This window comes from Nocardia asteroides, from assembly GCA_019930625.1.
GTDB lineage: Bacteria > Actinomycetota > Actinomycetes > Mycobacteriales > Mycobacteriaceae > Nocardia > Nocardia sputi.
In genome coordinates, this window is the sequence record CP082844.1 from 2471760 (window position 1) to 2528854 (window position 57095).

Annotated in this window: 54 protein-coding genes, 1 tRNA gene and 2 pseudogenes (2 of these 57 cut by a window edge); 37 read left to right on the top strand and 20 right to left on the bottom strand. The window is 68.6% G+C overall.

What is annotated here, in order from left to right:
• The 3 genes from K8O92_11215 to kstR form a co-directional block, all read right to left on the bottom strand.
• Positions 1-568, bottom strand: the 5' portion of a protein-coding gene (locus K8O92_11215; GenBank protein ID UAK35624.1) for a zinc ABC transporter substrate-binding protein. It extends 296 nt beyond the left edge of the window; only the first 568 of its 864 coding nucleotides appear in the window; it begins with the start codon at positions 566-568; its stop codon lies off the left edge, out of view.
• 178 nt (positions 569-746) lie between these two features.
• The gene (gene otsB, locus K8O92_11220) at positions 747-3320 is read right to left on the bottom strand and encodes a trehalose-phosphatase (GenBank protein UAK34368.1); all 2574 of its coding nucleotides are present in this window, start codon (positions 3318-3320) and stop codon (positions 747-749) included.
• Between the two features lie 275 nt (positions 3321-3595).
• Positions 3596-4246 carry a cholesterol catabolism transcriptional regulator KstR gene (kstR, locus tag K8O92_11225; GenBank protein ID UAK34369.1) on the bottom strand — a complete coding sequence of 217 codons (651 nt, stop codon included), beginning with the start codon at positions 4244-4246 and terminating at the stop codon, positions 3596-3598.
• Positions 4247-4391: 145 nt separating this feature from the next.
• Between kstR and K8O92_11230 the strand changes: the two genes are divergently transcribed.
• From K8O92_11230 to K8O92_11245, 4 genes are read left to right on the top strand one after another with little or no spacing between them, the layout of a single operon-like run.
• Positions 4392-6557, top strand: a complete 2166-nt coding sequence (locus K8O92_11230; GenBank protein UAK34370.1) for an acyl-CoA dehydrogenase family protein — start codon at positions 4392-4394, stop codon at positions 6555-6557.
• A 22-nt stretch (positions 6558-6579) separates the two neighbouring features.
• Positions 6580-7644 (top strand): acyl-CoA/acyl-ACP dehydrogenase, encoded by a 1065-nt coding sequence (locus K8O92_11235; protein ID UAK34371.1) that lies wholly within the window; start codon positions 6580-6582, stop codon positions 7642-7644.
• Positions 7629-8789 (top strand): acyl-CoA dehydrogenase family protein, encoded by a 1161-nt coding sequence (locus tag K8O92_11240; GenBank protein ID UAK34372.1) that lies wholly within the window; start codon positions 7629-7631, stop codon positions 8787-8789. The genes K8O92_11235 and K8O92_11240 overlap by 16 nt, the downstream gene beginning before the upstream one ends.
• 18 nt (positions 8790-8807) lie before the next feature.
• Positions 8808-9743: a MaoC family dehydratase N-terminal domain-containing protein gene (locus K8O92_11245; protein UAK34373.1), complete on the top strand. Its 936-nt coding sequence runs from the start codon at positions 8808-8810 to the stop codon at positions 9741-9743.
• 92 nt (positions 9744-9835) lie between these two features.
• Here K8O92_11245 and K8O92_11250 read toward each other — a convergent pair whose 3' ends face one another.
• Positions 9836-11035, bottom strand: a complete 1200-nt coding sequence (locus tag K8O92_11250; GenBank protein ID UAK34374.1) for an IS110 family transposase — start codon at positions 11033-11035, stop codon at positions 9836-9838.
• A gap of 388 nt (positions 11036-11423) precedes the next feature.
• Here K8O92_11250 and K8O92_11255 point away from each other — a divergent pair, with 388 nt between their 5' ends.
• The 3 genes from K8O92_11255 (at position 11424) to K8O92_11265 (ending at position 13565) form a co-directional block, all read left to right on the top strand.
• On the top strand, positions 11424-11843 hold the full coding sequence (locus tag K8O92_11255) for a MaoC family dehydratase (GenBank protein ID UAK34375.1): 420 nt from the start codon (positions 11424-11426) through the stop codon (positions 11841-11843).
• Positions 11836-13014 carry a lipid-transfer protein gene (locus K8O92_11260; GenBank protein ID UAK34376.1) on the top strand — a complete coding sequence of 393 codons (1179 nt, stop codon included), beginning with the start codon at positions 11836-11838 and terminating at the stop codon, positions 13012-13014. Before K8O92_11255 ends, K8O92_11260 begins: the two co-directional genes overlap by 8 nt.
• A 113-nt stretch (positions 13015-13127) precedes the next feature.
• Positions 13128-13565, top strand: coding sequence for an NUDIX domain-containing protein (locus K8O92_11265; protein UAK34377.1), 438 nt, complete (start codon positions 13128-13130; stop codon positions 13563-13565).
• 9 nt (positions 13566-13574) lie between these two features.
• On the opposite strand, the gene K8O92_11270 is transcribed toward K8O92_11265, so the two are convergent.
• On the bottom strand, positions 13575-14153 hold the full coding sequence (locus tag K8O92_11270) for a TetR family transcriptional regulator (protein ID UAK34378.1): 579 nt from the start codon (positions 14151-14153) through the stop codon (positions 13575-13577).
• 63 nt (positions 14154-14216) lie between these two features.
• Between K8O92_11270 and zapE the strand changes: the two genes are divergently transcribed.
• The 6 genes from zapE (at position 14217) to K8O92_11300 (ending at position 19583) form a co-directional block, all read left to right on the top strand.
• On the top strand, positions 14217-15242 hold the full coding sequence (gene zapE / locus K8O92_11275; GenBank protein UAK34379.1) for a cell division protein ZapE: 1026 nt from the start codon (positions 14217-14219) through the stop codon (positions 15240-15242).
• A 149-nt stretch (positions 15243-15391) separates the two neighbouring features.
• On the top strand, positions 15392-16339 hold the full coding sequence (locus K8O92_11280; protein ID UAK34380.1) for a DUF4129 domain-containing protein: 948 nt from the start codon (positions 15392-15394) through the stop codon (positions 16337-16339).
• Positions 16340-16373: 34 nt separating this feature from the next.
• Positions 16374-16862 carry a hypothetical protein gene (locus K8O92_11285; protein UAK35625.1) on the top strand — a complete coding sequence of 163 codons (489 nt, stop codon included), beginning with the start codon at positions 16374-16376 and terminating at the stop codon, positions 16860-16862.
• A gap of 29 nt (positions 16863-16891) precedes the next feature.
• Entirely contained in the window at positions 16892-17854 is a 963-nt protein-coding gene (locus tag K8O92_11290) for a MoxR family ATPase (GenBank protein UAK34381.1), read from the top strand.
• Positions 17851-19125, top strand: coding sequence for a DUF58 domain-containing protein (locus tag K8O92_11295; protein UAK34382.1), 1275 nt, complete (start codon positions 17851-17853; stop codon positions 19123-19125). Before K8O92_11290 ends, K8O92_11295 begins: the two co-directional genes overlap by 4 nt.
• On the top strand, positions 19122-19583 hold the full coding sequence (locus K8O92_11300) for a hypothetical protein (GenBank protein UAK34383.1): 462 nt from the start codon (positions 19122-19124) through the stop codon (positions 19581-19583). The genes K8O92_11295 and K8O92_11300 overlap by 4 nt, the downstream gene beginning before the upstream one ends.
• Positions 19584-19629: 46 nt before the next feature.
• Here the strand turns inward: K8O92_11300 and K8O92_11305 are convergent, their stop codons facing one another.
• Together K8O92_11305 and K8O92_11310 are read right to left on the bottom strand one after the other, a co-directional pair.
• Complete coding sequence (locus K8O92_11305) at positions 19630-20493, bottom strand: MaoC family dehydratase N-terminal domain-containing protein (protein ID UAK34384.1); 864 nt, start codon at positions 20491-20493, stop codon at positions 19630-19632.
• A 207-nt stretch (positions 20494-20700) separates the two neighbouring features.
• On the bottom strand, positions 20701-22401 hold the full coding sequence (locus K8O92_11310) for a 3-oxosteroid 1-dehydrogenase (GenBank protein UAK34385.1): 1701 nt from the start codon (positions 22399-22401) through the stop codon (positions 20701-20703).
• A gap of 114 nt (positions 22402-22515) precedes the next feature.
• On the opposite strand from K8O92_11310, the gene K8O92_11315 reads away from it, so the two are divergent.
• From K8O92_11315 to K8O92_11335, 5 genes and pseudogenes are all read left to right on the top strand, one after another.
• On the top strand, positions 22516-24141 hold the full coding sequence (locus tag K8O92_11315) for an FAD-binding protein (protein ID UAK34386.1): 1626 nt from the start codon (positions 22516-22518) through the stop codon (positions 24139-24141).
• A 1-nt stretch (position 24142) separates the two neighbouring features.
• A complete protein-coding gene (locus tag K8O92_11320) occupies positions 24143-24928 on the top strand; it encodes a 2-keto-4-pentenoate hydratase (GenBank protein UAK34387.1) in 786 nt (261 codons plus the stop codon).
• Between the two features lie 16 nt (positions 24929-24944).
• Complete coding sequence (locus K8O92_11325; GenBank protein UAK35626.1) at positions 24945-25850, top strand: acetaldehyde dehydrogenase (acetylating); 906 nt, start codon at positions 24945-24947, stop codon at positions 25848-25850.
• Between the two features lie 12 nt (positions 25851-25862).
• Positions 25863-26492 (top strand): annotated as a pseudogene (gene dmpG, locus K8O92_11330) (4-hydroxy-2-oxovalerate aldolase).
• Positions 26489-26725, top strand: a pseudogene (locus K8O92_11335) (glyoxalase/bleomycin resistance/extradiol dioxygenase family protein). Before dmpG ends, K8O92_11335 begins: the two co-directional pseudogenes overlap by 4 nt.
• Before the next feature lie 95 nt (positions 26726-26820).
• Here the strand turns inward: K8O92_11335 and K8O92_11340 are convergent.
• Positions 26821-27603, bottom strand: coding sequence for a crotonase/enoyl-CoA hydratase family protein (locus K8O92_11340; protein UAK34388.1), 783 nt, complete (start codon positions 27601-27603; stop codon positions 26821-26823).
• A 60-nt stretch (positions 27604-27663) separates the two neighbouring features.
• Here K8O92_11340 and K8O92_11345 point away from each other — a divergent pair, with 60 nt between their 5' ends.
• A complete protein-coding gene (locus K8O92_11345; GenBank protein ID UAK35627.1) occupies positions 27664-29313 on the top strand; it encodes an acyl-CoA synthetase in 1650 nt (549 codons plus the stop codon).
• A gap of 99 nt (positions 29314-29412) precedes the next feature.
• On the opposite strand, the gene K8O92_11350 is transcribed toward K8O92_11345, so the two are convergent.
• Positions 29413-30594 (bottom strand): FAD-dependent monooxygenase, encoded by a 1182-nt coding sequence (locus tag K8O92_11350; GenBank protein UAK34389.1) that lies wholly within the window; start codon positions 30592-30594, stop codon positions 29413-29415.
• A 101-nt stretch (positions 30595-30695) separates the two neighbouring features.
• Here K8O92_11350 and K8O92_11355 point away from each other — a divergent pair, with 101 nt between their 5' ends.
• Positions 30696-31280: a TetR family transcriptional regulator gene (locus K8O92_11355; protein UAK34390.1), complete on the top strand. Its 585-nt coding sequence runs from the start codon at positions 30696-30698 to the stop codon at positions 31278-31280.
• Positions 31281-31306: 26 nt separating this feature from the next.
• Here the strand turns inward: K8O92_11355 and K8O92_11360 are convergent, their stop codons facing one another.
• The 4 genes from K8O92_11360 to K8O92_11375 all read right to left on the bottom strand — a co-directional run bounded on the left by K8O92_11360 (position 31307) and on the right by K8O92_11375 (position 34440).
• Positions 31307-31675: a hypothetical protein gene (locus K8O92_11360; GenBank protein UAK34391.1), complete on the bottom strand. Its 369-nt coding sequence runs from the start codon at positions 31673-31675 to the stop codon at positions 31307-31309.
• 58 nt (positions 31676-31733) lie between these two features.
• Positions 31734-31973: an AbrB/MazE/SpoVT family DNA-binding domain-containing protein gene (locus K8O92_11365; GenBank protein ID UAK34392.1), complete on the bottom strand. Its 240-nt coding sequence runs from the start codon at positions 31971-31973 to the stop codon at positions 31734-31736.
• A gap of 125 nt (positions 31974-32098) precedes the next feature.
• Positions 32099-33226, bottom strand: a complete 1128-nt coding sequence (locus K8O92_11370) for an acyl-CoA/acyl-ACP dehydrogenase (protein UAK34393.1) — start codon at positions 33224-33226, stop codon at positions 32099-32101.
• A gap of 20 nt (positions 33227-33246) precedes the next feature.
• Complete coding sequence (locus K8O92_11375; GenBank protein ID UAK34394.1) at positions 33247-34440, bottom strand: acyl-CoA dehydrogenase family protein; 1194 nt, start codon at positions 34438-34440, stop codon at positions 33247-33249.
• A gap of 207 nt (positions 34441-34647) precedes the next feature.
• Between K8O92_11375 and K8O92_11380 the strand changes: the two genes are divergently transcribed.
• The 12 genes from K8O92_11380 (at position 34648) to K8O92_11435 (ending at position 46339) form a co-directional block, all read left to right on the top strand.
• Entirely contained in the window at positions 34648-34836 is a 189-nt protein-coding gene (locus K8O92_11380) for a ferredoxin (GenBank protein UAK34395.1), read from the top strand.
• A gap of 43 nt (positions 34837-34879) precedes the next feature.
• Positions 34880-35782, top strand: a complete 903-nt coding sequence (locus tag K8O92_11385) for a 3-oxoacyl-ACP reductase (protein UAK34396.1) — start codon at positions 34880-34882, stop codon at positions 35780-35782.
• Positions 35783-36075: 293 nt separating this feature from the next.
• The gene (locus K8O92_11390) at positions 36076-36840 is read left to right on the top strand and encodes an ABC transporter permease (GenBank protein ID UAK34397.1); all 765 of its coding nucleotides are present in this window, start codon (positions 36076-36078) and stop codon (positions 36838-36840) included.
• 4 nt (positions 36841-36844) lie between these two features.
• Positions 36845-37696, top strand: coding sequence for an ABC transporter permease (locus K8O92_11395; GenBank protein ID UAK34398.1), 852 nt, complete (start codon positions 36845-36847; stop codon positions 37694-37696).
• Between the two features lie 5 nt (positions 37697-37701).
• The gene (locus K8O92_11400; GenBank protein ID UAK34399.1) at positions 37702-38916 is read left to right on the top strand and encodes an MCE family protein; all 1215 of its coding nucleotides are present in this window, start codon (positions 37702-37704) and stop codon (positions 38914-38916) included.
• Complete coding sequence (locus K8O92_11405) at positions 38913-39941, top strand: MCE family protein (GenBank protein ID UAK34400.1); 1029 nt, start codon at positions 38913-38915, stop codon at positions 39939-39941. The genes K8O92_11400 and K8O92_11405 overlap by 4 nt, the downstream gene beginning before the upstream one ends.
• Positions 39938-40999, top strand: coding sequence for an MCE family protein (locus K8O92_11410; protein ID UAK34401.1), 1062 nt, complete (start codon positions 39938-39940; stop codon positions 40997-40999). The genes K8O92_11405 and K8O92_11410 overlap by 4 nt, the downstream gene beginning before the upstream one ends.
• Before the next feature lie 82 nt (positions 41000-41081).
• Positions 41082-42362, top strand: coding sequence for an MCE family protein (locus tag K8O92_11415; protein UAK34402.1), 1281 nt, complete (start codon positions 41082-41084; stop codon positions 42360-42362).
• A 14-nt stretch (positions 42363-42376) separates the two neighbouring features.
• Positions 42377-43612 carry an MCE family protein gene (locus tag K8O92_11420; protein ID UAK35628.1) on the top strand — a complete coding sequence of 412 codons (1236 nt, stop codon included), beginning with the start codon at positions 42377-42379 and terminating at the stop codon, positions 43610-43612.
• Positions 43609-45042 (top strand): MCE family protein, encoded by a 1434-nt coding sequence (locus K8O92_11425; GenBank protein ID UAK34403.1) that lies wholly within the window; start codon positions 43609-43611, stop codon positions 45040-45042. The genes K8O92_11420 and K8O92_11425 overlap by 4 nt, the downstream gene beginning before the upstream one ends.
• On the top strand, positions 45039-45839 hold the full coding sequence (locus tag K8O92_11430) for a hypothetical protein (GenBank protein UAK34404.1): 801 nt from the start codon (positions 45039-45041) through the stop codon (positions 45837-45839). The genes K8O92_11425 and K8O92_11430 overlap by 4 nt, the downstream gene beginning before the upstream one ends.
• A 20-nt stretch (positions 45840-45859) precedes the next feature.
• Positions 45860-46339, top strand: a complete 480-nt coding sequence (locus K8O92_11435) for a h domain protein (GenBank protein ID UAK35629.1) — start codon at positions 45860-45862, stop codon at positions 46337-46339.
• 26 nt (positions 46340-46365) lie between these two features.
• On the opposite strand, the gene K8O92_11440 is transcribed toward K8O92_11435, so the two are convergent.
• The 4 genes from K8O92_11440 to K8O92_11455 form a co-directional block, all read right to left on the bottom strand.
• Positions 46366-47829: a HAMP domain-containing histidine kinase gene (locus tag K8O92_11440; GenBank protein ID UAK34405.1), complete on the bottom strand. Its 1464-nt coding sequence runs from the start codon at positions 47827-47829 to the stop codon at positions 46366-46368.
• Positions 47826-48557 carry a response regulator transcription factor gene (locus K8O92_11445; GenBank protein ID UAK34406.1) on the bottom strand — a complete coding sequence of 244 codons (732 nt, stop codon included), beginning with the start codon at positions 48555-48557 and terminating at the stop codon, positions 47826-47828. Before K8O92_11445 ends, K8O92_11440 begins: the two co-directional genes overlap by 4 nt.
• A gap of 70 nt (positions 48558-48627) precedes the next feature.
• On the bottom strand, positions 48628-50178 hold the full coding sequence (locus K8O92_11450; protein UAK35630.1) for a trehalose-6-phosphate synthase: 1551 nt from the start codon (positions 50176-50178) through the stop codon (positions 48628-48630).
• A gap of 84 nt (positions 50179-50262) precedes the next feature.
• Positions 50263-50433, bottom strand: coding sequence for a hypothetical protein (locus K8O92_11455; protein UAK34407.1), 171 nt, complete (start codon positions 50431-50433; stop codon positions 50263-50265).
• A 191-nt stretch (positions 50434-50624) separates the two neighbouring features.
• On the opposite strand from K8O92_11455, the gene K8O92_11460 reads away from it, so the two are divergent.
• The 4 genes from K8O92_11460 (at position 50625) to K8O92_11475 (ending at position 54647) form a co-directional block, all read left to right on the top strand.
• Positions 50625-51458, top strand: a complete 834-nt coding sequence (locus K8O92_11460; GenBank protein UAK34408.1) for an alpha/beta hydrolase — start codon at positions 50625-50627, stop codon at positions 51456-51458.
• A gap of 184 nt (positions 51459-51642) precedes the next feature.
• Entirely contained in the window at positions 51643-51885 is a 243-nt protein-coding gene (locus K8O92_11465) for an MbtH family protein (protein UAK34409.1), read from the top strand.
• Between the two features lie 253 nt (positions 51886-52138).
• A tRNA-Thr gene (locus tag K8O92_11470) sits at positions 52139-52210 on the top strand.
• Between the two features lie 715 nt (positions 52211-52925).
• On the top strand, positions 52926-54647 hold the full coding sequence (locus K8O92_11475) for a DUF1906 domain-containing protein (GenBank protein ID UAK34410.1): 1722 nt from the start codon (positions 52926-52928) through the stop codon (positions 54645-54647).
• 15 nt (positions 54648-54662) lie between these two features.
• Here K8O92_11475 and K8O92_11480 read toward each other — a convergent pair whose 3' ends face one another.
• On the bottom strand, positions 54663-55088 hold the full coding sequence (locus tag K8O92_11480) for an HIT family protein (GenBank protein ID UAK34411.1): 426 nt from the start codon (positions 55086-55088) through the stop codon (positions 54663-54665).
• Between the two features lie 50 nt (positions 55089-55138).
• On the bottom strand, positions 55139-55516 hold the full coding sequence (locus tag K8O92_11485) for a PH domain-containing protein (protein UAK34412.1): 378 nt from the start codon (positions 55514-55516) through the stop codon (positions 55139-55141).
• Between the two features lie 180 nt (positions 55517-55696).
• Between K8O92_11485 and purD the strand changes: the two genes are divergently transcribed.
• A complete protein-coding gene (gene purD, locus K8O92_11490) occupies positions 55697-56968 on the top strand; it encodes a phosphoribosylamine--glycine ligase (GenBank protein UAK34413.1) in 1272 nt (423 codons plus the stop codon).
• A gap of 40 nt (positions 56969-57008) precedes the next feature.
• Here purD and K8O92_11495 read toward each other — a convergent pair whose 3' ends face one another.
• A protein-coding gene (locus tag K8O92_11495) for a M23 family metallopeptidase (protein UAK34414.1) crosses the window boundary here: on the bottom strand, positions 57009-57095 show its 3' end. Its footprint extends 900 nt past the window's final position; 87 of the gene's 987 nt are visible here — the last part of the coding sequence; its start codon lies off the right edge, out of view; its stop codon occupies positions 57009-57011.

Genomic DNA, 57095 nt, shown 5'->3' on the forward strand with positions numbered 1-57095 from the left:
AGAGGTAGTGCGCGAGGGGTTCGGTCTGCAGCACCGGCGTTTTCGGATGCTCGGCGGCGAGTTTGCCGGTGATGGCGGTGACCGCGGCGAGACGGCCCTTGAACGTCGTCGCACGCTCGGTGTAGGCCGCGGCCTTGTCCGGGTCCAGTTCGCCGAGCTGAGCGGCGATGCGGTCGGCGACCACATCCACGGTGCGCACGTCGTACCAGATGTGCTCGTTCTCGTCGCTCTGGTCCACGCGCAGGGAGTAGGCGTCCACCGTGCGCTTGTTCGTGCCCGCCACCGCCTTCTCGGCGAATTCGTCGTAGCCGCCGCCGTTGTAGACCACCAGATCGGCGTCGCTCAGTTCGGCCGACTCGACAGCGGAGGTCTCGTGTGAGTGCGGATCGGCGTTCGGATCGGTGATCAGCGACCGGACGGTGGCGTCGGGACCCGCGATGGCGGCGGCGATGTCACCCCATACGTCGGTGGAGGTGACGACGACCGGCTGGTCGGAGTCGGTGGAGTCGCCACACGCGGCGATTGTCGCTACGGAGGCCAACCCCACGGCGATGCCTACACACTTCATGGCGAATCTGGTCTTCACGTGGGGTACTCCTGGCAGTCCGGCAGATCAAAATGGAAATCGTTCCCGTTTAACTCTAGCAAATCCGGTCCGGCGGTAGGAGGTAACGCCCACGTGGAACGCGAAAACCAAGGGCCCGTGGACGATTCCTCGTTCGCGGGCCCTCGGTGAGCTCGAGACTTCAGACCAGCGCGGCCTCCACCGGCTGTCCGAGCAGCTGCGCGCAGCGCAACAGGCCGAGATGGCTGTAGGCCTGGGGATGGTTACCGAGCGAACGTTCGGCGACCGGGTCGTACTCTTCGCTCAGCAGCCCCGTCGGCCCCGCGACGTCGACCAGCTGGGCGAACAGCGCCTCGGCGTCCGAGCGCTTCCCGATCAGCAGGTACGCCTCGACCAGCCAGGCCGCGCACAGGTGGAATCCGCCCTCGCCGCCGGGCAAGCCGTCGTCGTGGTGATAGCGGTACACGGTCGAGCCGCTGCGCAGCTCGGCCTCGGTCGCCACGACGGTCGCCGCGAAGCGCGGGTCGGAGGGGTCGATCAGGCCGCTCAGCCCGATGTGCAGCGTGGCCGCGTCGAGGTCGGTGCCGTCGTAGGCCGCGGTGTAGGACTGCACGTCGTCGTTCCAGCCCTTCGCCTTCACCTCGTCGGCGATGGTGTCGCGCAGCACCGGCCAGGCCGGATCGGCCTCGCGATCGAACTTCTGCGCCAGGGTCAGCGCACGATCGACGGTCAGCCAGCCCATCACCTTCGAGTACACGTGGTGGCGGGGGTTGCCGCGGATCTCCCAGATGCCGTGGTCGGGCTCCTGCCAGCGCCGCTGGACCGCCGAGACCATGGCGCACACCAGCTCCCAGTCGGCATCGGGCAGCACGTGCGCGGGATCGGTGACGCCCCGCAGCTCCCTGGCGTGCGCCAGGGTGGCGATGAGATCCACGATCGGGCCGAAGACGTCCAACTGCACCTGCATGTTGGCCGCGTTGCCGACGCGGACCGGACGCGAGCCCGCGTAGCCGGGCAACTGGTCGATCGAGGCCTCCGGCGGCAGCGTCTCGCCGTACAGCGTGTACAGCGGGTGCAGGCGCTCGGGGCCGGGCAACGTCTCCAGTACCCGGTGCACCCAGCCGAGGTAATCCTCGGCCTCGGTGAGGGAGCCGAGCGAGACCAGCGCCTGGGCGGTCAACGCGGCGTCGCGCAGCCAGCAATAGCGGTAGTCCCAGTTGCGCACGCCGCCGATGTCCTCGGGCAGCGAGGTGGTGGCGGCCGCGAGGATCGAACCGGAGGGCGCGTGCACGAGGCCGCGCAGGGTCAGCGCGGAGCGCTTCATCAGGTCGGGCTTCAGCGGCGGCAGCGTGAGCGTCGAGGCCCACTCCGACCAGTACCGCTCGGCCTCCCGGCGCCGCTGGGCCTCGCTGGTCTCGGCGGGTTCGAGGTCGAAGGTGCCACAGCGCAATTCGAGCACGACCGGGCCTTTGGAGGGGTCGACCACGGCACGTGCCGACTCGTGGGTCCCGTCGGAGACGATCTCCCATCGCACGCCGGGGGAGCGCAGCACGATCGGATCGTTGGTGCCGTACACGCGCAGTCCGCCCTCCTGCGCTTCGAGGTTCACCGGCACCTGGCCGAACTCCGGCCGGGGCGCGAAGGTGACCACGGCCTTCGCGTCGCCGGTGATCACCCGGGTGAGGTCGGTACGCGTGGGCGCGACGTCGTGCGGCAGGTAGTCGGTGACTTGCAGACTGGCCCAGCGCGTTTCGACGGTCATCGTGCCGTCGACGTAGCGCTGCGAGAGCGGCAGCCCCGGCCGCTCGGGCTCGATGGTGAAGTGACCGCCCTGCGGGCCGCCGAGCAGGTGCGCGAACACCGCGGCGGAGTCCGGCTCCGGGTGGCAGAACCAGGTCACCGTGGCGTCCGGGGTGAGCAGCGCGACCGAGCGCGGGCTGGCCAGCATGGTCAGCCGCTCGATACGCGGCGCGCTCGCGCCCGCCAGCCAGGTCCGGCGCTCCTCCAGCAGGTAGGCCAGCGCCCAGGCCACGGCCTCGGTGCTGTCCACCCGGAACTTGGCCAGGCTCTCGCCGTCGCCGACCTTGATGCCGACGTCCGGGCCCGCGAGCACCCGGAACGCCTTCTCGTCGGTGACGTCGTCACCGAAGAACACCGCGGCCGAGGCCCCCGCCTGATGCCGGACGGTGTCCAGTGCGGTGCCCTTGTCGGTCTGCACCACGGCCAGTTCGATGACGGCCTTGCCCTCGGTGACCTGCACGCCGAACCAGCACGCCGGACCGAGCCGGACCTGCGACAGCGCCCGATGACCGATCTCCGGGCTGGCGTTGCGCACGTGCAACGCCACACTGGCAGGCTTGATCTCGACGGTGACGCCCGGGTTGTCCGCGGCGATCTGGTTCAGCGCCGTCTGCACCTCTCTGAGCAGGTGCTTGGCGTCGTTGTCGATCGCGTGTACGAAGCCGACGTCGAATTCCGAGCCGTGGCTGCCGATCAATTGCACTTCGACCGGCAACCGCGACAGCGCCGCGAGATCTCGCAGCGCGCGGCCGGAGATCACGGCGGCAGTGGTCCCGGTCAGGCCGGCGAGGGCTCGTAACGCGCTCACCGATTCCCGATGGGGGAAGGCTTTGGCCGGATCGGACACGATGGGCGCGAGTGTCCCGTCGTAATCCGATGCGACCAGCAGCCGTGGCACGCGCGCGACCGTCGACAGTGCACGGCGAAGTTCCAGTGGCAGATCCTGTGCGCTCACGCATCCAACCTAGTGATCGGAGGAGTTTTTTCAGGGGGCGGGCAAAACAATACTGTGTTGAATTTGCCGCACAGCAGCGCGCCGGTCCGCGTGCGCACGATAACGCAGGTGCTGAACCGGTGTCCGGTGGATCTGCCCAGCTAACGGCGACGGGATCCGAGCGGGTGAGCTTCGTCGCAGTACAGCGGCCGTTCGAACCCGGCATGGTGGCCGGGCGTCGAATTGCTCGCCGTGCGCTGAATTGCCCGCCGTGCGCTGGGGGATCCCGATCGAGCTTACTGGTTGCGTTCGCCGAGCAGGAGGTCGACGGTCAGTTCCAGGCGTTCGGTGACGTCGGTGGCCGAGGCGCGCCGGGTCAGCCAGGCGACGAGATTCGACAGCCACACATCGCTGATCACGCGCGCGATGGCCAGTTGGCGTTCGGTGGGCTCCCCATCGTTCATGGCTCGCGCGAAGACGCGGTCCATCACCTTGCCGACGCGGTCGACCTCGGCGGCGGCGGAGGCGTCGGCGAACATGAACGCCCGGGTCATGGCCTCGGTCAGCAGCGGGTCGCGCTGCATCATCCGGGTGATCTGGGTGAGCAGCAGGTGCATGCGCTCCTGCGGGGACTGCCCGGCAAGCGGCTTGCGTTTGCCCTCGATCTGCTCGAATTCCCGCGACAGCGCCGAGACCAGCAGGTGCACCTTCGACGGGAAGTAGCGGTACAGCGTGCCGACCGCGACATCGGCGCGTTCGGCGACCGCGCGCATCTGCACCGCGTCGTAACCGCCCTTGGACGCCAGCGCCAAGGTCGCGTCCAGGATCCGCTTGCGCCGCTCGCGCTGCGCCGCCGAACTCAGTTCGTCCTCGGAGAGCGTGGTGACCGTAGCGGCGGGCCGCGCCGCGCTCGGGTCGGCTGGCTGCGATCGGGACGGACTGGCCATTGATGAAAGTCCTTTCCGGAAACGTCGTTTCGTCGGCTGTGTGCGCGGTCGCACCGCGGCGGTGATGGTCTCTTGACTTCCGCCCGGCTAGGATATTAGAACATGTTCTAGGTGTGGGAGTCACGCCGGAAAGGCGGTATGGAGTGTGACCATCGCCACCACTGACGAGCATAAAGCCGTTCAGGAGTCGATGCGCGGGTGGGCCGCTTCGGCCCGTCCGATTGCAACAATGCGGACCGGCGCGGCCGACTTCTGGCGCGGCTACTGGCCCGCGCTGGCCGAGATCGGGATCTTCCGGGTCGCGGTGGCCGAGGAGGCGGGCGGCGCGGGCGGATCGGTTGCCGATCTCGCCGTGCTGATGGAGCAGGCGGCGCACGACCTGGTCGGCGGCCCCGTGCTGGCAACGGCTCTGGTCAATCTGATCACGGCGGGCCGGCTCGCCGAGGACATGCCGTGCGGTGTCGCGCTCGACTTCGTCGTCGGATCGACGGTGAGCGTACCCGCCGCAAGCGACGGCGTGTTGCTCACGGGTACCTGGGATTCCGTCCTCGGCGCCGCGCCCGGCACTGCCGTCCTGCTGCCGGTCGACCACCCGCACGGGCAGCGCTGGTGCCTGGTGCCACCCGACGCCGACGGCCTGCGGGTGGAGGCGCTCACGCCGCTGGACCCGAGCACTCCGCTGGCGCGGGTGCACTGCGCCGACCTGCGGGTGCCCGCCGAACAGGTGTTCACCGCGCCGCACGACGCCGGGGATCTGCTCGTCGCGCTGGTCGCCGCCGAACTGGCCGGGCTCGCGGGCTGGTGCCTGGAGACCGCGGTCGACTACGCCAAGGTGCGCGAGCAGTTCGGCCGTAAGATCGGCTCGTTCCAGGCGGTCAAGCACATCTGCGCCTGGATGCTTTGCCGCACCGAACTCATCCGCGCCGTAGCCGCCGACACCGCGGCCGCCGTGGACGACGGTGGCGCGGAACTGCCGATCGCCGCCGCCATCGCGGCCGCGATCGCCTTGGACGCCGCGGTCGAGACCGCCAAGGACTGCATCCAGGTGCTCGGCGGCATCGGCTTCACCTGGGAGCACGACGCGCACCTGTATCTGCGCAGGGCGACCGCGCTGCGTCAACTGCTCGGCGGCTCGGCGCGCTGGCGGGCCCGGGTCACCGAGCTGACCCGTCAGGGTTCGCGGCGCACCACCGGGGCCGACCGGGTCTTCGCCGAAGGCGCCGTCCCCGGCGCGGGCTCGGCCGTGGCGGGAGGGGGCGCGCGCGAACTGGCCGCCGAGGTCGCGCGGATCGCGGCTCTGCCCGCACAGCGGCAGCGCGACGCACTGGTCGAGGCGGGTCTGGTCATGCCGCATTGGCCGCGGCCGTACGGGCGCGCCGCGGACCCGATGACCGGTCTGGTGATCTCCGAGGAACTGCGCCGCGCCGGGCTCACGGCGCCGGACCTGGCCATCGGCGGCTGGGCGATTCCCACGCTGTTGGGACACGGAACGCCGGAACAGATCGAACGCTTCGCGTGGCCGACCTTGCGCGGCGAGGTGGTGTGGTGCCAGCTGTTCAGTGAACCCGAGGCGGGCTCCGACCTCGCCGCGCTGCGGACCAGCGCGAAAAAGGTGGACGGCGGCTGGGTGCTGCGCGGACAGAAGGTGTGGACGTCACTGGGCGACAAGGCGAATTGGGCGATTTGCCTGGCGCGCACCGATCCGGATGCGCCCAGGCATAGGGGCATCACCTATTTCTTGGTCGACATGCACGCCGCCGGACTCGAAGTCCGCCCACTGGTGCAGATCACCGGTGAGGCGCGTTTCAGCGAGGTTTTCCTCGACGACGTGTTCGTGCCGGACGATTGTGTGGTCGGCGCATTGAACAATGGATGGCAGATCGCCCGCTCGACCCTGGCGACCGAGCGGGTCGCGATGGGTGGCAACGGCATCGGTCCGGTGCTCGAAGAGCTGATCGCGAAATCGCCCGCCACGGGACCGGGCACGGAATTGGTGAACGACCGGCTCGGCGGATTCGTCGCCGAGGCCGTCGCCGGACTTCTGCTGGAACAACGCGCGGCAGTGAAGTTGCTTGCCGGGGGAGACCCGGGCGCACAGAGTAGTGTTCGCAAATTGGTCGGGGTGCGCCACCGCCAAGCGGTCGCGGAATTCGCTGTCGAGACGACAGGGCCTTCCGGCGCGCAGGATACCGAAGTGGTGAAGGAATTCCTGCTCACGCGCTGTCTATCGATCGCTGGTGGAACCGAACAGATTTTGCTCACCGTGGCCGGTGAGCGAATTCTCGGGCTGCCTCGTGACGCGAACAGCTAGTCGCCGACAACCGGGAGAAAACGTGGATTTCACCAGGGACGAGGGCCAGGACGCGGTCGCCGAGGTCGTCGTGAGCTTGCTGGAGCGAGAACCCGCTCGCGATATGGAGCTGTGGCCGAGATTGGTCGACTCCGGACTGCTCGTCGTCGCGGTACCCGAGCGGCACGGCGGCGACGACATGGGGCTACTCGAAGTATCGGCGTTACTGACCGAGCTGGCGACCGACGCGGTCGCGGTTCCCGCTCTCGCGACACTCGGGTTCGGCGTGCTGCCGATGGTGGCGAGTGCGCCGGAGAGCGCGATAGCGCGAGTGCTGCCCGAGGTCGCCAAGGGAACCGTGCTCACGGCAGCGCTGAGCGAACCCGCTGCGCCTTTCACCGTCAAGCCGGAGACCATCGCTGTCACCAGCGGGAACACCGTGCGTATCAGCGGGCACAAAGTGGCCGTGCCCTACGCCGAGGAGGCGAGCTGGCTGCTCGTGCCGACCAGTTCCGGCATCGCCCTGGTCGACGCGCAGGCCGAAGGGCTCACCCTGACGCCCACGCCGGTCTCCGGTGGCATCCCCGAATGCACCGTGCGCCTCGACCAGGTGGAGATACCCGCCGAACAGCACTGGAGCACCGGCCTGGCCGATCTGCACCGGCTGGCGCTCGCCTCGATCGGCTCGGTAGCCGATGGGTTGCTCAAGGGTGCGATCACCCTCACCGCCGAGCACCTGCGGACCCGTCACCAGTTCGGCAGGCCGCTGGCCCAGTTCCAGGCCGTGGCCCAGCAGATCGCCGACCTCTACGTCGTCTCGCGAACCCTGCACGTCGCCGCGGTCTCGGCGAACTGGGCACTTGCTCAGGATGATTCGAGCCAGGAGCATCGCGACCGCACCGACGACGACCTGGAGATCCTGGCCTACACCGTCACCGCGGAACTGCCCGCGGCCATGCAGAAGTGCCATCACCTGCACGGCGGTCTCGGCGTGGACGTGACCCACCCGATGCACCGCTACTACTCACAAGCCAAGGACCTCGCCCGCTGGCTCGGCGGCGCGTCGCTGCGGCTCGATCGTCTGGGGGCCAGATGTTCATCGACCTGACCACCGAGCAACGCCGGCTGCGCGACGAACTGCGCGCCTATTTCGCCGATCTCGTGACTCCCGAGGAGGAGGCCGAGATGGCGGTGAACCGGCACGGCGACGCCTACCGCGCCGTCGTGCGCCGGATGGGCCGCGACGGCCTGCTCGGCGTCGGTTGGCCGAAGGAATACGGCGGGCAGGGTTTCGGGCCGGTCGAGCAGCAGATCTTCTTCAACGAGGCGGTCCGCGCCGACGTCCCGCTTCCGTTGGTGACGCTGCTTACCGTCGGCCCCACCTTGCAGCAATTCGGCACCGAGGAGCAGAAGCAGCGGTTCCTGCCCGGAATCCTCTCCGGAGAGATCCATTTCGCGATCGGCTACTCCGAACCGGAGGCGGGCACCGACCTGGCCGCGCTGCGCACGTCCGCGGTGCGCGACGAGTCGGGGGACTGGGTCGTCAACGGGCAGAAGATCTTCACCACGGGCGCGCACGAAGCCGATTACGTGTGGCTGGCCTGCCGCACCGGCTCGGCCGAGTCGCGCCACCGCGGCATCACGATCCTGATCGTGGATACCACCGATCCCGGCTACTCCTGGACGCCGATCATCACCTGCGACGGCGCCCACCACACCAACGCGACCTATTTCGACAACGTGCGCGTCCCGGCGAGCATGCTGGTCGGCGACGAGAACCGAGGCTGGAAGCTGATCACGACTCAGCTCAACCACGAGCGGGTGAGCCTGGGTCCGTCCGGCAAGATCGAGCAGCTCTACGACCGGGTGCGCGACTGGGCGCAACCGCGCGGCGTGCTCGCCGAACTCGACGTGCGGCGCGCGCTGGGCCGCATCCACGCCATGGTCCGGCTGAACGAACTGCTGAACTGGCAGGTGGCCGGGACCGTCGACGGCGATCAGTCCCAGGTGATCGCCGACGCGTCGGCCACCAAGGTGTACTCCACCGAATCGCTGCAGGAGGCGGGCAGGCTCGCCGAAGAGATCGTCGGCCGCTACGGCGACCCGGCCGACCCTGCGACCGGCGAACTGCTGACCTGGCTGGACCGCAGGACCAAGCAGAACCTCGTGGTCACCTTCGGCGGCGGCGTCAACGAGGTTATGCGGGAGCTGGTCGCCTCGTCCGGACTGCGGTTGCCGCGAGTACCCCGATAACGAGTGAAGGAGCCGCGCGTGCCGGAAACCACTACTCCGGAGGCGATCGTCGCCGCAGCCGAAGCGATTCGGGCGGCGGGTGAGTGCGCGCCCCGTTTCGGGCGTGATCCGGTGAACCAGCCGATGATCAACAATTGGGTCGAGGCGCTGGGTGACGCCAATCCGATCTACGTCGACGAGCAGGCGGCGCGCGCCGTGGGACATCCCGGCATCGTCGCGCCGCCCGCCATGGCGCAGGTGTGGACCATGTTCGGGCTCAACGGTTCGCGGCCCGCCGACGATCCGATGGGCGCGGCCACCGAACTACTCGACGCCGCGGGCTACACCTCGGTGGTGGCCACCGATTGCAGGCAGACCTATCACCGCTATCTCAGTGTCGGTGAGCAGGTTTCGGTCACCAGCACGCTGTCGGACATCCGCGGCCCGAAGCGGACCGCGCTGGGCGAAGGGTGGTTCGTCACCTTTCAGACCACCTGGCGGGTCGGTGAAGAGGTGGTCGCCGAGATGCTGTTCCGGTTGTTGAAATTCGCCCCGGGTACCGCGGCGCAGGTGCCCGCCGCGGGCGAGCGGGTGAAGCCGCTGGTCTCCTGGGACACCGAATTCTTCTGGGAGGGAGCCAACGCCGGGGAGCTGCGCATCCAGCGACTCCCGGACGGATCGCTGCGGCATCCCCCCATCCCGGCCATCTGGCAGGACAAGTCGAAACCCACCGATTACGTCGTCGCCTCCGGGCGCGGCACGGTGTTCAGTTACGTCGTACACCACGCGCCGAAGGTGCCGGGGCGGCAGTTGCCGTTCGTGGTGGCGCTGGTCGAGTTGGAGGAGGGCGTTCGCATGCTCGGTGAATTGCGCGGCATCGAGCCCGCCGCGGTGGAGATCGGCCTGCCGGTCGAGGTGGGCTTCGAGAAGCTCGACGACGAGGCAACCCTGCCGTTCTGGGTGGTGCGCGCGTGAGCGGTCAAGCCTGGAGGAGGCAGCGCAGCGTGACCACGCAGGGCTCCGCTCATGCCGGAGACGGACACGGCATGAGTTTCCTGAGTCAACCCCTATGCGGCGGTCGGTTGTTTTTCCGGTTGGTGGCGGGTGGGGTTGTAGGCGGTTTTGGTGCGCCAGCAGGCCCAGATGACGCGCAGCCAAGCGCGGCCGAGGGTGCGCGGGGCGTGTGGGTGGCGTTGCCCGCGTGCACGGGCCGCGGCGTAGCGCTGCGCGGCCCAGGCGTGGGCGCGGCGGCTGTTGTCGAACCAGACGTGCAGGGCTTGGCGGGCGTGTCGGTTGGTGGCGTGCCGGAACGCGACGGTATGGGTCTTGCCAGAGGCGCGGGTGACCGGGGCGACACCGGTCTCCGCGGCCAGTTGATCGAAGCTGGTGGTGCGCTCGAGGATCGGGCCGACCTCACCGATGATCTGGGCCAGGTTCAGGGTGCCCACGCGTGGCAGATCGCCGAGCAACCGGGCGTAGGGGTGTGCGGTGACGGCCTCGGTGATGATCGTTTCGAGGGTGTCGATGCCGGCCTGCAGTGCCCGCACGACCGCGACCTGGGCGCGGACCAACTGCGCCACCACGGCCTGCCCGAGGCGGGTGGCGGCCACCGGCGCCTCACGCAGTCGGGCCAGCAGCTCGCTTCCGCTGCGGCGGCCACTGTAGCCTCGGCGTTTGCAGAACTGCTCGAGGCGGGCCGGGGTGAGCCCGGCGGCGCTCTGCGGGGTCGGGTAGCGGTCGAGGAACTCCAGCGCGATCGGCGAATGCAGTTGCGCGAAAACGGTTTTGCCCCCGGGCCAGTGCGCATCGAGCAGGGCGGCGAGCTGGTTGGCAGCCGCGATACGCAGACCCAGCTGGTCGCCGCGCTGGCGGGTCAGTGCCTGCAGCTCGAGAGTTTCCGGCAGTGTCGGCACCAGCCGCGGCAGGCGGTGGATGTCGGTGCGCGCGAAGTCCGCCAGCTTGAACGCGTCGCCGGGATCGTTCTTCGCCCGCGCTGCGCCCCAGCGTGGCCGGGCGGCATGGAATGCGTTGGGGTGTATCGCGATCACCGGGTGACCGGCGGCGAGCAGGCGGTCCACGACCAAGCCGCGGGTGGTCTCGATCGCCACCGGCAGATCGGTACGGTCGCCGTGACGAGCCAGTTCGGCCAGCGCCCGGGTGATGCCGTCCTCGGTATGAGGGATCCTCAGCCGGTCGACCCGGCCCCCGGCGTCGTTGATCACGGTCACGTCGTGGGCAGCGTTTCCCCAGTCCCAGCCGACGAACAACGGCTGTCTCCTTCGAGGTCGAATCCGCACCTCGCCGGTCTCGAGGGCCGCTGCCGGAAGCTCATTAATCGGCCCTCACACACGGGGCATGTTCCTGACGCCGGTCTGCGGCCCTCGGCCCGGCAGGGCTGGCGGAACTCATACTGGCCATCGAATGGCACGCGATCTAGGCCATGCACCCACCGGGACCGAGAGGTCACAACCCTACCTGTTCGGGTTGCAGAAAGGATGGTGCCCTAGTGAGCGGTCAAGCCCGGAGGAGGCAGCGCAGCGTGACCACGCAGGGCCCCGCTCATGCGCAGAAAGGACCCGGCGTGAGCGGTCGAGCCCGGAGGAGGCAGCGCAGCGTGACCACGCAGGGCTCCGCTCATGCGAGGAAGGAGGCACTGTGACCGCCGCCGTCGAACCGGGGTCCGTGCGGGTGGGCACGGTGTTGCCCGAGCTGGTGATCGATGCCGACCCCACGTTCGTGATCAGCACCGCCCTGGCCACCCGGGATTTCCAGGACGTGCACCACGACCGGGACAAGGCCGTCGCCCGCGGCTCGAAGGACATCTTCGTCAACATCCTCACCGACACCGGCTTGGTGCAGCGCTTCGTCACGGACTGGGCGGGTCCGCGCGCTGTCGTCAAGTCGATCGCGCTGCGCTTGGGCGTGCCTTTGTACGCCGGGGACACGCTGACGCTGACCGGCACGGTGACCGCGCTGGAGGGCGAGGACATCCACATCGACGTGGTCGGCAAGGACAGCCTCGGCGACCACATCACGGCCACGGCCGTCATCGCGTTGTGGCGGGCCGATGACTGAGCAGGGTATTTCCGGCCGCGCGGCCGTCGTCGGCATCGGCGCCACCGATTTCTCGAAGGACTCCGGACGCAGCGAACTACGGCTGGCCGCCGAGGCGGTCACCGCCGCGCTGGCGGACGCCGGCCTGACGCCCGCGGACGTGGACGGGCTGACCACGTTCACCATGGACACCAACACCCAGGCCGCGGTCGCCAGGGCGGTCGGCATTCCGCGCTTGAAGTTCTTCAGCCACATCGGCTACGGCGGCGGCGCGGCGTGCGCAACCATCCAGCAGGCCGCGATGGCGGTGGCCACCGGCATCGCCGACGTCGTCGTGGCCTATCGCGCGTTCAACGAGCGGTCGGTGTCGCGGTTCGGGCAGTTCTCCACGGCGCTGGCCACCGCGCCCACCTCCTCGGGCATCGACGCGGGGTGGTCCTATCCGCAGGGGCTGGGCACACCGGCCGCGCAGGTGGCGATGGTCGCCCGGCGCTACATGCACGTCTACGGCGCCACCAGCGAGGACTTCGGCCGAGTGGCCGTCGCCGACCGCAAGCACGCCGCGGTGAACCCGGCCGCCTTCTTCTACGGCAAGCCGATCACCCTGGCCGACCACCAGAATTCCCGGTGGATCGCCGAGCCGCTGCACCTGCTGGACTGCTGCCAGGAGTCCGACGGTGGCGTGGCGATCGTGGTGACGAGCGTCGAGCGCGCCCGCGACCTGCCGCAGCGCCCGGCCGTCATCGCGGCCGCCGCGCAGGGTTCCGGCGCGGACCAGTACGTGATGACCAGCTACTACCGCGACGCCATGACCGGCCTTCCGGAGATGGGCCTGGTCGGCGACCAGTTGTGGGCACAGAGCGGATTACGTCCGCAGGACATGCAGGCCGCCGTCCTCTACGACCACTTCACCCCGTTCGTCCTCATGCAGTTGGAGGAACTCGGGTTCTGCGGCCGGGGCGAGGCGAAGGACTTCATCGCCGACGGCGCCATCGAGGTCGGTGGACGGCTGCCGCTCAACACCCACGGCGGACAACTCGGTGAGGCGTACATCCACGGCATGAACGGCATCGCCGAAGCCGTGCGCCAAATCCGCGGCACCTCGGTCAATCCGGTACCCGACCTGACCAACATCCTGGTCACCGCGGGCACCGGCGTTCCCACTTCCGGCCTGGTCCTCACCGCCGACTGAACCGTCCTCGCACACGCCGCCGCTCGATTCGCACCCGCCACGGCCGGTGCGGAGAACGTGCGGCGTGTGCGAAGCGTTTCGGGTGAACGTTCCGGGAGCGTAGGTTGAGGGCGGTGGCGGGTCGGCATCTGGTTGATGTGCACGTGCTGTTGCTTCGCGGCGAGGAGTTGCTGCTGAGCAGGCGGCGCAGCGCGGACGAGTTCGACGGCTTGTGGCATCTGCCGGCCGGAAAGCTGGAGTCGGGGGAGTCGGCGCTCGCCGCGGCGGTTCGCGAGGCGGGCGAGGAGGTCGGCGTGGTGATCGACCCGGCGGCTCTGCGGCACGTCCATACCGCGCACGTCGTCGGTTCCGGGCGGGAAGCTCGGATCGGATTGTTCTTCGAGACTCGCCGCTGGTCGGGTGAGCCGGTCAATCGCGAGCCCGACAAGTCCTACGAGCTCCGCTGGTTCCCCCTCACAGACCTTCCGGCCACGCTCATCCCGTATCCGGCCGCGGGCATCCGCGGCTACCGCACCGGCGAGACCTACAGCCAGCGGGGTTGGCCGAACTGAGCGCAGCGGTCACGCGCACAGGTGAGAAACGAGCAGGCGGGCGAGCTGCCGTACGCTCTCCGGCGTGTCCGGCCGCAGGGAGCTGCGATTGCCCGCGAAACGGTCGAAGACGGCCCCTTCCACGACCGCGACGAAGTCGTCGGCTCTGCTGTCCGGGTCGGGTGCGCCCATGGCGCGGAAGAGGTCCCGGGCGCGGTCGGGGGAGAAGAGGCTGTGTACGAGCCGGGGACGCAGGTCGTGATCATCGAGCAGGTCGACCAGTAGCGCGTGCCGAGCGATCAGGTGTGCGCGCCGCTCGGCCAGTAGCCGGTCGAGCCAGGCGGCGATGGCCTCCGCGATCGATCGAGCATTCGGCGCGCCGGTCGGCGTGAACTCGGCGGCGGCGAAATCCTCGCGGGAACGGGTGGTGATCCGGTCCACGATGGCCTCGACGAGGGCGCGTTTGGTGCGGAAGTAGTAGGAGGCCGATCCGGCGGGCAATCCCAGTTCCGAGTCCAGCGCCCGGTGCGTGAGCGCCCGCAGTCCCCGTGTCGCGATCAGTTCGATGGCCGTGTCGACGAGGAGCACGCGCCGGTCGCCTGTGGACATGATCACCCTTCCTGGCCGCCGCGCGGCCCTGTCCTCTACAAATGTAGAGGACAAGGAGATGGCATGGAACCCGATGTGAGTGGTTGGGACGCCGACCAGGTGCGGGCGGCGCAGCGGTTGCGGGAGTTGGTCGATCGGCGCGGTAGGCCGGTCCGGCGTCATCGGGGCGTCTACCTCTACGGTGGGCCGGGCCGGGGCAAGACGATGCTCATGAACCGGTTCTTCGCCGAGGTGGCCTCCGAACGCAAACGTCGCTTCCACTTCCACCAGTTCTTCGCCCGCTTGCACGCCGCCGCACACCGGTACGGCTCGATCGACGCCGCGGTGGACGACCTGCTCGGTGACGCCCTGCTGATCTGCTTCGACGAATTCCATGTGCACGACATCGGCGACGCGATGCTGATCGCCCGACTGCTCGGCGCGCTGTTCGCCCGCCGCGTCGCACTGGTGGTGACCTCGAACTATCCGCCGGCCGCGCTGCTGCCGAATCCGCTGTTCCACGACCGGTTCGTTCCGACGATCGAGCTGATTCTCGCGAACATGGACGTGGTGGCCGTCGACGGTGGGACCGATTATCGCGCCCTGGCTTCCCGTGGTTGCCGTACCGGATTCGCGGCGGGACGGTACGTCGTGGCCCCGGGGCCGCGCGCGGCTCGGAAGACGCCACCGGATGCGACCGTCGACGATCGGAAACGCGATGCGGCGCAACAGGACAACGATCCGCGCCTCGAAATTCCCCTCGCCGCCGCAAGTTTGCACGCTATCGCCGAAGGTGACGACCTGCTCGTCGTCGACTTCGCCGCATTGTGCGGAGTCCCAACCTCCGCTGCGGATTATGTAGAACTGGCCCAACGATTTCTGCGCTGGGAAATACGGGATGTACCACCGCTGCGCGAAGTTCCGCCCGACTGGACGATGCGTTTCGTGAACCTGGTCGATGTTCTCTACGACACCGACCGTGAACTCACCGTCGTCGCGTCCGCGGCGCTCGGCGAGCTGGTGCGCGACGTCCGGGAAGTGCCGGATATATCACGTTTGACGAGCCGACTTTGTGAATTGCCCCAGTCATTGCCCGCTATCGCCCGGTAGTCGCAGCCGCCACGAGCGACCTGTCGCCTTCGGTGCACAGTCGCGGTTTAAGAGGAGGAACTCCGAAGTATTCCATTCCATCCCGAGCCGACCGCCCGGCATGTAACTATGTGGCTGTTTTGTGCAGTACTCAGAATTGGTGGTACGCAGTGAGCAGGGCGCGAGCGCCGATATCGCGCGTGATCGTGCTGATCACGCTGCTGTCTTTTGCCGCCATAGCCTTGCACGGATACATCCCAGGAATTACCGAGGCCGAGCCGCGCAGGCACGCTCCCTCCGCCTTGTCGGTCGCGCTCATGCCGGTGCTGCTCACCGTGTCGATAGTGATCTTGCTGGCGGGGGTGATCGCGAGCCAGCACCGGTTGCCGCTGGCCATGCCCGAGCCGGAACGCGAGGACGAGCGCGCACAGTGGCGTCTCGGGCGGGTCGGACTGGCTGTGCTCGGAGCGCTCGCGCTGCTGGCGGTGCTGCTCGCGGCCGCGTCGGCGATCTACTTCATCGGCGCGAGCACACCGAGCGAGCCCGCGCGCCCGGCCGCGCCCGCCACCACCACGGGCACTCCGCCGGAGCAGGGAGCCCCGCCGCCCGCCGAATACGACCCGACGCCGGCGGAGCTGACCGGCACGGCGCTGGTGCTGGCCGCGATCGCGGCGGCGGGCTTGCTGACGGTGGCGATGAGCGGTTTGGTCGTCGTCGCGGTGTCCGCGCGGCGCAGGCCGGTGCCCGCCCCGGCGCAGTCGGTTCCGGCGGCGCCCACCGTGGCCGACTCGTTGGCCCGCGCGGCCGAGATGGGCTTGGCCGCGATGAACGCCCCCGGTCAGGACCCGCGCACCGCGATCATCGCCTGCTACGTCGCGATGGAGCGCGGCCTCGCCTCCGATCGCGCCGCCGCCCCGCTGATCTCGGACACTCCGATGGAGGTGCTGGCCCGAGCGTTCGAACGCGGCGCGCTGCACGACGCGTCCGCCCGCGAGCTGGTCGCCTTGTTCGAGGAGGCGAGGTTCAGCCCGCACGCCATGCTCGAATGGCAGCGCATGCGGGCCGAGCAACTGCTGCGCATCGTGCTCGCCGATCTGCAAGGGGAGGTTCCCGCGTGAACGGTCGGCCGGGGAAGGACGCGGCGTGAATCGAATGGGGGTGGTGGTCGCCTGTGTGATCGTCGTCGCGCTGATCGAGCTGGTCGCAGTCGAGCGCGCCCGCGGATTGCTGCTGATCGTTACCGGGATCCCGGTGGCGGTGGCACTGGGCTGGCTGGTCTGGTCGCTGCGCGAGCGCTCCGGGGCCGGGGCCGAGGACTCGATCGAGGACATGGAGAACGGCCCCGCTGAGATGCTGCAACGCTGGCACGCCAGGGCGGAGATGCTCGCGGACCGCGCGGACGGAACTCGTGCCGATTGGGACCGGCACTTGCGTCCGTTGCTGGCGAAAGAGTTCGAACTGTCCAGCGGCCAACGGGTCGCGAAGAACCGCAGGGCGGTCGAAGCGGCGGGCATCCATCAATTCGGGCCCGAACTGTGGCGCTGGGTGGACCCGGCAAATTCGGCCCTTCGTGATCAGACCAGCAGGGCACCGGGACGTGCGGCGCTGGACGAGATCCTGAGCCGCCTGCAGAGAATGTGAAATGGGTTGAGGCAAGTGCGGGTACACAGATGACCATGCCGATGGACGTGACCATCCAGCGCAGCGAGGCCGTGCTCCGGGAGCTGTCCCGGGTCGTGGTCGGCAAGCAGGACGAGTTGCAGTTGATCATGATCGCCGTGCTGTCCGGTGGGCACGTGCTGATCGAGGACTTACCCGGCCTCGGTAAGACGCTCATCGCGAGATCGTTCGCGGCCGCGCTCGGGTTGCAGTTCAACCGCGTGCAGTTCACCCCCGACCTGCTGCCCGCGGATCTGCTCGGCTCGACGATCTACGACATGTCCTCCGGCCGGTTCACCTTCCGCCGCGGTCCGGTGTTCACCAACCTGCTGCTGGCCGACGAGGTGAACCGCACCCCGCCGAAGACGCAGGCCGCGCTGCTGGAGGCGATGGCGGAGGGGCAGGTCAGCATCGACGGCGAGACGTTCATGCTGCCGCAGCCGTTCGTCGTGCTCGCCACCGACAACCCGATCGAGTACGAGGGCACCTACCCCCTACCGGAGGCCCAGCTCGACCGGTTCGCCATCCAGCTGCGGCTGGGGTATCTGTCCGAGCAGGACGAGACGCAGATGATCCGGCGCAGGCTCGAGCGCGGCGCACAGCAGCCGCAGGTCAACCAGGTCGTGGACACCAACGGGCTGCTGGAGATGCGGCAATCCGTCGAATACGTGACCGTGCATCCCGACGTGGTCAGCTACGTGGTCGCCCTGGCCTCCGCGACCAGAGGACATCCGCAGGTGGAGGTCGGCGCGAGCCCGCGCGCGGAACTGGACCTGGTGCAGATGTCCCGGGCGCGGGCGCTGCTGCTCGGCCGCGACTACGTGATCCCAGAGGACGTCAAGGCGCTGGCGGTCCCGGCCATGGCGCACCGGATCACGCTGCGGCCGGAGATGTGGGTGCGCCGCATCCGTGGCGAAGACGTGATCACCGAATTGCTGCGCCGTCTGCCCGTCCCGCGCGCCACCGTGACATGAGGCACCGCGACGCCAGCTCCGCGGTCGACATCGAATTGCGGTGGCGACCCGCGCCGCTGGTCTTCATGCTCGCGGCATGTGCGGCGGCGGCACTGGTGCTCGCGGTGGTCCTCGGCCGATGGCAGCTGCTGGTGTTCGCCGCCCCATTGCTCGGCGTGCTGGCCACCGCGCCGTGGCAGCAGTCCTCGACCAGGATCCAGGTCGACGGCGGCGGCACGCTGCGCTGTTTCGAGACCGAGGAAGTGGTGCTCACCGTCGCCGCCTTCGTCGAGAAGGGACATGCGCTGCTGCGCCTGAAACCGGAAGGCGCTACAGGGCTGGAAGTCCAGGTCGAGGAGGCCAGTGACTCCGGAGTCGCGCCCGCCGGGCTGCGGCTGGCCCTCTCGGCGAGCAGGTGGGGGCGCTACCCGGTATCGGTGCGGGTGTCGGCGCTGAGCCCGGCCGGGCTCGCGGTCGCCACCGCGGTGCTGCCCGCGGGCCAGCTGTTCGTGTACCCGATCACCGATCCGCAGCGGATGCGCTTGCCGCGCACCGAACTGCCCGAGCGGCTCGGTACCCACCTGACCCGCAGGCACGGTCCCGGCGTCGAATACGCGGACATCCGTGCCTACGCGCCCGGTGACCAGCTGCGCATCGTGAACTGGCCGGTGAGCGCGCGGCGCGGGCGGCTGTATGTCACCGAGCGGCTGACCAACCGTTCCGCGGACGTCGTGGTGCTGGTGGACACCTCCCAGCAGGCGCCGGGACCGGCCACCGACTCGCTGGAGTTGTCGGTGCGCGGCGCGGCGCAGGTGGTGCAGTCGACCTTGCAGGCGGGCGATCGCACCGCGGTGGTCTGCCTCGGCCGGGAACCGCGCTGGCTGCGGCCGGATATCGGGCGCCGCCAGTTCTACCGCATCGTGGACACCGTGCTGGACGTCGGCGACGAGCACATTCCGACCACCGGCACCCTCGCACCGCACGCCGCCGTACCGCTCGGCGCGATCGTGGTGGCCTTCTCCACGCTGCTGGATACCCAGTTCGCGCTCGCGTTGATCGACCTGCGCAAGCGCGGGCACGTGGTGGTCGTGGTGGACGTGCTGCGCGGCACGCCGTTCCACGAGCACCTCGACCCGATCCTGGCCAAGATGTGGCAGCTCGAGCGCGCGGCGATGTACCGGGACATGGGCACCGTCGGCGTCGACATCGTGGCATGGCCGCAGGACGCCCGCCTGGACCAGATCATGCGGGCGCTCCCGGAGCACCGCCGGACCGTTCGGGTGCGCCGATGACCAGATTCCTCGCTGTTCTGTCCGGCGTGTTGCTGGTGGCGTCGGTGGCACTGCTGGAGCCGTGGATCGGCATTCCCGCCTCGATCCTGGTCACGCTCGGCTGGTGGTTCCGGCCGCTCGCGGTCTGTGCGGTACTGCTCGCGCTCGGCGTGCTGGCGATCGCCGACGCCGGTGTGCTCGCCTCCGCCGCAACGGGTTTGGTGGCCACGACCTATCTGCTCAACGCCGCGACGGTGACCGCCCCGCACGGGGTGGTGCCGACAACGATCCCCTCGGTGGCCGGAGCGGTCGGTTTCGCGGCGGTGGCGGTGTGCGCCGCCCTCGTCCCGCTGCGCCTGGCCTGGGCGCCGCTGGCCGCGCCGGTGCTGGTCGTCGTGCTCTACGCCCTGGTGATCCAGGGCGTAGCCGCACGACGCGGCCGTGACGACCGAGAACTTCCGGCGTCCAGTGGAATCTGACGCCCCGCCCAGGCGCAGCGTGCCGTCGCGCGGCACGAAACGAACCTCAGGCGCGGAATCGCAGGGTGACGTCGCCCAGCACCGGGGCATCGTCGCGTTCGACCACGGTCGCGGCGATGGTCAGTTGGTCGTCCTGCCGCCAGATCCGAGTGCGGATCGTTTCACCCGGGTAGAGGACGCCGGCGAACCGGGCGCGGAAACCGGTGACGCGGCTCGCGTCCGAGCCGAGCACGGTGTCGGTCGCGGTCTTGCACACGATGCCGTAGGTGCAAAGCCCGTGCAGGATGGGCGCGGGAAATCCCGCAGCGCGGGCGAATTCGGGGTCGGAGTGCAGCGGGTTGCGGTCGCCGGACATCCGGTAGAGCAGCGCCTGCTGCGGCAACGTCGGTGTGGTGACCTCGAAATCCGGGGCGCGGTCGGGCAAGGAGGACTTGTTGCTGGGGCCACGCTCGCCGCCGAAGCCGCCCTCACCCTTGGCGAAGATCGATGAGCGTTCGGTCCACAGCAGGGCGCCGTCGGAGCCGGTGACCGTGTGCTCCTGGACGATGACCGCTGCCGAGCCCTTGTCCCAGACTTCGGCGATCCGACTGGCTTTGGTCGCTTTTCCCGCCGCCGGGATCGGGCGGTGCACCTCGACCTCCTGATGGCCGTGCACAACCTTCGCCAAGTCGATGTCGATGCCGGGGAACTTCACTTCGGGCGGCTCGGTCTCGTGCACCGTCGCCGCCACGGTGGCGAAGGTCGGCAGCACCTGCGGTTCCCGGTCATCGAGGTAGCGCAGCTCGGCGGGGTCGGTCCAGCGCGTGCCCGCGCCGAGGCCGAGCTGGTAGAGCTGCACGTCCGAGGGGGTCCAGGCGAACTCCCGGCTGGGCAGCTGCGCGCCGAGCGCGATCTTCGGGTCGATGGGCATCAGTTCTCCTTGTGCATGGATGTGGATCGATCCGGCGAGCCAGGCCGCGCCGGAGACGATGGCGCCCTTCCGACGATCCTGCGCGGTGGGACCGCGGCTCGCCAGTGCGTCGTCCGGTCGGCGGGATCGTTCGCGTGGCCACCGCATCGGACGGCGCGGTCCGGGTCGGGCTGGTCTGCGGCCGCGACCCACACCGCGATCTCGTCGTCAGGCTCCCGCCGTGGCGGCGGCGGGCTGCTCCTTCTTGCGCTTGGCGATGTCGAGCACCGCGAGGTAGCCGAAGGTGATGGCGGGGCCGATGGTGGCGCCTGGTCCGGCGTAGGTGTGACCCATCACCGGGGCGCTGACGTTGCCGGAGGCGTACAGGCCCTCGATGACGGTCCGGTCCTCGCGCAGCACCCGCCCAGCGGTGTCGGTGACCAGACCGCCTTTCGTGCCGAGGTCGCCGGGCACGATCTCGGCCGCGTAGAACGGGCCCTCCACCAGCGCCGCAAGGCACGGGTTCGGCTTGACCGTCGGATCGCCGTAGTACTTGTCGTAGGCGCTGTCACCGCGGTGGAAATCCTCGTCCACTCCGGTGGCCGCGAAGCCGTTGAACCGTTCGACGGTGGCGGCGAGCTTCTGCTCGGGCACCCCGATCTTCGCGGCCAGCTCGGTCAGCGTCTGCGCCTGCACGATGAGGTCGTTTTCCATCCAGCGGGACGGAAACCGCTGACCGGGCTGTAGTCCCGCGAAGATGTAGCGGTTGCGGTAGCGCTGGTCGAACACCAGCCACGCGGGCACGTTCTCGCCGGGGCCGTCGCCCTGGCCGTACTCGCCGCCGTACATGGTGTGCACGGCCTCGACGTAAGGAGCGGACTCATTCCCGAAACGCTCACCGTCGGCGTTCACGATGATGCAGCCCGGCAGATTGCGCTCGGCCAGGCAGAACCAGGGCTTGCCGCCTTTGAAGATCGTCGGCCCCCACCACGCGTCGGCCATGATGTCGATGTCCGCGCCGAGTTCGAGACCGGCGCGGATGCCGTCGCCGGTGTTGGCGGGCGCGCCGGTGGTCCATTCGGTGGTGATGGGTTCGCGCTGGTAGGCGTGGCGCATCTCGGCATTGTGCTCGAATCCGCCGCTGGCCAGCACCACGCCGTACCTGGCGGTGAAGCGCACGGTCTCACCCTCGTGTTCGGCCTCGACGCCCGCCACGCGGTCGTCCTCGACGATGAGCCCGGTCAGCGGGGTGTTCAGCAGCAGCGGCACGTTCGCGTCCAGCAGGCCCTTGCGCAGCGCGGCGGCCAGTGCCTGTCCCATCCCAAGCAGATGCTTGCCGGTCAGCCGGGCCCAGGTGGTGCGCGCGCCGACCCGCATGGCGCGCAGCATGCCGCGCGGATGCCGCCGGATGAGGTTGAGCTGCTTGAAGTCGGCTTGGGTGACCACGACGTTCAGCGGAGCCTTGCTGTAGGCGGGCTCCAGGTTGAAGCGTTCCGCACCGAGGATCTTGGCGTCGAAGGGCCTGGGTTCGCACGAGCGTCCCGCGGCGAGTCCACCCGGCGCCTCCGGGTAGTAGTCGGAGTAACCCGGCACCCAGCGCATCTTCAGCGGCGTGTGGTCGAGCACGAAGTCGAACGCTTCCGCACCGCGATCGATGTAGGTGTCGATCCGTTCGGCGGGCACGACGTCGCCGATGATGCTGTGCAGGTAGGTTCGCGCGTCCTCGCGGTCGTCGGGCCGACCGGACGCGCGCAGCGCCTTGTTGCCCGGGATCCACACACCACCGCCGGAGCGCGCGGTCGACCCGCCGTAGTGCGCGGCCTTTTCGATGACCACCACGCTCAGCCCATGATGGGCCGCGGTGAGTGCGGCGGTCATGCCGGCGGCGCCGCTGCCGACCACCACCACGTCGTATTCCCGATCAGTCATGTAGAACACGTTATAGAATGGACGCGCCATTGGTCTATGTTGTGTGGCAGAAGACTTGCTCGACGTTCCATTTGTCGAGGAAACTTGTTTCAGTTTCAGACCGGAGTGGAGTACATGGGCCTCGAATGGGACCTGGCCACCGACGTTGTCGTGGTCGGATACGGCGCCGCGGGTGCGGCGGCCGCGCTGGAAGCGACCGAGGCGGGCGCGCAGGTGCTCGTGCTCGAACGCTTCGCCGGGGGCGGGACGTCGGCGCTGTCCGGCGGCATCATCTACGCGGGCGGCGGCACCTCCGTGCAGCGGGAGGCGGGGGTGGAAGACACCCCGGAGGCGATGTACGCCTATCTCGAGCGTGAGGTCGGCGACGCGGTCACCCCTGAGACGCTGCGCCGGTTCGTCGACGAGAGTCCGGAGCTGATCGAGTGGCTGAAGGCGCACGGCGTCCCGTTCGAAGCCTCGCTGTGCCCGTACAAGACCTCCTACCCCAACGACCGCTACTACCTGTATTACTCGGGCAGCGAGATCTCCGGCGCGTTCCGCGACATCCCCGCCGCTCAGCGCGGGCATCGGGTGAAGGGTAGGGGCACGTCGGGGAAGAAGCTCACCGGCCCGCTCGCGGCGGCGGCGGCCCGAGCGGGTGTGCGCGTGGAAACCCTCACCCGGGTGACCCGATTGCTCACCGACGATGCGGGCGCGGTGATCGGCGTCGAATGCCACACGCTGCGCGACGCGCCCGGCCGGGTCCGGGACCGGTACACCCGGATGGCGCAGATCGCGGCCAAACCAGGCATCTACTACCCGCCGCTGCGGCGGTCGCTGGAACAGCGGCTGGCCCGGCTGGAGCGCCGGTACGGCAGCACGATCCGGGTCCTCGCGCGGCGCGCGGTGGTGCTCGCCGCGGGCGGGTTCATCGCCAATCGCGACATGATTCAGCAGTACGCTCCCGCCTTCCACGGTGGTCTCGCCCTCGGCACCACCGCCGACGACGGCAGCGGCATCCTGATGGCCCAGCAGGTCGGCGCGGCCTTGGACCGCATGGACAACGTCTCCGCGTGGCGGTTCCTGCTCCCGCCCAGCGCATTCACCGGTGCGCTGCTGGTGGACGCCGCGGGTCGCCGGGTCATCGACGAGACGCGCTACGGCGCCGCGGTGGGCAACGCGCTGATCACCGAGCACGACGGCAAGGGCTGGCTGCTGGCCGACGACCCGCTGATGCGCACCGCGATCGGCCAGATCGGCAAGCAGGGCGCCTGGTTCCAGCGCGGCCAGTTCGAGACGATGCGGCGCACCGCGATCCGCGGCGCCACCTTGGAGGAAGCCGCCGTCAAGGCGGGCATCGACCCAGCCGGATTGCGCGCGACGGTCGAGGCGCACAACACCGCGATCGAGACCGGAGACCCCGATCCGGTCGGCAAGCCCGCCGAGTTCACCAATCCGGTCCGCACCGGCCCGTTCTGGCTGTTGGATGTGGGCATCAAACCGAGCCTGACCAACCCGTGCCCCATGCTCACCCTCGGCGGCGTCGTCGTGGACGAGCGCACCGGCGCGGTCAAGACCATCGAGGGCCGCGACATTCCCGGCCTCTTCGCGGCCGGGCGCAACGCGGTCGGCGTCTGCTCCAAGTCCTACGTCAGCGGTCTTTCGCTGTCGGACTGCGTCTTCTCCGGCCGCAGGGCAGGCCGGTCCGCCGCGGGCGAGCAGGTCTCGGCGCTCGAACAAGCAACTGTGGAAGGGAATTAGCGTGCTGTCCGACGCGGTACGAACCGAACTGGCCGACGAACTCGAGCGCGCGGAGCGCGAGCGGGTGGCGATCGATCCGCTGATCGCCCGCTACCCCGACATCGACGTGGTCGACGCCTACGAGATCCAGCTGATCAACATCCGGCGCAGGCTCGACGCGGGCGCGCGGGTGATCGGCCACAAGGTGGGCCTGTCCTCGAAGGCCATGCAGCAGATGATGGGTGTGGACGAACCAGACTACGGGCACCTGCTCGCGGAAATGGAGGTCTTCGAGGATGTTCCGGTCGAAGCGGGCCGCTACCTGTTCCCTCGCGTGGAGGTGGAGGTCGGTTTCGTACTCGGCGCGGACCTGCCCGGCGCGGAATGCACCGAAGCGGATGTGCTCGACGCCACGGTCGCCTTCGCACCCGCGATCGAGCTGATCGACTCGCGGATCAAGGACTGGAACATCGGCTTGGCCGACACCATCTCCGACAACGCGTCCTCCGCCGGTTTCGTGCTCGGCGCCCAGCGCGTCGCGCCGAAGGACATCGACGTCAAGGCGATCGACGCGGTGCTCACCCGCAACGGCGAGGTGGTCGCCGAAGGCCGCAGCGACGCCGTGCTGGGCGACCCGGTGATCGCGGTGGCCTGGCTGGCGCGCAAGGTCGCGAGCTTCGGCGTCCGTTTGAAGGCCGGGGACATCGTGCTGCCCGGCTCGTGCACCCGCGCCATCGACGCCCGTCCGGGCGATGCGTTCCACGCCGAGTTCGCCGGACTCGGTTCTGTCCGTCTGCAATTCACCTAGGGAGGCTGTCGTGTCCGTGAACGGGACCGTCACCGCCGCGATCGTCGGGTCCGGCAACATCAGCACCGACCTGCTCTACAAACTGCTGCGCTCGGAGAAGATCCAGCCGCGCTGGATGATCGGGATCGACCCGGACAGCGAGGGCCTGAAGCGGGCGCGCGGGCTCGGGCTGGAAACCTCGCACGAGGGTGTGGACTGGCTGCTCGGCCGATCGGAACTGCCCGACCTGATCTTCGAGGCGACCTCGGCGTACGTGCACCGCGCCGCGGCCGGGCGCTATGCCGAAGCGGGCATCCGCGCCGTCGACCTCACTCCCGCCGCCGTCGGCCCGGCCGTCGTGCCGCCGGTGAACCTGAGGGCGAATCTCGACGCGCCGAACGTCAATATGATCACCTGCGGCGGCCAGGCGACGATTCCGATCGTCGCGGCGGTGTCGCGAGTCGTCCCGGTGCCTTACGCGGAGATCGTCGCGTCGGTGTCGTCGGTCTCCGCGGGGCCGGGCACACGGGCGAACATCGACGAGTTCACCAAGACCACCAGCCGCGGCGTCGAGACCATCGGCGGTGCGCGGCGCGGCAAGGCCATCATCATCCTGAACCCGGCCGAGCCGCCGATGATCATGCGCGACACCATCTTCTGCGCCATCCCCGAGGACGCCGACACCGACGCGATCGCCGACTCGATCAATCGGATGGTCGCCGACATCCAGCAGTACGTCCCCGGCTACCGGTTGCTGAACGAGCCGCAGTTCGACGAGCCGTCGGTGGTTTCCGGCGGTATGGCCAAGGTGTCGGTGTTCGTCGAGGTGGAGGGCGCGGGCGACTTCCTGCCCCCGTACGCGGGCAACCTCGACATCATGACCGCCGCCGCGACGCAGGTGGGCGAGGTCATCGCCGAACAGATCACAGCGGCCCGGGTGTAAGGAGCTCACGACATGGCCTACTCAGCAGAACTCGACATCCGCGTCACCGACACCTCGCTGCGCGACGGATCGCATCACAAGCGCCACCAGTTCACCGCCACCGAGGTCCGTGACATCGTCGCCGCGTTGGATGGCGCCGGCGTCCCGGTGATCGAGGTGACCCACGGCGACGGCCTCGGCGGCTCGTCGTTCAACTACGGCTTCTCCAAGACGCCGGAACAGCAATTGGTCACCATCGCCGCCGAGACGGCGAAGCGGGCGAAGATCGCCGTGTTGATGCTGCCCGGTGTCGGGGTCAAGGAAGACATCAAGATCTCGCAGGACAACGGCGCGTCCATCTGCCGCATCGCCACCCACTGCACCGAGGCCGACGTGTCGATCCAGCACTTCGGCTTGGCACGCGAACTCGGGCTCGAGACGGTCGGGTTCCTGATGATGTCGCATACCCAGCCGCCGGAGGTGCTCGCCAAGCAGGCTCGGATCATGGCGGATGCGGGATGCCAGTGTGTCTACATCGTGGATTCCGCCGGAGCGCTTGTGCTGGAGCAGGTTTCCGACCGGGTCGCGGCGCTGGTCGCCGAGCTCGGCGACGACGCGCAGGTCGGCTTCCACGGTCACGAGAATCTCGACCTGGCCGTAAGCGGCCGGTGGCCGACACCACGGCGGCGATCAACGCCGCGTACGCGCTCGCGCTCGGCAGCGCCGAAGAGGTCGACAGCCTGACCGACGCCGCGCTGGCGGCGGGCGCGACCGAAGAGGTGAACGAGGACAAACGGGCGCAGGAGGCGCAGGTCGGCATGCACGGTCGCACCTTCATCGACCCGGACGGCCACCAGTGGGAGCCCTTCTGGATGGACTACCCGGGCGCGAACTGAGCCCGGCGAGGGGTCGCCCTCGGTGCGCGCGCACTGGTTGGTGCGCGCACACCGGGGGCGTTGTGCTTTCGGCTCGGACCAACAGACGCAGAGGCTCAGTTTCCGGTGAAAGAGGGCTTGCGCTTTTCCGCGAATGCCCTCGGGCCCTCCTTGGCATCGGCCGACCGGAAAACCGTCATGCCGAGCTCGGCATCGATCTGGAAGGCGTCCTCCTCCGGCATGGCCTCCGTCTCCCGGATGGTGCGCAGGATGGCCCGCACGGCCAGGGGGCCGTTGGCGGCGATCTGCCCCGCGATCTCCAGCGCCTTGTCCAGCGCGGTGCCGTCCGGCACCACGTGCCCGATCAGGCCGATCTCCTTGGCTTCGGCCGCGGTGACGTGCCTGCCGGTGAGCAGGATCTCGGCGGCGACGGTGTAGGGGATCTGACGGACCAGCCGAACCGCCGAGCCGCCCAGCGGGAACAGGCCCCAGCGCGCCTCCGACACGCCGAATTTCGCGCTCTCACCGGCCACTCGGATGTCGGTGCCTTGCAGGATCTCGGTGCCGCCCGCGATGGCCGGTCCCTCGACCGCCGCGATCAGCGGCTTGGTCAGCCTGCGGCCCTTGAGCAGCGCCTCCAGCTTGGCCGGATTCCAGCCGCCGCCGTCGATGGTGTCGCCGGGGTGCTCGGAAGTCATGCCCTTGAGATCGGCGCCCGCGCAGAACGCCCCGCCCGCCCCGGTCAGGATGGCCACCCGGATGTCCGGATCGTCGTCCACCTGGTTCCAGGCGTCCTTCATGATCGCCATCATCTCCCCCGACAGCGCGTTGCGCGCCTCGGGCCGGTTCATGGTGACGATGAGGACATGGTCGCGCTTCTCGACGAGGCAGTGCGGCATCGCTGATTCTCCTGACTTCGAGCCTTGTCAGAAACAGTAACACGTTCTATTTTTAAGGTTGTGAGCTACAACATAGCGGACCTTGTCGAACATGCCGTCGACCTGATGCCCGACCGCGTCGCGCTGGCCGACGACGGCCGCGAGGTCACCTACGCCCAGTTGGAGGAGCGAGCGAATAAGCTTGCTCACTACCTGCAAGAACAGGGAGTCCAGCCGGGTGACAAGGTGGGCATCTACTCACGCAACACGATCGAGGCCGTCGAGGCCATGGTCGCGATCTTCAAGGCGCGGGCCGTGATGATCAACGTGAACTTCCGATATGTCGAGAACGAGTTGCAGTACATCTTCGACAACTCGGACATGGTCGCGCTGATCCACGAGCGCCGCTACAGCGACAGGGTCGCCGGCGTTCGTCCGAAGACTCCGCAGCTGCGCACCGTCGTCGTCGTCGACGACGATACGACCGGCACGATTCCCACCGCAGCGGATTCGGCGGAATACGAGACGGTGCTCGCGCAGTCCTCGGGCGAGCGCGACTTCGGCGAACGCTCCCCGGACGACCTGTACATGGTCTACACCGGTGGCACCACCGGCATGCCCAAAGGCGTGATGTGGCGGCAGGAGGACGTGTGGCGCGTGCTCGGCGCGGGCATCAACTTCATCACCGGCGAGTACGTGCAGGACGAGTGGGAATTGGCCAAGGTCGGGGCGGGCAGCCCGCCGATGGTGCGGTTCCCGATTCCGCCGATGATCCACGGCGGCGCGCAGTGGGCCACGTTCCACAGTCTGTTCGGCGGCGGCAAGGCCGTCATGATTCCCGAGTTCTCCGGGCACGGCGTGTGGCAGGCCGTCGACAAACACAAGATCAATCTGATCTTCATCACCGGTGACGCGATGGCGCGGCCGATGCTCGACGCGCTGATCGAGGGCAACCCGGAAACCGGCCAGCCCTACGACCTGTCCAGTCTGTACGTGATGGCCAGCAGCGCGGCGCTGTTCTCGCCCACGCTGAAGGACCAGTTCCTCGAACTGCTGCCCAACCGGATGATCTCCGATTCGATCGGCTCCTCGGAAACCGGCTTCGGCGGTATCTCCATCGTGGCCAAGGGCGCAACGCACACCGGAGGCCCGCGCGTGAAGATCGACGCCTCCACCGACGTACTCGATGAGGACGGCAATCCGGTGCGGCCCGGGTCCGGTGCGGTCGGCATCCTGGCCCGGCGCGGACACATCCCGCTCGGCTACTACAAGGACGAGGCGAAGACCGCGGCGACATTCAAGGAGTTCAACGGCGTTCGCTACGCCATCCCCGGCGACTTCGCTCGCGTCGAGGAGGACGGCACGGTCACCATGCTCGGCCGCGGCTCGGTCTGCATCAACAGCGGCGGCGAGAAGATCTACCCCGAGGAGGTCGAGGGGGCGCTCAAGACGCACCCGGAGATCTTCGACGCGCTCGTGGTCGGCATCGAGGACGAGCGCTGGGGCCAGCGAGTGGTGGCGGTCGTGCAGTGCCGCGGCGAGACCCGCCCCACCCTGGAAGAACTCCGGCCCATGCTCACCCAGGAGATCGCCCCCTACAAACTCCCGCGAAGCCTCTGGTTCGTCGACGAGATCAAGCGCTCTCCGGCTGGCAAGCCCGACTACCGCTGGGCCAAAGAACAAACCCAGGCGCGCCCCGCCGACGAGCACGCCCAGGCGAGCGCGAAGTAGGACATCGCCGTCGTGGCCGGCCACGATTTATCAGCCGGTGACCGGCCACGAGACTCGGCATCGCCATGAACATCAGCAACGGCGATCGGTCTGCCGTGGTCAGCGGTTGGCGAGTTCGGCCAGTTGGTAGGCGAGGCGCTGGCGGAAGGCGGGGATGCGGGTCAGGGTGGTGAGGGCGAGGTTGCGCAAGGTGCGGGCTGGGAGTGGGCGCAGAGTCGCCATTCTGGTCATGCGGTCGGTGAAGGAGACGACGCCGAGTGCGACGGGGCGGCGGGTGGTTTCGTAGTCGTCCAGCAGGGTGTCGGGTTCGCCCGCGAGCACACGGGCCAGCAGGGGGCCGAGTGCGGCGGCGTCCTGGATGCCGGTGTTCATGCCCTGGCCGCCTGCCGGGCTGTGCACATGGGCCGCGTCCCCGGCGAGCAGGATGCGTCCGCTGCGGTAGCGATCGGCGACCCGGTGGTGCACGCGGAAGCGCGAGCTCCACAGCACCTCGCGAACCCGCACACCGCCGCCGCGGGCGTCCAGGATGGACTGGATGTCCGCCACGGTCGAGTGCTCGGGAGCCGTTTCCAGTGTGGCGACCACGCGGTAGCGGTTCGGCTCGTCCTCGTCGGGCAGCGGCGCGACCACGGTGACGCCCTCCGGTGAAAGGTGCAGGGCCACCTCCTCGCGCGCGATCGGCCAGTCCATCCGCACGTCGGCGAGTACGAAGGATTCCGGGTACGTCGCGCCGGTGAACCCGATGCCCGCCTGCTCGCGGACGATGCTGTGCATGCCGTCGGTACCGATGACGTAGTCGGCGCGGATGCTGCCTGGCGCGCCCGCTGCGTCGGTGTAATCGACCGTGACGCCCTCGCCTTCCTGGACGACCCGGCTGACCCGGTACGGCCGCCGCACGTCCCCGCCCGCCTTCCGCAGCCGCTTCAGCAGTACTGCTTCAGTGGTGTCCTGCGGGGTCATCAAGGTGTATGGATACCGCGTCGGCAGGCCGTCGAAGTCGATGGTGGCCAGAGTGCGGCCGCCGTCGTGAACCGTGAAGCGCGCCACGACGTCACCCGTCGCGACCAATTCCTCGGCGATGCCGAGCTGCTCGAGCACCTCGAGCGTCCTGGCGTGCACGACCGCGGCGCGTGAGGTGTTCGCGCCTTCGCTCAGCCGGTCCAGCAGAACGAAATCCACGCCCGCGTCGGCCAGCGTGATGGCGGCGGTCAACCCGGCGGGGCCCGCGCCCACGATCACGACGGAGGTTTCGGCGGGCAGCGGGTCCGGGGTGGCATTCATCGGAACTCCTCAGGTCAACGATTGTGGGCCAACGTTTGTTGGCATAACCGTAGCTGGGGTCGGTCTACAAAGTCAACAGTTGTTGGCATACACTTGTTGGCATGACTGGAGGGCATGATCAGGCGCCCGTTCGCCGCTCCGACGCCACGCGCGCCGCGATTCTGGAGGCGGCCCGTGCGCGGTTCGCCGCCGAAGGTTTCCGCAAGGCGACCATCCGCGCCATCGCCGCCGACGCCGACATCGACCCGTCCATGGTCATGCGGTACTTCGGCAGTAAAGACGGCCTTTTCGCGGCCGCGGTCGACGTCCGGCTCGAGCTGCCGGACCTCGGCTCCGCCGATCCGGACAGCCTCGGCGAACTGCTGGTGCGCCGCTTCTTCGAGATCTGGGAAGAGCAGCCGAACAAGGAGGTGCTGCTGACCTTGCTGCGGTCGTCCATTACCGACGAGGCGGTCGCCGGCCGCGTCCGCGCCATCTTCGTCGAGCAGGTATTGCCCGCCGTCCTGCGTTTCGGCGATCCAGCCGACGCTGCGCGCAGGGGCGGCCTGATCGTCACCCAGATGCTCGGCCTGGCCCTGTGCCGCTATGTGCTGTGCCTGCCCCCGGTCGTCGCCCTGACTCGCGAGCAGATCATCGCCGAGGTGGCGCCCACTCTCCAGCGCTACTTGACGTCGACGCCGGACTGAAAGCTCTCAGGCTCCGCAGCGGAGGTTCAGGGAGTGGGCGCAATCAGTTCGACGGTTGGGAAGTAGCCGCGGTACCGCGCGACGTCGCGCGTCAGCAGGCGGTACCCCGCTGCCGCTGCGTGCGCTCCGATGTAGAAGTCGGGCATTGGTGAGCGCTTCTCACCGCTGTTTCGGCGATAGCGCTGGTACGCCTTGCCCGCGAGGAAGCCTGCTCGAAACGGCAATGCTTCCCGTTCGAACTCAGCGGAAGGCAGTAGATAATCGAGTTCTTCGACGGTGTCGTACCCAACCGAGACTTCGGCGTAGATGATCGGGTTGATGACAGCTCGACCGGAATCGAGTGCGTCGGTTATCCGTTTCGCCGACCACTCTGCCCAGCGTTTGTCATTGGTCATGACGTCGAGCAGAACGCAGGAGTCGATCAGAACGGCGGATCCACGTATAGGCGTTCGGCTACTCGCCACGGAGCAAGTCCATGATCTGGTCGGTGGTCATGCCTTCGACGTCCCTGCTGCCCGCGGTGCCACGCATTCGGTTGACGAGACGTTGACCTCGGGTAGAGGCGCCTTCGGTGCGTACGATTCGTAAGGCGCCGTCGATTTCGACGATCTCCACGTCGTCACCCTCGCGAAGGTTGTGCTTGGCGCGAAGGTGGGCGGGGATCGTTACTTGCCCCTTGCTGTTCAGCAGCATCGCAGCGTCCTCTCAACGTGTGTTCGTAGTAATCCTATTACGTATTACGTACGCTGCGAAACCGCTGATCCGCTCCACAACCGTCGGTCTGCGAAGTGTGGCGGGCCCGACCGGTTGTGAATCGCTCAGGCCGGGCTACCGGCCAGCAGCGCGCCCAACGCGCGCAGGTGGTCGGTGCCCGCGCCGAGGGCGAACTCGTTGTGTTTGGCGGCGGTGAAGTAGTTGTGCACGATGTGGTCGCGGTCGATGCCGACGCCGCCGTGCACGTGGACGACGGTGTGCGCGACGCGGTGGCCGGCGTCGGCGGCCCAGAACTTCGCGGTGTGCACCGCCTCGGCGGCGGGCAGGTCCTCCGACAGCAGCCACGCCGCCTGGGTCACCGCCAGGCGCAGGCCTTGGACGTCGATATAGGCGTCGGCGAGCCGTTGCGCGACGGCCTGGAAGCTGCCGACCGCCTTGCCGAATTGCTCACGCTCCCTGGCGTAATCGGCGACCAGTTCGAGCGCGCGTTCCAAGGTGCCCAGCTGCAGGGCGCTCAGGCCGAGCCAGGCGCGCACGAGGATCCAATCCAGGATCTCCGGGCCTCCGGATACAGTGCCGACCAGTTCGGCGGGCGTGTCGGTGAGTTCGACCACGAACTCCGGGCTGCGGTCGACGACCTGCTGCGCCGTCACCGTCGCCGCCGACGGATCGACCAGGAATACCGCGGCGGTCCCGGACACCGTGGCGGGCACCAGGATTCGCTCGGCCCGGTTGGCGAAGGGCACCGTGGTCTTGGCGCCGGTCAGCCGCCAGCCGTCATCGGTCTCTACCGCGGTCGTGGTCGGGGCGGCCGGTTCCCAGTTGCGCTCCTCGGCCAGCGCCACCGTGAGGACGACGCCGCCCGCGCCCGCCCGGGTGGCCAGATCCTGTTGCGCCGTATCGCCGAATCGCGCCAGCGCGCCCGCGCCGAGCACGATCGACCACAGATACGGCACGGCCGCGAGGTGCTTGCCCAGCTCACGCAGGATGGCGGTCTGCTCGAGCGAGCCGAGATCGCTGCCGCCGACCGATTCGGGCAGGGCCGCCGCGAGCACACCGGTCTCGGCCAGCGAATGCCACAGCGGCTGGTCGAATCGCTCGGCGTCCGCTTCCGCTCCGCCGCCACGGTTGCCGTCGAGTTCGCGCAGCCGGTCGGCGGTGACCAGTTTGCCGCACACCTCGCCGGTCAGCCGGGCGAGATCCAGTTGGGCTTCGGTGGGAGTGAAATCCATGGTGGGGTACCTGCTTTCGATCAGCGCGCCGCGGCAGGCTGCTTGAGGGCGGTCATGGCGATGATGTCGCGCTGCACCTCGTTGGTGCCGCCGCCGAAGGTCAGGATGAGCGCGGCGCGGTGCATCCGTTCCAATCGCCCGCGCAGTTGCGCGCCGGGGGAGTCCTGGCGCAGGTACGCATGCGGACCCAGCACCTCCATGAGCAACCGGTAGGCCTCGGTGGCCAACTCGGTGCCGTACACCTTGCAGGCCGAGGCGTCCCACGGCCGCGGAGCCGCATCGCCGCCCGCGTCGGCCCGGCTGGCGATCTCCCAGTTCAGCAGCTTGAGGTATTCGACCTTGGCGTGCACCTTGGCCAAGTTGAGCTGCACCCACTCCCGGTCGATCACGCGGGATCCGTCGGCTGCCTTGGTGTCGCTCGCCCACTCGACGGTCTGACGCAGCGCCAGCGCCAGCGGCGCGGCCGAGGTGAGCGCGACCCGCTCGTGGTTGAGCTGGTTGGTGATGAGTGCCCAGCCGCCGTTCTCCTGACCGACCAGGGCGCTCGCGGGCACCCGGACGTCCTGGTAGTAGGTGGCGCTGGTGTCCGGTCCCGCCATGGTGTGCACGGGCGTCCACGAGAAGCCTTCGGCGGTGGTCGGCACGATGAGCATGCTGATGCCCTTGTGCTTCTTGGCCGTCGGGTCGGTGCGCACGGCCAGCCAGACGTAATCGGCGTAGGCGATCAGGCTGGTCCACATCTTCTGGCCGTTGATCACGTAGTCGTCGCCGTCGCGGACCGCGGTGGTGCGCAGGCTGGCCAGGTCGGTGCCCGCGCCCGGTTCGGAGTACCCGATGGAGAAGTGCAATTCACCGGCCGCGATCTTGGGCAGGAAGAATTTCTTCTGCTCCTCGCTGCCGTAGTGCATGATCGTGGGCGCGACCGAGTTGATGGTCAGGAACGGCACCGGCGCGCCCGCGATCGCGGCCTCGTCGGTGAAGATCAGCTGGTCCATGGTGGGCCGGTCCTGGCCGCCGTACTCCTTGGGCCAGCCCAGCGCCAGCCAGCCGTCGTGGCCCATCTGCTGGACCACCTCCCGGTAGACGTTGCCCTGCCCGTACTCGCCGGTCTGCGCGCTCAGGGCCGCCCTTCGTTCAGGGGTGATGAGCCGCGCGAAGTAGTCGCGCAGCTCAGCGCGCAGCTGCTCCTGTCGGGGCGTGTACGCAATGCGCATCGCAATACCTCTTGGGGATGGTCGGCCGACCGAGCTTGCGGAGTCGGCGGGGGTGGGCAGGGCCGAGCCTTCGTTGGATCGGGTTCCCCCGATCATTGCATATGGACTGAAACATGTTCCAGTATTGATAGTGAATCCCCCGATGACGCCGCGGTGGAGCGGATCGGCTTGTTACGCTTCCGCCAACGTGGTGGTAAAGGAGTTGCCATGAAGATCAGTGTCGATCCGGACCAGTGCGAAGCTAACGGAATCTGTGTCGGAATCGCCCCCGACGTGTTCGAACTCGATGACGAGGACGTGCTGCACATCGCGAACGCCGACGTGCCCGACGATCGGCTCGCCGATGTCGAGGATGCCGTCGCGCAGTGCCCCAAGGCCGCGCTGCGGCTACAGTGACCGACCCTTGCCGTAAGTTGGAACACGTTCTAGAGTCGGCCGCGTGAGCAATGATCTGAGCCTTGCGGGCCGAGTAGCGATCGTGACCGGCGGCGGAGCTGGACTTGGGCGGGCCGAAGCGCTCGCGCTCGCCGGGGCCGGCGCGTCGGTGGTGGTCAACGACCTCTCGGAGTCCGACGCCGTCGCCGACACGCTCGGTGAGATCCGGGCGCTCGGCGCCAAGGCGGAGTTCGTCGCGGGCAGCATCGCCGAGCGCGCGACCGCCGACGCGCTGATCCGCACCGCGCAGGAATCCTTCGGGTCGGTCGACATCGTGGTCAACAACGCGGGCATCACACGCGACCGGATGCTGTTCAACATGTCCGACGAGGACTTCGACGCGGTGCTCGCGGTGCACCTGCGCGGGCATTTCCTGTTGTCGCGCAATGCCGCCGCCTACTGGCGCGGCAAGTCGAAGCAGGCGGGCGCGCCGGTCTACGGCCGGCTGATCAACACCTCGTCGGAAGCGGGATTGCTCGGCCCGGAGGGGCAGGCGAACTACGGCGCCGCGAAGGCGGGCATCACTGCGCTGACCCTCTCGGCCGCGCGGGCACTGTCGCGCTACGGCGTGCGCGCCAACGCCATCGCGCCGCGTGCGCGCACCGCGATGACCGAGGCGGTGTTCAGTCCGGCCCCGGAAGGGAAGCCCGATCCGCTGTCGCCTGAGCACGTGGCACGACTGGTCGCCTACTTGGCCTCGCCTGCGGCGGATGCGGTCAACGGGCAGTTGTTCATCGTCTACGGGGGAATGGTGGCGCTCATGGCGGCGCCGGTCGTCGAGCGCCGATTCGACGCGGACGCGGGGCAGTGGTCGGCTCAGGACCTCGCCGACACGCTGGGCGGCTACTTCGCCGATCGTCCGGAGGGGCGGACCTTCTCGGCATCTTCGCTGATCGACCTGGGGTGAGCGGCGGCGGCTTGCCGCCGGTGTGCTACTGATCAAGTGTCCAGCTGTTGATCGGGGGATCGGTGCTTGGTAGACATAGGGACGGGTTATGTCCTACCTCACAAAGGTGGGATCATTTCCCTCTGACACCGGTTTCAAATAAATACGCCGATTTTTCGAGAAACTGCACTTCAAAAGTGTGAAAAGTGCTTCCGGCAACACGGTGAACATGTTCTAATCGTACCGGCGGTGCGGCCACGGTGAAGATTCGCGCCGTGTTGCTGTATACGCCGGTTGAGCAAGGAGGATCGCGGATGAACGAGGTCCTTGCCGTGCCGTTGCGGGCTGTCGGTGGCTTCTTCGAACTCACCGCCGATGTCGCACGTTCGAGCGTGCGCAGACCCTTTCAATGGCGGGAGTTCATCGACCAGTCCTGGTTCATCGCGCGGGTATCGATCGTGCCCACATTGCTGGTGGCCATTCCGTTCACCGTTCTGGTGAGCTTCACGCTGAACATTCTGTTGCGGGAGATCGGCGCGGCCGATCTCAGTGGGGCAGGCGCCGCGTTCGGGTCGGTCACCCAGGTCGGGCCGATCGTCACCGTGCTGATCGTCGCGGGGGCGGGCGCCACCGCGATCTGCGCCGATCTCGGCGCTCGCACGATCCGCGAGGAAATCGACGCGATGCGGGTGCTCGGCATCAATCCGGTCCACCGCTTGGTGGTGCCCCGCGTGCTCGCCTCGATGTTCGTCGCGTTGATGCTCAACAGCCTGGTGTGCACGATCGGCATCGTCGGCGGATTCCTGTTCTCGGTGTATTTGCAGGACGTGAACCCCGGTGCGTTCGTCAATGGCATCACGCTGCTCACCCATCTGCCCGAGCTGATCATTTCGGAGGTGAAAGCCGGGTTGTTCGGGCTGATCGCCGGACTGGTCGCCTGCTATCTGGGCCTGAATGTCAGAGGTGGACCCAAGAGTGTCGGTGATGCGGTGAATCAGACCGTAGTCTTCGCTTTTATGGCCCTGTTCGTCGTGAACGTGGTGGTCACCGCCGTCGGCATCAAGTTCACGGTGCGGTGACGCGATGGCCTTCGTAATCGAATCCCGCTTTCCCCGCACCATCCGGCGGATGCGCCGGATGTCGGACTCGCTCGATTCGGTGGGCAAGCACGCCGTGTTCTATGCCCAGGCGATCGGTTCCATTCCGCGGGCGCTGCTGCACTATCGCACCGAGACCATCCGGTTGATCGCCGAAATCAGCATGGGTAGCGGCGCGCTGGCGGTGATCGGCGGCACGGTGGTGATCGTCGGGTTCCTCACCCTCTTCGCGGGCGGCACCATCGCCGTGCAGGGCTACAGTTCACTGGGCAATATCGGCGTCGAGGCGCTGACCGGCTTCTTCGCCGCGTTCATCAACGTCCGCATCGCGGCGCCGGTGATCTCCGGCATCGGCCTGGCCGCCACCATCGGGGCAGGCGCCACCGCGCAGTTGGGCGCGATGCGGGTCGCCGAGGAGATCGACGCGCTGGAGTCGATGGCGATCCGGCCGGTGCCCTACCTGGTCGGCACCCGCGTGCTGGCCGGGATGATCGCGATCGTCCCGCTCTACGCGCTCGCGGTGATCGCCTCGTTCCTGGCCAGCCGGTTCGCCACCGTGGTGATCTACGGGCAGTCGGCGGGCGTCTACGACCACTACTTCTCCACGTTCCTCATCCCCAGCGACATCCTCTGGTCGTTCGCCCAGGCGATCTTCATGGCCTTGGCGGTCATGATGATCCACACCTACTACGGCTACAACGCCGCGGGCGGGCCGGTCGGCGTGGGTGTCGCGGTGGGCAACGCGGTGCGGGCCTCGCTGGTCGCGGTGGTCACGGTGACGCTGCTGATCTCGCTGGCCATCTACGGCACCTCCGGCAACTTCCATCTCTCCGGATAAGCGACATGGCGGAATCGAAGCAAACAGACAGCCGCCTTCTGCGGGCGCTGCGCGGCGGGCTCGGCCTGAAACTGGCCGGGGCCGCGATGGTGCTCGCGCTGGTCGCCGTCGTAACGGTCGCGATGATCATGTTCGTCGGCGGATTCACGTCCACGGCCACCGTGACGGTGGACGCGCCGCGCAGCGGCCTGGTGCTGGACCCGGACGCCAAGGTGAAGGTCCGCGGGGTCGAGATCGGGCGCGTCGCGTCCGTCGACCACACCGCCGAAGGCGCCAGGTTGAAGCTGGCCCTCGATCCGGAACTGCTGAAACTGGTGCCGTCCAACGCGGACGTCGACATCAGGTCCACCACGGTGTTCGGCGCGAAGTACGTCAACTTCGTCGTGCCGCCGCAGCCGTCGACGAAATCGCTGCAACCGGGCGCGGTCGTCACGGCGCAGCGGGTGACCGTCGAGTTCAACACGCTGTTTCAGCACCTGTCCGACGTGCTCGCCCAGATCGAGCCGGAGAAGCTGAACGCCACGCTGTCCGCACTGGGCACCGCCCTGCAGGGACGCGGCGAGAAGCTGGGCGAACTGCTCGAGCGCAGCGATGCCTACCTGCGCGACATCAACCCGTATCTGCCCACGCTGCAACAGGATCTGGCGAAGACCGGCGAGGTCACCGACCTGTACGCCGACACGGTGAACGACCTGCTGCGCACGGTGGACAACTTCCGGGTCACCGGCAACACCCTGACCCAGGAGCAGGACAGCCTGGACAACGTCCTGGTGAATCTCATCGGGCTGGCCGACACCACCGGTTCGGTGCTGCGCGAGAACGAGAACCAACTCGGCACGGCGCTGGACCTGCTGCGCCCGACCACCGGACTGCTGGAGGAGTACGCGCCCGCGCTGTACTGCCTGATCGGCGGCCTCGGCAAGGCGCTTCCGCTGGGTGAGGCGGTCTTCGGCGGTCTGCAGGAGGGCGTCGCGCTCAACACCGGCTTCATGTACGGCGCGAAGCCCTACACCTATCCGGAGGATCTGCCCAAGGTCAACGCGACCGGCGGTCCGCAGTGCGCCGGCCTGCTGGACCGCGAGCCGGGCAGCCACGCCGACTACGTCGTCACCGATACCTCGGAGGGACTCGTGTACACACCGTCGACGACGCTGACGGTCAACCCACCGAAGATCTTCCAGCTCCTGTTCGCCGGACTACCGGGGGTGCCGCGCCCGTGAGGAACACCGCGACGACCGTCAAGCTGGCCATTTTCACGCTGGTGATGACGCTGATCTTCGCCGGCTTGGCGGTCGTCTTCAGCCAGATGCGCTTCGCGCGGGAGAACGGCTACCACGCCGTGTTCACCAGCTCATCGGGCATGCTGCCCGGCGCGAAGGTGCGCATCGCGGGCGTGCCGGTCGGCTCGGTCACTTCCGTGCGGGTCGGCAAGGACTATCTGGCGCACGTCGAGTTCGACGTCGACCGCGAGTACCGGCTGCTCACCAGCACCCGCGCGGCGATCAAATACGAGAACCTGGTCGGCGACCGATATCTCGAGCTGGCGGAGGGGCCGGGCTCGAACCGCGTGCTACAGCCCGGCGGGACCATCACCAAGGAACAGACCGCGCCGGCACTCGATCTCGACATGCTGCTCGGCGGGTTCCGTCCGCTGCTGCGCGGCCTGGATCCCGGCCAGGTCAACGACCTGACCAACGCCTTGCTCCAGATCTTCCAGGGCCAAGGCGGCACGCTGGTGTCCTTGCTCAACAGCGGCGGCTCGTTCGCCAAGACGCTGGCCGGCCGGGACGCGCTGATCGGCAGCGTGATCGACAACCTGAACACCGTCCTGCAGACCATCGATCAGCGCGGTGACCAGTTCGCCACCACGATCGCCGAGTTGCAGCGCCTGATCAGCGGCTTGGCGGCCGACAAGGACCAGATCGGCGACGCCATCCCGCGGATCGCCGGGGCCACCGGCGATCTCACCGACTTGCTCGCCCAGGCCCGTCCCGACCTGCAGGGCACCATCGAGCAGACCGGACGCCTCGCGACCAACCTCGACGCCGGGTCCGACACCGTCGAGTGGGTGCTGCAGCGGCTGCCCGAGACCTATCGGCAGCTGATTCGCATCGGCTCCTACGGTTCGTTCCTCCAGCTCTACGTCTGCTCGACGAACTTCCTGGTGGACGGCCCGAACGGACAGACGATGAAGATCAACATGCCCGGGGCGCAGACGACCGGAAGGTGTGCGGACAACCGATGAACGAGCAGCGATCACCCGCCATCACCATCGGCATCGTCGGCATCGTGCTTGCGGTGGCGGTGGCGCTGTCGGCACTGCAATTCGACCGGCTGCCGTTCATCCGTTCCGGCGCCACGTTCACCGCCTACTTCGCCGACGCGGGCGGACTGCTGCCCGGCGACGCGGTCCAGGTCGCGGGCGTGCGGTCCGGGCGGGTCGAGGACGTCAGCCTGGACGGCGCGAAAGTGCTCGTCCGGTTCACCCTCGCGGAATCGATCGTGCTGGGGGAGAAGACCTCCGCGGCGATCAAGACCAACACGGTGCTCGGACGCAAGTCGCTGGAGGTGACGCCGTCCGGCCCCGGCGCGCTGCGCGCCGACGACACCATCCCGCTCGACCGCACCACCTCGCCGTATTCGCTCAACGAGGCGTTGAGCGACTTGGCCGGCACGGTGCACGGCCTGGACATGGAGCGGGTCGACCAGACGCTCGACGCGCTCTCGGCGACGTTCGCCGACACGCCGGCGCCGCTGCGCTCGGCGCTCGACGGTGTCACCGCGCTGTCGCGCAGCATCAACGCGCGCGACCAGGCGCTGTCGGATCTGTTGCGCCGGGCGCAGAACGTGACCAAGATCCTCGCCGACCGCGGCAACCAGATCAACGCGCTGCTGCTGGACGGCAACGAGCTGCTCGGCGAGCTGGACCGGCGGCGTACCGCGCTGGGACAGCTGATCGTGTACGTCAACGGGCTCGCCCAGCAGCTGTCCGGCTTGGTCGCCGACAACGAGGCGCAGCTCGAGCCCGCTCTGGACAAGCTGAACTCGGTGCTGGCGCTGTTGCAGCGCAACAAGCAGAACCTCGCCGACGCACTGGTCGGGCTCGGCCCGTTCGCGGCGGCGCTCGGCGAGCAGGTCGGCAGCGGCCCGTACTTCCAGGCGTACGTGATCAACGCCGCGAGCAAGACGCTGCAACCTCTGGTGGACGCGCTGGTGTGGCCGCAGCACCTGCCGCACGATCTGCAGAGCTACCTCACGCCGCCCCCGTCGATCGAACCCGCGATACAGGAGCCGCCGCGATGAGTGGGCACAACCCGTCCATCCTTCACCCGTCGCGAGCCGACGACCGACCGGCCCCGACGACAGGGGAGTCGCGTCCGGGGGGATGCGCATGCTGAGCGTCGTACGGAAACTGCCCCGATGGGCGCTGGTGGTGGCCGGGGTCGTGGTCGCCGCGCTGGTGGTCGCCGTCGCGTGGAACGGCATAACCCGGATCGGGACCACCAAGGTCACCGCCTACTTCCCGTCCACCTCCGGCCTGTACGCCGGTGACGACGTGCGGGTCCTCGGCGTCCAGGTCGGCCGGATCGACTCGATCGAACCCGGCCCCGACCGGGTGAAGGTGACCATGACCCTCGATCGCGGTGTCGATGTCCCCGCCGACCCCAAAGCGGTGATCATCTCGCCTTCGCTGGTGTCGGCGCGCTTCATCCAGCTCGCGCCCGCCTACACCGGCGGCCCGAAGCTGACCGACGGCGGCGTTATCCCGATCGAGCACACCGCGGTGCCGGTCGAGTGGGACGACATCAAGGCCGAGTTGTCCAAGCTCGCCACCGCTTTGGGGCCGGTCGGTGACGACAAGCAGGGTTCGTTCGGCCGGTTCGTCGACACCGCCGCCGAGAACCTCGACGGCAACGGACAGCGGTTCCGCGACACCCTACGAGAACTGTCGGCCACGCTGAGCACGCTCTCGGACGGTCGCACCGACCTGTTCGGCACCGTGCGCAACCTGCAGAAGTTCGTCGAGGTGCTGTCGGCGAGCAACGAGCAGATCGTGCAGTTCGGCGGGCGGCTGGCGTCGGTGTCCTCGGTGCTGGCCGGCGTCTCGGCCGATCTCGGCGCCGGGCTGGACAATCTGGACACGGCGATAGTCGACGTGCGCCGTTTCATCGACGGCAGCGGCGCCGAACTCACCGAGGGTGTGCAGCGGCTGGCCGACGCCACCCAGGTACTGGTCGACAAGCGGCCGGAACTGGAACGGGTCCTGCACTCCGGCCCGACCGCGCTGGTGAACTTCTACCAGATCTACAAGCCGGCCCAAGGCACCCTGACCGGCGCGATCGCGTTGAACAACCCCGCCGATCCGCTCGGCTTCCTCTGTGGTTCGGTCCGCGCGCTGGAGACCAACGACTCCGATCGCAGCGCCGACCTCTGCGCGCAGTACCTGGCGCCCGTGATCAACAGCCTGAGCATGAACTACGTGCCGATCATGACGAACCCGGCCAGCGGCGTCACCGCCTTCCCCGACCAACTGGTGTACACCGATCCCAGCCTGGCCGGGCGGGTCGAGAGCCAGACCCCGGCGCAGCCGCAGCCCGCTCCGGTGCGCGTGCCGGACGGCATCGCCGGGCTGGCGATCCCGGGGCTGACAGGAGGAGTGCGATGATGCCGACGCGGCGAATGCGCCGCACCGCCGCCGTCGCGGTGGGGCTGGCGGTGGCGCTCGGCGTCTGCGGCTGTGAGTGGGACGGCCTGAACTCGCTGCCAATGCCCGGCACCGAGGGCACCGCACCCGGCTCCTACCAGGTGCGCATCCAGATGCCGAACGTGACCACACTGACCAGGAACTCGCCGGTCCGGGTGCACGACGTGACGGTCGGCACCGTCTCGAAGATCGAGGTGGAGGACTGGCACGCGCTGGTCACCGTGACGCTCAACCCGGACGTGCACCTGCCCGCCAACGCGGTCGCGAAGATCGGTCAGACGAGTCTGCTGGGATCCAACCATCTCGAGCTCTCCGCCCCGGTCGATCAGCCGCCGGAAGGGCGGTTGCGGGCGGGCGACGTCATCCCGCTGGCGCGGGCCGGAACGTTCCCGACCACCGAGCAGGTGTTGTCCTCGCTGTCGGTGGTGCTCAACGGCGGTGGCGTCGCACAGCTGGAAACCATCACCCGGGAACTCAATTCCGCGCTCACCGGGCGGGAGGAGGCCATCCGGGACCTGCTGCCGCAGCTCGACGCGCTGACCACGAACCTGGATCGCCAGACCGGCGACATCATCGCCGCCATGAGCGGACTGGACCGGCTCGGTGGCCAGCTCGCCGAGCAGCGTGACGTGGTGGCGGCGGCCATCGAGCAGATCCATCCGGCGTTGACCGTGCTGGCCGACCGCAGGGCGAACATCACCAGGGCGCTCAGCGCGCTGGGCGAGCTGAGCGACGTAGTCCGGCGCATCGTCGACGCCAGCGGCAACGACCTGAAGGCCAATCTGCGCAGCCTCGTGCCTGCGCTGAAGTCGCTGTCGGATACGGGCGGCAACCTGACCGAGGCGCTGAAGATCCTGGCCACCTTCCCCTTCCCGATGAAGAATCTGGACCACGCGATCAAGGGCGATTACCTCAACCTGTTCATGACCGTGGACATCACCGGACGCCGCCTGGATTCGAACTTCCTGACCGGAACGCCGCTGGGCGGGCGGTTCGGCGGGGTGGAAGGCGCCCTCGGCAGCTTCGCGCCCGGCACGGCCGCGCAGAACGGCGACCCGGCCACCGGGCCGCTGCAGGCGCCGCCGCCCGCGGAGAGCCAGCCCGCTCCGACCATTCCTGGTCTGCCGCCGATACCCGGCCTGCCCGCCATTCCCGGGCTGACCGTGCCCTTGCCGGGCAACTCCGCGCCACAAGGGGGTCCGGGACAGTGAAGCTCACCCGGTTCGTCCGTACCCAGCTGATCATCTTCTCCGTGCTGACGGTGATCGGCCTGGTGATCATGGGCGGGACATACGTGAAGCTGCCCGCGATGTTCGGCATCGGGCGCTACGAGGTCACGGTGCAGCTGGCCGCGACGGGCGGTCTCTACCCGACGGCGAACGTCGCCTACCGCGGCACGAACGTCGGTGTGGTGAAAGAGGTCCGGCTCACGCCCGTAGGCGTCGACGCGCGACTGTCCATCGCCAGCGACTACAAGATCCCCGCCGACGTCGACGCGTGGGTGCGCAGCGTCTCCGCGGTCGGCGAGCAGTACGTGGACCTGGTGCCCGCCGAGAACCGCACGGGCGGAAACCTGCGCGACGGCAGCGTGATCCCGGTGGAGCGCACCAAGCTGCCGCAAGACGTCGGCGCGCTGCTCGACCAGGCCGACCGGTTGCTGTCGAGCGTCGCGGACACCCGGCTGCGGCAGGTCATCGACGAGGCGTTCCTGGCCTTCAACGGCGCCGGACCGGATCTGCAGCGGTTCATCGACTCCGCGTCGCTGCTGGTGCAGGAAGCGCAGGCCAACGCCGAACCGACGAAGCAGTTGCTCGACCAGATCGGGCCACTGCTGGACACCCAGACCCGCTCGGACGCGGCGATCCGTTCCTGGACCGCCGATCTGGCGACGGTCACCGATCAGCTGCGCGGCCACGATCCCGCGTTGCGCGGTGTGCTGCGCGAGGGCCCGTCCGGGATGCAGCGGGTGACCGACCTGTTCGACGATCTGCGTCCGACGCTGCCGCTGCTGCTGTCGAACCTGGTCAGCGTCGGCCAGGTCGCGGTCACTTATCACGCCGGCCTGGAGCAGATCCTGGTGATCTACCCGCCGCTGGTCGCCGCGCTGCTGACCGCGGTCCGCGGCCCGCTGGAATACGGCGCGCTGGTCGACTTCATGGCGTTGGTCAACGACCCGCCCGCGTGCACCACCGGCTTCCTCCCACCGGACCAGCGCCGCTCGCCGAGCGAGCTCGACACTCCCGACACCCCGCCCGGCCTGTACTGCAAGGTGCCGCAGGACGCGCCCGAGGCGGTGCGCGGCATCCGCAACACGCCGTGCGTGGAGGTGCCCGGTGTGCGCGCCCCGACGCCGGAACTGTGCCGGACCGGGTACGTTCCGGTGGGCGACAACCCGCCGTTCGGGCCGCCGCAGCCGGTCGCGCCCGCGGCAGCGCCGGCGGCGGAGCCCGACGAACCCCCGGTCGTGGCACCGGCGAGTTACGGCGGCGACACACCCGCCGCCGCCCGCGCGTACGACCCGGCCACCGGCGCGTACATCGGCACCGACGGGCGGACATACCGACAGGGCGATATCGGACCGGGCGGTTCGGGCACGGTACCGTCGAGCTGGCAGGCGATGCTCGAGGAGCAGCAACGATGAGTGAGAGCAACGGAGAAGGCCACCGCTCGCGACGGCGTGCGGTGCGCTCGGCCGGGCCCCCGGTCGAGGAGAACGCGACACCCACCGGCGCGAAGACTGCGGCGCCCGAGGTTCCCGCTGCCCGCGAGACCGCGCCCGCCGCCGATAGCGGGACGAGTTCAGTTGCGGCCGAGTCGGACCTCTCGGCCGCACCGGCCGCCCCGGCACCGGCCACGGGCGATGCGGACACGGCGGTCGCACTGGCGAAAACAGACGCGCAGTCGTCCCCCGAGGCGACGCCGACCGAACAGAAGACCGCTCCCAGCAAGGGGCGCAACCTCCCGCGAGTGCTCGCGACCGCTGCCGCGGCGTTGCTGGTCATCGCGCTGGTATGCGGTGCGGCCCTCTCGGTTCTCGCGATGCGCTCGGCGCACGAACGCGACGAGCGGCGCGCCGAATACGTCGAGACCGCCAGGCAGGCGGTCGTCAACCTGACCACCATCCGCGCCGATTCGGCCAAGCAGGACATCGACCGGATCCTCTCGCTGGCCTCCGGCGAGTTCAAGACCGAGTTCGACGGCCGGGTCGACCCGTTCACCAGCATCGTGCAGCAGGCCAAGGTGGTTTCCAGCGGCGAGATCGTGGAGGCCGCGCTGGAGAGCGACGACGATCGCTCCGGGCGGGTGCTGGTCGCGGCCAAGCAGACGCTGACCAACGCGGGCCAGGCCGAGCCGCAGACCAGGTATTACCGGTTCCGGGTCACCGTGTCGCGCGGCGACACCGGGCTGACCGTGTCCGATGTGGAGTTCGTGGCATGAGCGGCGACAGCAGGAACGGAATGCGAGCCAGGATCCTGCTCGCGGTGCTCGGGGTGGTGGTCGCGGCCGCCGCGGTGCTCGGCGGCGTGAACGGCTACCGCTACTGGGATGACCGGCAGGCCGAGCAGTCGCGCAAGGACGCGGTGGCGACGGCGGGGCGCACCGTCGAGGCCATGTTCACCTACACCCCGCAGACCGTGGACACCGAGCTGCGCAAGTCCGCCGACAATCTCACCGGCGACTTCCGCGAGGACTACCTGACGCTGATCGATAAGCAGATCGCGCCGGGCGCCAAGGAGAAGCAGCTCACCGTCACCGCGACCACGCAGGCGGGCGGCGTCATCTCCGCCGACCGCTCGCACGCGCAGGTTCTGCTGTTCCTCAACCAGGTCATGACCAGCAAGGACACCCCGCAGGGCACCACTACCGGCAGCCGCGTGCGCGTCAGTTTGACGAAATCCGACTCGCGCTGGCTGGTCGAGGCGGTCACCCCGGTCTGAGACGGGTGTCCGCGGCCGGTGCGCCGCTAGGACTCCGACGACGGCCTGCGGGGTAGCCGCACGGTGAACGTCGTCCCCATCTCGGTCGAACTCCGGACGCCGACCTCGCCGCCGTGCGCGGTCACCAGCGCCTGCACGATGGACAAGCCGAGCCCGGTGCCGCCGCTGGACCGGGCGCGTGAGGCATCGGCGCGATAGAAGCGCTCGAAGACACGTTCGGCCTGCTCCGGCGGCAGACCGGGGCCGGTGTCGGCCACCTCGAGCAGCACGTCGTCGGGGCCGGGCGTCAGCAGCACCGTCACCTTCGCGTCGGGCGCGGTGTGCGTGACGGCGTTGTTCAACAGATTCGTCAGAACTTGGCGCAGTCTTGCCTCGTCGCCGACCACCTCGAGCGTTCCCTCGCCCGGTTCGATCTTCAGCTCGACGGTGCGGGCGGGGCCGTCGGCCTGTCCGGCGGCGACCACGGCGCGCGCGTTGTGCACCGCGTCGCTGGCGACGGCGAGCAGGTCGACCGGGCCCAGTTCCAGCGGGCGATGGGCGTCCAGTCGCGCGAGCATCAGCAGGTCTTCCACGAGCACGCCCATCCGCTGGGATTCCCGCTCGATGCGGTCCATGAACGCGGCGGGCTCGTCGGTGGCGCCTTGGCGATACAGTTCGGCGAACCCGCGGATCGTCGTCAGGGGGGTGCGCAGCTCGTGACTGGCGTCGGCGATGAAGCGGCGCATGCGTTCCTCGGACCGGCGCGCCGCCTCCTCGGACGCGGCGGTCGCGGTGAAGGCGCGCTGGATCTGCGCGAGCATGCCGTTCAGCGACCTGGACAGCCGGTCCACCTCGGTGTCGGCGCCGCGCACGGGGACGCGGCGGTGCAGGTCGCCGCGGGCGATGGCCGCGGCGGTGCTCTCCACCCGGCGCAGCGGCCGCAGACTGCGCCGCACCACGAAGTACGCCATCACCCCCAGCACGGCCAGCACGATCGCCCCGACGATCAGTTCGAGCATCACCAGCCGGTGCACGGTGTCGGTGTTCTGGGTGAGCGGCAACGCCACCGTCGTGGTGCCCTCCGGCGTGCGCAGTGTCAGCGCGCGCCACTGGATCGGTGCTCCGTCCACGGAGCCGACGGTGTACGGCCCTGGTCGCGGTGTCGATGGCAGATCCGGCACGGCGTCGACGGCGAACGCCCGGAGGAAGAACACGTGCCCGTCACTACGCACCGAGCGCACAAAGAACTGGCTCGGAGCGTGACGCGATTCCGCGGGCGGCACCGGCGGTGGCGGTCCCCGCCTGGACCATTCCATCGCGCCCTCGCGCAACTGCTGGTCGGTCCGGTCGGTCAGCTGCTGTTCCAGGGCCGAGGTGACCACCATGCCCGAGACGAGCAGGCCGAGCCCGGCGGTGAGCACCAGCAGAACCGTCAGCGTCACACGCAGTGGGACCGCCGAGAGCAGACCGGATACCTTCGCGCGCGCCGTGACGAGCCGGCCGGGGCTCATGTACCGCTCTTGCGATGGGGCGCGCGCATGACGTAGCCGACCCCGCGCAGAGTGTGGATCAACCGTGTGTCCCCGGTGTCCACCTTCTTGCGCAGGTAGGAGACGTAGGTCTCCACCACGCCGACCTCGCCGCCGAAGTCGTAGCGCCACACGTGGTCGAGGATGCGCGGCTTGCTCAGCACGGTGCCCGCGTTGACCATGAAGTAGCGCAGCAGCGTGAACTCGGTGGGCGACAGGGCGACCGGCTCGCCCGCCTTCCACACCTCATGGGTGTCGTCGTCGAGCTCGATGTCCTCGAAACGGATCCGCGGACTCTCTCGCTGCGGCGCGGCGTGACCCGCGCGGCGCAGGATGACCCGCAGCCGGGCCACCACTTCTTCCAAGCTGAACGGCTTGGTGACGTAGTCGTCGGCGCCCAGCGTGAGGCCGGTGACCTTGTCCTGCACGTCGTCGCGCGCGGTCAGGAACAACACGGGCGCGTCGATGCCGTCGGCGCGCAGCCTGCGCAGCAGGCCGAAGCCGTCCATCCCCGGCATCATCACGTCCACGATGAACGCCTGCGGACGGAAAATGCGCGCCTTGTCCAGCGCTTGGGCTCCATCGGCCGCGGAGTCGACCTCGAAGCCCTGGTAGCGCAGGCTCACCGCGAGCAGTTCGACGATCATCGGCTCGTCGTCGACAACCAGGACCCTGGCCTCGGGGGTCTGCCGCACGGGCGCACCACTCATGGCTACATGGTCCGGCATCCGGCTGCGAGGTTCCTGGACCAAAGCTGGGTGATTGCTGTGAACGCGGGCTTCAGCGGTCGCGGTCCTCGGGGAAGACGTCCTCGTCGGTGAGCAGCGCGCTGCCCGCGACCTGGTCCTGCGCCAAGGCGTCCAGGAATGCCCGCGCCCAGCGATCCACGTCGTGGGCCAGCACCTGCCTGCGCAACGCGCGCATCCGCCTGCGTTTGACGTCGCGCTCGTCCTCCAGCGCGGCGACGATGGCGTCCTTCACGTCGTCCAGGTCGTGCGGGTTGCAGAGGTAGGCCTGCCGAAGTTCGGCCGCGGCGCCGGTGAACTCGCTCAGCACCAAGGCGCCGTTGAGCCCGCTGTGACACGCGACGTACTCCTTGGCGACCAGGTTCATGCCGTCGCGCAGCGGCGTCACCAGCATCACGTCGGCGGCCACGAAGAACGCGACCAGTTCGTCGCGCGGGATGGGGCGGTGCAGGTAGTGCACCACCGGGTAGCCGACCCGGGCGAACTCGCCGTTGATCCGGCCGACCTGGCGCTCGATGTCGCCGCGCATCTGGATGTAGCTCTCGACCCGCTCGCGACTGGGAGTGGCCAGCTGGATCATGACCGTGTCGGCAGGATCGACCCGGCCGTCGATGAGCAGCTCCTCGAGCGCGTTGAGCCGGATATCGATGCCCTTGGTGTAGTCCAGCCGGTCCACACCGAGCAGGATGTTCTTCGGATTCCCCAGTTCGGCTCGGATCTTGGCGGCGCGCTCGCGCACCGACCTGCGGCGGGAGTGTTCGTCCAGCTCGGCCGACGCGATCGAGATCGGGAACGCCCCGACCCGCACCGTACGGAACCCGACCTGGACGACGCCGAGCTTGGAGCGCACGCCGACCGAGCCTCGGGAGGTCGGTTGACCGGCCAGCCTACGGGCCAGGTAGAGGAAGTTCTGCGCGCCGCCAGGCAGGTGGAAGCCGATGAGGTCGGCGCCGAGCAAGCCCTCCACGATCTCGGTCCGCCACGGCATCTGCATGAACAGCTCGACCGGCGGGAACGGGATGTGCAGGAAGAAACCTATGGTCAGGTCCGGGCGCAGCATGCGCAGCATCTTGGGCACCAGCTGGAGCTGGTAGTCCTGCACCCATACGGTCGCGCCCTCGGCGGCGACCTTCGCGGTGGCCTCGGCGAAGCGCCGGTTCACGGTGACGTAGGCGCTCCACCATTTGCGGTCGTAGACCGGACGCACGATCACGTCGTGGTAGAGCGGCCACAGCGTGCCGTTGGAGAAGCCTTCGTAGTAGTCGGCCACCTCTTGGGCCGACAGCGGGACCGGATGCAGTTCGAGGCCGTCCTCGATGATCGGGTCCACGTCGACGTTGGGGACGCCCGCCCAGCCGACCCACGCCCCCTTGTTGTTGCGCAGGACCGATTCCAGCGCGGTGACCAGACCGCCCGGGCTGCGTTTCCAGCGGGTGCTGCCGTCGGGCAGTCGTTCGAGGTCGACGGGGAGCCGGTTGGCGACGACGACGAAACCGGAGCCCGCGCCGGAGCCGGGGTTGTTGTCCGCCGCGGTCTCGGCGATCGAGGTCTGTCTGGCGTGCTCGGAGTCGTCGGACGGGTTCATCTGGTCCACTCACGCATCCTTTGCGCGTTGCTGTATCCCGCTGGAGTTGTGTGGTCGACGTCGCCGTTGGCGTCGAGAACGAGGTTATTCGCCTCGAGCGTTCGGTCCAATACCCAGCATGGACAACAACATCCGGCACTCATCGGCGTCCTCGGCGTAAGCAGCGACCACCCGCTGCGCCTGACGCGCGGTTTCGTCGGCGAGCGGTTCCAGATCGTCGTCCGCAATGTCGTTCGCGCTGCCCTTCGCGGCCATCGTCAAGTCCTCCCGGCTTCGTGCGCACTTACCCTGCGAAAAGCCAATGGTATGCGACGCTGGGGGGTGCGCCCGCCGGGGCGTTGGCCGAAGGGCGGCGCCCGCCGTCAGGGCACCCCGGTCGGTGCGCCGATCCCCGCGGTCCCTATACCGTGGGGGAAGCGCAGCACCAACTCCACGAAAGGGTCGATATGCCGCTGGCCACGGTGAACGGGATTTCCCTCAACTATCAGGTGAAGGGTGACCGCGCCAAGGGCACCGACGCCAAGGGCTCCGCACCGCTCGTGGTCATGATCATGGGCACCGGCAGCCCCGGCCGGGTATGGGAGCTGCACCAGGTCCCCGCCCTGGTCGCCGCCGGTTACCGGGTGTGCACCTTCGACAATCGCGGCATCGCGCCGTCCTTCGAGGCCGCCTCCGGCATGACGATCGATGATCTGGTCGCCGACACCGCCGCCCTGATCGAGTTCCTGGGCGAGGGCCCGGCGCTGGTGGTGGGCACGTCGATGGGGGCGCGCGTGGCGCAGGAACTGGCGCTGGCCCGCCCCGACCTGGTGCGCAAGGCGGTCTTCATGGCCGGACACGGGCGGCTGGACCAGTTCCAGAAGACGCTCTCGCTCGGCGAACACGAACTCGACGCGAGCGGGGTGAAGCTGCCGCCGAAATACGAGGCGGCGATCACCGCGGTCATGAACCTCTCGCCCGCGACCATGGCCGAGTCGAATGCCGCGCGCGACTGGCTGGACCTGTTCGAGTTCACCGGCGGGCCGGTCTCGCCCGGTATCCGCGCTCAGCGCAGGATGGACCACGATTTCGACCGGGTGCAGGCCTACCGGGCGATCCGCGTGCCCTGCCTTTCGGTCGGATTCGCCGACGACCGGATGATTCCGCCGTATCTGTCCAGGGAGATCGCCGAGGTGATCCCGGGCGCGCGGTACCAGGAGGTACCGGACGCCGGGCATTTCGGATATTTGGAGCGGCCCGAAGCGGTCAACAAGATTCTCCTGGACTTCTTCGGTGGCTGATTGCGAGTCGGCCGAAGTGACGACGGTCGGGGTGACAGCATAGGTAAGCGCCCAGGCGTAACGTCTTGCTTGCTAGTGTCGAAACAACGCTCGGGTTCGCACGGCGCCAGGGTTTCGTAGTAACCCGGCACCGTGTGAACCAGGAGCGATCCCGTACATAGCGCCAGTATCCAGTGAGGTGAAATTGAGCACCAACCCCTTCGATGATGAAGACGGCCGCTTCTTCGTCCTGGTCAACGACGAGGAACAGCATTCCCTGTGGCCGGCCTTCGCAGAGGTTCCAGCCGGGTGGCGAGTCGTATTCGGTGAGGACAGCCGCGCCGCCTGCGTCGAGTACGTGGAGAAGAACTGGACCGACATGCGCCCGAAGAGCCTGCGGGACGCCATGGCCGCCGACGACGCGGCCCGGCAGGGCGCCCAGTCCTGATCGGTCCTGTGAGTGCCGCGCCCACGGCGCGGTAGGTTCGCGGCTCCGTCATGGCTCGCGTCCCGGCGGCCGCCGCTCGCGACTTCGTCGTGGGCGGGTCGGTCGCTCGGACCGGAGCGGAGCCGCGAACGAGCACTGCTCGATCTCTCTTCACTCGAAAGCGGTTGTCTGGTTCGCAGGCCCGGATCGGCGTCTAACGCCGGTTCTGTTGTCACACAGTCGGCGAGCCCGGTTATGATGACAACCGCTTCCCGCCTCCTTAGCTCAGTGGTAGAGCACTCGCCTTGTAAGCGAGCGGTCGTCAGTTCAATCCTGACAGGGGGCTCTGTCCGCCGTTGCGCGTTTCGGGGCTCGGTGGTAGACCGTGCCGAGTCGTAAGCGCGCGGTCGTCGGCAAGGGGGGAAGGGGTTTGTCGATCGCTGTGCGCATCGAGGCGCAGCGTCGGGGCCGAGGTGACCGGATTCGGGTCAGTGTCCTCGCAGGGGCGGGAGTTCGCTTCGGTCATGCCATGGCTCAGGGGTGGATGATTCGCGGATCCCGGCTCGGATGGGCGACTGTCGTCGCGGTCCCGGGTAGGCGCTGGCGTGGCGCGGTACCGTCCGGTTCGAGCTCACCGCTTCGCCGACGATGGCCGACACTGTGCGCGGCAACGACTTGCGCCGGACGAGTCCGGATCAATTTCGACAGAAGACTTGGGGGGAAGGTCATTCCATTCCAGCGAGGCGGGCTCAGTACACCGTCCGACCAGTATGACGCCATCCAGCGAACGGTCAGCATATCTGACTACCGACCGACGAGCATGTTTCCGGCTAAGAGTCTGTTTGTAGTCTGGTGTGCGCAAACAGATCTCGTGAAAGGCCTGTTCAGGTCACGCGCAAACACCGGATGGGCCACAAACGGGACATGACGGCATACTTCGCGCACATTCGGGAAAATCTAGGTGCGTCGGGATCCTCATCTGCCGAAAGTTGTTGAGATGTACGAATACAACGCGACGCTGCCGACCGATACGCGGGCTCGTACGACCCAGGGGGTGCGCGATGACTGAGCTGATCGATTTCTCCGCCGCGCTGATCGAGCCGCAAGCGATCAAGGACGCCGGATACGCGGGCGTCATCGGCTACTTCAGTGATTCCCGTCCGGGCACGAATTTCGGTGCGAAACCGCTGCGGCGGGAATATTGCGACCGATTGCGCGCCATCGGGCTCGAGATAGTGACCAATTACCAGTACGGCAAGGGTGAGACGTCGGACTGGAAAGGCGGTTACGAGGCGGGCGTGCACCATGCGCGGATCGCGCTCGATTACCACTTCGCGGCAGGCGGGCCCGGATATCGCCCGCTGTACGCCCCGGTCGACGCGAATCCATCGCTGCAGGAATGGAATTCGCTGATCGCACCTTTTCTGCGTGGCTGGGCATCGGTTGTCGGTTTGGAGTGGACCGGCATGTACGGGAATGCGCGCTGCATCGAGTGGGCGCTCGAGGACGGCGTCGCCACGTGGTTCTGGCAACACAACTGGTCCGGCGATTCCTCGATCAACGGCGACCATCCGGCCGCGCACATCCACCAGATCCGCATCGACCGCGACCAGGTCGCAGGTGTCGTGGTGGATGTCGACAAAGTTCTCGCCGACGACTACGGCCAGTGGTCGAAGGCGGTGCCACCGAATCCGAACACAGGGGGAACAGTGCAGAAGCCGGAGTACGTCGAATTGGACCGAATGGGCAACTCCGCGTCCAGCCGCCACGGTGCGCGCGTGGAGAACTTCCTGCTGCACACGCAGGAAGGTAACGGGACAGCCGAGAGCCTGGCCAACTACCTCAACAATCCCGCGAACGGGGTGAGCTACCACTACACCGTCCGCGATCGCGTCGTCGTCGACGTGGTCGACACCGATCTGGCCAGCTGGTCGGTGCTGGACGCGAATCCGTTCACGATCAACCTCTGCTTCGCGGGCAGCCGCGCCGCATGGAGCCGCAGCGACTGGCTGCGCATCCGCGACGACATCCGGATCGCGGCCTGGCTCGCCGTGCAGGACGCGCGCAAGTACGGGTTCGACACGCATGTCATCGCGCCGCCCTACCAGCGGCGCCAGGGGATCTCCGACCACAAGTACGTCACCGAGTGCCTCGGTATCGGCACGCACACCGACGTGGGCCCGAATTTCCCCTGGGACGTGTTCGCCGACGACGTTCGCGGCTTCGCCACCGGCGAGCCGGGCGGATCGGAGCCGAACGCGATCAACGATTGCGCCGCCGCGAATCCGTGGCTGGGCGACCGGATCACGGAAGGGGAGATCGCCACGCCCGACGGCTCAGGGCGCTTCGCCCAGTTCGAGCACGGTTACATCTATTGGCACCCGGACACCGGCGCGCACGCCATCCCGGAGACGCTGTGGGGAAAGTTCGAGCAGTTGGGCTGGGAGGCAGGGCCGCTCGGCTACCCGATCACCGGCCGCACCGTCCTGCATGGGCCGGACGGCAGGCCTTGGGGTGAGGTGCAGGGTTTCCAGGGCGGCGCGCTCTACCGGCGGCAATCGAGCGCTGACGTCTACTGGGTACACGGCGCGATCCGCGACCGCTGGAACCGATCGGGTTACGAGGGCGGTCCGCTGGGCTGGCCGATGAGCGACGAGATCCCCTGGGACACCGGCGCCTATCAGGATTTCGAGCGCGGTCGGATCTATTGGACTCCGGCCCAGACGCTGGCGACGGTCGCGGTCGGCGGGGTGGACACTCCGCTGCACGACGTGGCGAGCTGACGCGAGCGCCCCGCTTCAGTCGGGGACGTTGGCGCCGTGGCCGAGGTCCCGCAGCGCCTGCCTGATCTTCCCTTGGGCCTCGTCCAGGGACTCGGGGCTCGGGTTCGGGTCGGCGCCGGAGATGTCGAAGTCACCCATCGAGAAGGCCGGGAAGACGTGCACGTGCAGATGCGGCACTTCCAAACCGGCGATCAGCAGACCGGCGCGCGGCGCGTCCCACGCCGCGCGTACGGCCTGGCCGATCTTCTGGGCGACCGCGGTCAGCCGCGCGAAGGTGTCGGCGTCGACGTCCTGCCACTGGTCGATCTCCTTGCGCGGCACCACGAGGGTGTGGCCCGGAGTGACCGGAGCGATCGTGAGGAAGCCGACGAACTCGTCGTCCTCCCAGACGAAACGGCCCGGGAGCTGACCGGCGATGATCGCGCTGAAGACAGAAGCCATGTTCGGCAGCGTAACCCGGCCCGTGCGCCGCGGCACCGGACCGGTCCGCGCTACACCGCGACGAAATGCGACAGGATGCCCTGCACCTCGTAGATGTCCACCTGCCGGTTGAACCGCTTGAGCAGCGGCTCCGCGGTGCCCGCGATCCAGATGGCCAGCTCCGCGTCCATATCGAAGGTGCCCGCGGTCTCCACCGAGAAATGGGTGATCGCGCGATAGGGCACGCTGTGGTAGCTCACCTTGCGGCCGGTGACGCCCTGTTTGTCGATCAGGATCAGGCGGCGGTTCGTGAACAGCATCGCGTCGCGGACCAGCAGGTACGCGGCATAGACCTGTTCGCCGTTGCCGAGGAGTTTGGCGTACTCCTGTTGCGCCTGTCCCGGATCGATCCGGCCGGCATTGCCCATCAGTCCGTCGATCAGACCCATCGTCAGCACTTCCTTCGGTGCTCCAGTGGCAGCAACGGGTCAGCCCCCCGCGTCTGCCGGATAATGACCCAGCGGTCGGCACGGACGGAGTGCGCCCATATCCGCTGTCCCCATTCATCATCCCCCGCGCGCGGACCGGCAGCGGCGAAGACGCCGAACGGCTCGTTTAGGCTGTCTGCCGTGCGTGTACTCGTCATCGGTTCCGGAGCCCGTGAACATGCCCTCGTCCTGGCCCTGCGCCGGGACCCCGCGGTGACCGCGCTCTTCGCCGCTCCCGGCAACGCCGGGATCGCCCAGCACGCGCAGGTGCGCCCGGTCGACCCGTGCGACGCCGAGGACGTGGTCGCGTTGGCCACCGAGGTGGACGCCGACCTGGTCGTGATCGGCCCGGAGGTCCCGCTGGTGCTCGGCGTCGCCGACGCGCTGCGGGTGGCGGGGTTCCCGTGCTTCGGTCCGTCGGCCGCGGCCGCTCGCATCGAGGGCTCCAAAGCGTTCGCCAAGGACGTGATGTCCGCCGCGGGCGTGCGCACCGCGCACAGCGAGGTCGTGGACAACCCGGCCGAGCTGGACGACGCGCTCGACCGATTCGGACCCACCTGGGTGGTGAAGGACGACGGACTCGCCGCGGGCAAGGGCGTGGTTGTGACCGCCGACCGCTCCGCCGCGCGGGACCACGGCGCCGAACTGCTCGAGCAAGGCCACCCGGTACTGCTGGAATCGTTCCTGGACGGACCGGAAGTCTCCCTGTTCTGCCTGGTCGACGGCGAGACGGTGGTTCCGTTGTTGCCCGCGCAGGACCACAAGCGCGTCGGTGACGGCGACACCGGGCCCAATACCGGCGGCATGGGCGCGTACACTCCGCTGCCCTGGCTGCCGGAAGAGACCGTCACCGCGATCGTCGAGGACGTGGTGAAACCCGTTGCCGCCGAACTGGTGCGGCGCGGCTGCGGCTTCTCCGGCCTGCTCTACGCGGGCCTGGCGATCGGCGCGGCGGGTCCCGCCGTGGTCGAATTCAACTGCCGCTTCGGCGATCCGGAAACGCAGGCGGTGCTCGCGCTGCTGGACAGCCCGCTCGGTGAGCTGCTGTACGCCACCGCCACCGGCTCGCTGGCGCAAGTGGCCCCGCCGCGCTGGCGCGACGGCTCGGCGATCACCGTGGTGCTCGCCGCGGAGAACTATCCGGGCCGCCCGCGGGTGGGCGACGCCATCTCCGGCGCGGGCGAGGGCGCCTTCGACGCGCACGCGATGGTCCTGCACGCAGGCACCGCGCAGCGCGAGGACGGGGCGCTGGTCTCCGCGGGCGGGCGGGTGCTGAACGTGGTCGGCGTCGGCGCCGGCCTCGTCGAGGCGCGTGCGCGCGCCTACGACCGCATCGCCGCCATCAAGCTGCCGGGCAGTCACTACCGCACGGACATCGGCTTGGCCGCCGTGGAAGACCGCATCAAGGTCTGAGCGCCACCGGGGGCCGGTGCCGCCCGCCCGATGCCCGGGTTCAGCCGAACGTGAGCCCGCGCAGCGCCAGCCATTGCTGCGGGTCCACATGCCGTCCGCCGACGATCACCTCGAAGTGCAGGTGCGG

Excerpts from the sequence above, each read along its gene's own strand:
- K8O92_11340 (UAK34388.1), bottom strand. The coding sequence starts at position 27,603 with ATGCCGCACTGCCTCGTCGAGAAGCGCGACCATGTCCTCATCGTCACC.
- K8O92_11365 (UAK34392.1), bottom strand. The coding sequence starts at position 31,973 with ATGCTGCTGAACAGCAAGGGGCAAGTAACGATCCCCGCCCACCTTCGC.
- K8O92_11350 (UAK34389.1), bottom strand. The coding sequence starts at position 30,594 with ATGAATGCCACCCCGGACCCGCTGCCCGCCGAAACCTCCGTCGTGATC.
- K8O92_11375 (UAK34394.1), bottom strand. The coding sequence starts at position 34,440 with ATGCGCATTGCGTACACGCCCCGACAGGAGCAGCTGCGCGCTGAGCTG.
- K8O92_11430 (UAK34404.1), top strand. The coding sequence starts at position 45,039 with ATGAGTGAGAGCAACGGAGAAGGCCACCGCTCGCGACGGCGTGCGGTG.
- K8O92_11440 (UAK34405.1), bottom strand. The coding sequence starts at position 47,829 with ATGAGCCCCGGCCGGCTCGTCACGGCGCGCGCGAAGGTATCCGGTCTG.
- K8O92_11415 (UAK34402.1), top strand. The coding sequence starts at position 41,082 with ATGCGCATGCTGAGCGTCGTACGGAAACTGCCCCGATGGGCGCTGGTG.
- K8O92_11285 (UAK35625.1), top strand. The coding sequence starts at position 16,374 with ATGGGGGTGGTGGTCGCCTGTGTGATCGTCGTCGCGCTGATCGAGCTG.
- K8O92_11450 (UAK35630.1), bottom strand. The coding sequence starts at position 50,178 with ATGAACCCGTCCGACGACTCCGAGCACGCCAGACAGACCTCGATCGCC.
- K8O92_11315 (UAK34386.1), top strand. The coding sequence starts at position 22,516 with ATGGGCCTCGAATGGGACCTGGCCACCGACGTTGTCGTGGTCGGATAC.
- K8O92_11370 (UAK34393.1), bottom strand. The coding sequence starts at position 33,226 with ATGGATTTCACTCCCACCGAAGCCCAACTGGATCTCGCCCGGCTGACC.
- K8O92_11460 (UAK34408.1), top strand. The coding sequence starts at position 50,625 with ATGCCGCTGGCCACGGTGAACGGGATTTCCCTCAACTATCAGGTGAAG.
- K8O92_11240 (UAK34372.1), top strand. The coding sequence starts at position 7,629 with ATGTTCATCGACCTGACCACCGAGCAACGCCGGCTGCGCGACGAACTG.
- K8O92_11420 (UAK35628.1), top strand. The coding sequence starts at position 42,377 with ATGCGCCGCACCGCCGCCGTCGCGGTGGGGCTGGCGGTGGCGCTCGGC.
- K8O92_11305 (UAK34384.1), bottom strand. The coding sequence starts at position 20,493 with ATGCCCATCGACCCGAAGATCGCGCTCGGCGCGCAGCTGCCCAGCCGG.
- K8O92_11445 (UAK34406.1), bottom strand. The coding sequence starts at position 48,557 with ATGAGTGGTGCGCCCGTGCGGCAGACCCCCGAGGCCAGGGTCCTGGTT.
- K8O92_11410 (UAK34401.1), top strand. The coding sequence starts at position 39,938 with ATGAACGAGCAGCGATCACCCGCCATCACCATCGGCATCGTCGGCATC.
- K8O92_11435 (UAK35629.1), top strand. The coding sequence starts at position 45,860 with ATGCGAGCCAGGATCCTGCTCGCGGTGCTCGGGGTGGTGGTCGCGGCC.
- K8O92_11355 (UAK34390.1), top strand. The coding sequence starts at position 30,696 with ATGACTGGAGGGCATGATCAGGCGCCCGTTCGCCGCTCCGACGCCACG.
- K8O92_11480 (UAK34411.1), bottom strand. The coding sequence starts at position 55,088 with ATGGCTTCTGTCTTCAGCGCGATCATCGCCGGTCAGCTCCCGGGCCGT.
- K8O92_11475 (UAK34410.1), top strand. The coding sequence starts at position 52,926 with ATGACTGAGCTGATCGATTTCTCCGCCGCGCTGATCGAGCCGCAAGCG.
- K8O92_11270 (UAK34378.1), bottom strand. The coding sequence starts at position 14,153 with ATGTCCACAGGCGACCGGCGCGTGCTCCTCGTCGACACGGCCATCGAA.
- K8O92_11400 (UAK34399.1), top strand. The coding sequence starts at position 37,702 with ATGGCGGAATCGAAGCAAACAGACAGCCGCCTTCTGCGGGCGCTGCGC.
- K8O92_11295 (UAK34382.1), top strand. The coding sequence starts at position 17,851 with ATGAGGCACCGCGACGCCAGCTCCGCGGTCGACATCGAATTGCGGTGG.
- K8O92_11390 (UAK34397.1), top strand. The coding sequence starts at position 36,076 with ATGAACGAGGTCCTTGCCGTGCCGTTGCGGGCTGTCGGTGGCTTCTTC.
- K8O92_11260 (UAK34376.1), top strand. The coding sequence starts at position 11,836 with ATGACTGAGCAGGGTATTTCCGGCCGCGCGGCCGTCGTCGGCATCGGC.
- K8O92_11360 (UAK34391.1), bottom strand. The coding sequence starts at position 31,675 with ATGACCAATGACAAACGCTGGGCAGAGTGGTCGGCGAAACGGATAACC.
- K8O92_11455 (UAK34407.1), bottom strand. The coding sequence starts at position 50,433 with ATGGCCGCGAAGGGCAGCGCGAACGACATTGCGGACGACGATCTGGAA.
- K8O92_11485 (UAK34412.1), bottom strand. The coding sequence starts at position 55,516 with ATGGGTCTGATCGACGGACTGATGGGCAATGCCGGCCGGATCGATCCG.
- K8O92_11395 (UAK34398.1), top strand. The coding sequence starts at position 36,845 with ATGGCCTTCGTAATCGAATCCCGCTTTCCCCGCACCATCCGGCGGATG.
- K8O92_11310 (UAK34385.1), bottom strand. The coding sequence starts at position 22,401 with ATGACTGATCGGGAATACGACGTGGTGGTGGTCGGCAGCGGCGCCGCC.
- K8O92_11300 (UAK34383.1), top strand. The coding sequence starts at position 19,122 with ATGACCAGATTCCTCGCTGTTCTGTCCGGCGTGTTGCTGGTGGCGTCG.
- kstR (UAK34369.1), bottom strand. The coding sequence starts at position 4,246 with ATGGCCAGTCCGTCCCGATCGCAGCCAGCCGACCCGAGCGCGGCGCGG.
- K8O92_11290 (UAK34381.1), top strand. The coding sequence starts at position 16,892 with ATGACCATGCCGATGGACGTGACCATCCAGCGCAGCGAGGCCGTGCTC.
- K8O92_11380 (UAK34395.1), top strand. The coding sequence starts at position 34,648 with ATGAAGATCAGTGTCGATCCGGACCAGTGCGAAGCTAACGGAATCTGT.
- zapE (UAK34379.1), top strand. The coding sequence starts at position 14,217 with ATGGAACCCGATGTGAGTGGTTGGGACGCCGACCAGGTGCGGGCGGCG.